Genomic DNA, 56,810 nt, shown 5'->3' with positions numbered 1-56,810 from the left:
CACTTACAGACATGACTACGGAGATCAAGTACTTGAGCATCTATCAAAAATTTTATGCAAATCTTTTGGACAAAAAGATATTATCGCTAGATGGGGTGGGGATGAATTCCTCATACTTTCCACATTTTCCGATGAAAAATTAATAATAAATAAAATAAATCAATTTCGTTTCGTCTAATTATTTTTCTTGTTTTCTGGTTGCTTTGTTAGCGCGTAAGCAATATATCCTATTAAGCCTATAAACAACCCAGTACCGGCGATAATATAAATCATTGTAAACACTTTTCCCAATGTCGTTTGGGGTTCAATGCTGGGATGCCCAACCGTACTGAGCGTAGCGATACAAAAGTAAAGCGCATCGATCCATGAGAGTCCTTCTTGCGTCACATAGAAGATGGTACCTGACAATAACATAACCAGAACCAATATGAAAAGAACTTGGAAGTTTTTCAGCTTGAAAGCCTTCCATACTTCCATAATCCTTTTAACAAACGATTCAACGTCAGAAGAAATGATATCATTGCTGTTTATTATTCCTTTCGCTCTCATCACTCCTAGGTAATGATGAGTGATTGTGTAATATGATTCTTAATTGTTCCTATTTAGCATAGTAGAATGATGGGAAAATCATACCTTTATGCTTAATAAGAAGTCAATAACAAAGCTTAGCATCTTCTATTACTTAAAAAAATTAATGAACAGCCTGACAATAAGGTGAACTGAATATTTTAGCCTAACGGAAAAACCGAGGGCGCTGAATGAACGCACAAGATGCGTTTGTTTGGTGCTCTTTTTTCACGAAAAAAGGAGGAAATAATGGTTAAACCACAAGATATTGTGATCAAACCTTCCACAATGATGCTGGAATTGGATATAATGGAAATACCGAAAGCTTGTGTGGTGGTGATCTGTAATGGAAAAGCAAAATTGAGAGAATTGCCGCCACACGGTGAATACAAGATCGTGACACATGAAGGGAAAGTGAAACGGATGAAGAAAGAAGAGGGAGAGGAGTTTTGAGTAATCTAAGAAAATTATAAGGAGAGTGCTTTAGTGAACAAAATTGTATACTTGTCAGTAAATGCATTAGTAACGACTTTTACTATTCAAACAGTAGTGGAAATGGTCATAGAAGAGACAAGTATGTCCAGAATTTTGTTTTTCATCATTATGATGTACGTAGTATTTAACACTTTGCTCTTTTTAGGAATTTATATAATGGATTATTTAGTTAGCAAGCTGGACTCCTTTTTAGAAAGAAAGAAAAAAAAGAAATATTCATTATTTAACTGGTTAAGTGACCCGTATCTAACACTCGACTTTAGAAATGAATTATTGAGAGAACTGGACTTTGATTCAAAGAATTTTCACGAAAATTATCAAAAGATAAAAGAAAAAATAAAAGAAAATAAAAGCCTCAATGATTTAAAAGCATTAAAAATGTATATGGAAATGAAGACAGAAAGTCCGCGCTATAATTCAATATTAAGCTCAACACAGACCATTTTGATCGCAGTATTAACAACCGCACTTATAACAATGTATAACATTGATAGTACAAATGTTTTTGAAAGGAATAAAAGCCTAATTTTTTTTGGGGGATTCTGGGCTTTCCTTTTGTTAACTATTGATTATATAAGTAAAGAAATAGATAGAAATAAACTATTACTTAAATTAATTTCTGAATGTGTTGAGGAAGAAGAAAAAAGAAAAAAAAGCAAGATATAATATATTAGTTCTGCCAGCCCACTGGAGGACACTGAATGACGCATTACGCGTTGTTTGGTGTCCTTTTTTGTTTTTTAACGGACTGTGTCGTTGTAACCGATCTACAATTTGATACCTATTTTTGCAACCAAAGGAGTGAATGTGATGAATCCAAGTTTGAAAGAGCAAATGAAATGATCATTCTTAAAAAGTATAACCCCTTGTCTTGTAACAAATGAATTTAATGAACAGAATAAAGAACTTACAGGTGGTATTATCCTTAGTCAACAAGGGGCAGAAGAGTTGTTGCTAGAACTTCAAAGTAAAATAAAAGTGGAGATGAAATAAAGATTTGAAATAAAAAGTTCTGTTCTTAAGAGCAGGGCTTTTTTGCCACTTTTTATTTGCCTCGGTTTGATTGTTCTTCATTCAATCTATCTATCCCTTTCTTTCTTTAACTTGTTTCGAGTTTTACGGAGGAAAAGGTGGTGAACACTTAAAACACCTGCTATGGACCACAATACAATCATACTTAAAGAGGAGTTATTCTTGGTAACAAGAGATTTGTAGGCGTATAGTGATAAATAAATAGGGGGGTTACTATGGAAGAAACTCTAATTATTGAACATGAAGAAATGCTTCGAAAAGCAATGTTATCAAGTAATTTAAAGACCTTGGATGAACTGATTCATGATGATCTTATCTTTGTTAATCATTTTGGACAAATCCTAACAAAAGAAGCTGATATTGAAGCTCATCGTTCGGGAGTGTTGAATTTCACTGATATTGAAGTTATGGATCAACGAGTAAAACTTCTAGATCGTTCAGCAGTGACAGTAACACGAGTCTCTTTAAAAGGAACTGTTGGTGCTGATTCAATTGAAGATGAGATGTGTTACACTCGGATTTGGCAAAATATCGATGGGAAAATGAAAATTATTTCAGGTCATTGTAGTTCTGCTAAGCAGTAATGAAGAATGTATAATTAAAAAAAGGAGAATCCCATATGAATAATAATCAGTGGAGAGTAGGAATTTTTCTATTTGATGATGTAGAGGTTTTAGATTTTGCAGGACCATTTGAAGTATTTTCCGTAACGGAATTAGAAGATGATGAAAAACCTTTTATTGTTGAAATGGTATCAGAAAAAGGGAACATAATAAATGCTCTAAATGGTTTAAAGGTACAGCCGGATTACAACTTTGAAAATATGCCGCAATTTGATATTCTTATCATCCCCGGTGGACTAGGGGCTAGTGAACATGAAATGCATAATGATAGTGTAATAAAGTGGATTGCAAATCAAATGAAAAGTGTTCAATTAATGACATCTGTATGTACAGGAGCCCTTCTACTGGCAAAATCAGGTTTACTAGAAGGCAAAAAATGTACAACTCATTGGGCATTCCTTGAAAGACTAGAAAAGGAATTTCCAGAAGTCGACGTACAACAAGGGGTTAAATTTGTAGATGAAGGAGATATAATTACATCGGGGGGAATTTCAGCGGGTATCAATATGTCTTTTCATATTGTCAAGCGATTATTAGGTCAGGAAGTAGCTCAAAAAACGGCTAAAATTATGGAATACGATATTATTTTTTGAATAATTTTCCTTTATACAGGCTCTGTTAAATAACGTTGTTGATTTTCCCTCAAAATAAAAAGACCGAGATTAACCGGTCTTTTTATTTACTTCTTAGCCTAAACTATGCCTTTCCGGTTATCGGAAAGGCAGCTAAAATAGCATCCACTTCTTTTATTAAGCCTTTTAAATAGGTTTGGTCCGATTCAAATTCGAAATGAAGGACAGCGGACAGCACCCTCTCCTGCAGGATAGCACGTTTCAATTACCCAATAAATTTCACCTAATTTATTTATTGTGCATTCACGATTGTCACACAAGTACACCCTTGGAACGCGAACAATACCTTACTACATTTTAATTAGCTAAACCCCTTGAGCCGTATGACTTTGAAGGGGTTTAGCTTATTTTAGTCAAACACAATATTTTTAGTAGGAATACGGTTTTGACCAAAATTTGACCAAAATTATTTTAAGAACAGTGAAACATACTTCTCATACTCTTCAATGGTTTCTTTGCTAAGACGATTGCTGACATGCGAATACACATCTGCCGTAAGGCCATGCTGCGATGACCGAGGCGGTCTTGAATGAGCATCACCGCGTGTGTATGACGCAGTGAATGAATGGGCAGTTGTTGAAGTTCGGCTTGTTTCAATATGCGCTTAAAAGCGTTGAATAGGGTAGTGTTTGGTAAATAATTTCCATTGATACAGAAAAATACTAAGTTTAAATCATGCATATAAATATCGTTTAACGTCAGTTTATTGCTGTTTTGCCATTTCTTATGATCCCGCAGCTCATTCATGATTGACTAGCTCATCACGATTTCACGCTTTGAGTTATAGTTTTTCGTATCTCCGAATAAATCTTTTTCTGAATCAGCCTGGAAATCAAGCGACCTAGCCAATTATTTAAATAAAAGGAAAGGTTAATATTCTCCTCGTTTGTTTTAAGGCCCTCAACAATTTGTCTTTCTGACTCCGCAGCGGCAATTTGTGCCTCTTTTTTGGTGGAAAACCCGCCTTTGGACTTTACTTTATATTCCTGTGTAAAGGGATCTTTATAGGAGGCACGATGCTCCTACTTACGTTACAGCGTTTTTCACTTTGAAAAACGCTGTAACGCCAGCTAGAAAATGAGAATCCTTCTAAAAATATAAATTGTTAAATTATGGAGATTAATATGCGTTTTTAAACACCTAAAGATCTTGTTTTCACCAAAAATGAGCTTGGCTTTTTTGCTTCACATTTGTTCGGTTCTCCTCTGACTATTCTTGCAAAAAATTCTTCACTCGTTTAACATACGGTTCCTTATCGTAGGAAAAATACAATTTACTCGAAAGTTTAATGGGATCACCAAAGAAAAACCGTTCATAAAGCGTTTCGCGTGTACCAAAGGAGCTCATCGTTAAATCCCATGCTAAACGGAAAATCTTAATACGATCCTCTGCATTTCGGGATTTAGCCTGTAAATATTGATCTAAATCTTTTCTAATACTGGATTGAAATGTCTTTTCTGTTGGAATCGTCATCAATCCACTTGCACTTAACAGCTGAATAATTTCGGTAAACCTTGGATAAACTCGTGGAAATAAATTGATGGCGATTTGGAGTGTTGTTTGATCTGGTCGCATAAATCCCCATTCGTCGATTTTGGCTTCAATCTCTGATTTGATCACTAAGGCTTTCATCGTTTCTAATGCGACAATAATTTCAGAAGCTTTTTCCTGAACATGCTGATATTCCACAATGTTAATTGTGTCGATAATAGATTGGACAATCCCCAAAACAAATTCTGTTTTAACAATTTGTCTAGAGACAGCTTGATGCAATGTAAAAGGTAAAAACGAACTAGAAGCCATGAATTTGTTCGATACTTCTATGTTGTCATAATAAAATACGCGTTCCCATGGAACTAACACATTGTCGAAAATAACAATCGAATCCATTTCCTCAAACCGCGAACTTAATGGATAGTTAAACGAAGAGTCACCTTCAACAAATGAATCTCTACAAACAAACTTAAGGCCTTTGCTATCGCTAGGGATAGAAAAAGCAAAACTTTTCGCTTTATCCTGAATGCCTCCTGCTGAAAAAACCACTATTTCATCCGTTATTCCACCCTGTGTGGCCAGTAATCGAGCACCTTTTATGATGATACCCTCTTCGTTCTTCTCCATCACTTTTGCTGCAATAGGTTCATCGGTATCTTCAAAATAAAATTTTGCCCGATTTACTTGTGGATCAATAAATGTATGTGTCATGGATACGTCATTTTCACGTGCATATTCATAGAACTTTATTATATTTTCGGGAAAACAATTTTCTTTTCCTTTCAAAAAATTCACAGATGACGCAAAGGCCATTAACACTGTATTCATATAGTCTGGGCTTCTTCCCATCATTCCATTGTTCGATATAGCCCATTGTTGGATCATTGCTCGTCTTTTTATTAGATCATCGCTTGTTTTCGGCTGTAAATACGACATACCTACGGGCTCTCCAGTTGATGGTGATGGATAGGTCATGACATCTTTAAGTGATTCAGCATGTTGCAAGTCATATAACGCTGCTTGACTTTTCATTACCCCTTTGAACGCAGGATGTTCGGAAATTTTGCCTGTCACAAGAGCTCCATCTATCCATACACATGTTTTTAGGTGATCAATTCGTTCAATGTAATCATTACCGGTTATAGCGGGCATACGCACACTCCTAAAAGTTAGCTAATTGTTATCGTAATGGACGTATAGAATTCGTTCATCCATTTCTTTAGTTACAGCATATTAATATGTCTTTTTGATTGTTACCATTAGGTGACCTTATCCTGTCGCATAGACACTAATAAAAAATGAAAGAAAAGGACAGAGGATTGCAAATACAGGCAGGATCGATCTTTGTGGCATCGAACTGTTTATGGCAGGAGGTGTTCCCATGAAAATTGGTGAAATACTTGAACTCACTCAAACAACTATGTCACTGGCAGAGGTCAGAGCAAGCTTTTGAAAACATATTTAGACGAGAATTAACATTAAAAGGTTTCTAGAATTCTTATTCTGCATCATTCCAGGTGAAGAATGGATCAAAGAGTATTGACTTTATAACGAATGGGGGAATTCATTTAAAAAACTAATCTCCCATAGCTATAAACTCAGGGGTACCCAGAAAGCTTTCAACATAATTATCAAACGTGAAAAATCTTATGGCAAAATGTTAATAATTCTAAACGAGGAGTGAAAGATACAATGAAAGCCGTAATGAAAGTGGAACTAGGTTATGATAATATGTCACTAGTAGAAATCCCAGAACCAGAAGTAACAAGTGATTTAGTTAAAATTAAAGTTGCTTACACAGGAATTTGCGGTACAGACATTCATACATTTACAGGAGAATATAGAAACTCAAAAATTCCCGTTGTATTGGGACATGAATTTTCCGGCGTTGTAGTAGAGGTTGGAGATGCAGTAAAAAATGTTAAAGTAGGGGACAGGGTTACAAGTGAAACCACATTTACAACATGCGGCAAGTGTGAGTACTGCTTAGAGAAGGATTATAATTTATGCTCTTCTCGTAAAGGAATCGGTACTCAAGTAAATGGCAGCATGTCTGAATACGTGGTTTCTCGTGAGGAAAGCGTTCATGTTTTGTCCGAGAATATAAGCCTTGAAGCAGCTGTATTAACAGAGCCGTTAGCTTGTTGTGTACATGCAGCATTAGAAAAAACAACTATTAATAAAGACGACAAAGTACTTATTTTTGGACCAGGGCCAATTGGTCTGCTTCAATGCCAGGTTGTGAAAGCACAAGGTGCGTTTGTCATTTTAGCAGGCATCACAAAGGATAAGCAGCGCTTAGAATTAGCGAAATCATTAGGTGTAGACGTAATTGTTGATGTTCAAGAAGAAAGTTTAGAGGAAGTTGTCATGAAACATACAAATGGTTATGGTGTTGATAAAGTGTTTGAATGCTCTGGTGCAGTGCCAGTGCTTAATCAAGGCTTGCAATTAGTAAAGAAAAAAGGAACATTTGTACAAGTAGGTATTTTTGCGAATAAGATGAACCAGCTGGATCAAGAATCGATTATTCAAAGAGAATTAAAGTATGTTGGTACACGCTCGCAAAAGCCTAGCTCATGGCACATAGCATTACAACTCCTAGAAGAGCAGAAGATTGATACAAACAAAATGATTACAAAGATTGTACCTTTAGAAGACTGGCGTAAAGGTTTTGAGGCAGTAATGGCAGGAAACCAAATTAAGGTTATTATTGTGTCATAATCTCATGATTTCTATGCTATAAACCATTTATAAAAAAGATGAACCGGAATGATCTACATTTCGGTTTTTCTTATTGAACTATAGGGACAGTTTAGTTGAATAAGTGCATAGTATGGTCGGACTGTGATTAAAAGAGAAGATGTAAACATCTCGGAAAAACATATACAAATGCCAACTGTTCCTCACAAAAGGAGCATTACCCCCTTAGATTGTGAAGTATTGTACTTAAACTACAGGGTGCGTTCCTTAAATATCTTGCTGCCAACCCAAGCGGCTTTTTTTATTGAACTAAAGCTAAAGTATCCGTTGGTAATACATTAAAATCATTTAGGGTGAGTGGAGATTTATTCTTTAAAAATAGGATGATACGAACTTTGTTCCTTTCAGCTATTAAAATTGAAAAAACATTAAGTATTACTATTTTCTTGTCTGAAAAGTATAATTAGGAATGGGAGATGAGACAAATGAATAAAAAAGACATCACTAATATCCGAAAGCAATTTAAATTAGACAATCCTCTTATGGAAATTCGAGAAATCCTCAATGTTTATGTAAAGAAAGAATCAGGTGAGATTTACCATCAAGTCAGCCAACCGTTTCAAATGTTAGAACAGGAAACACAAGAATTATTTTTAGCAAACTTTAAAAAGGTTTTGACAGGTCATCTTGACGCCAAACTGTTTGAGCTGAAATTTCAACGCGATGTGGCAGACAGCACACAAACTATCCTCTGTGAAGGATTACGAGCAGAATCAACGGAAGATTGGAAAGAAAACATGCTGAAAATAGTCGAGAAAATGTTTGCTCATGCTGCTTATGAATTTGATACAGTAGTAACATTTATTCGGGGAGAATATCAAAAGGCGATCAGAAAACGAGATCCGGAATCTGAAGAAGGAGGGAATGATGAGGTTTATTCCAACGAGTTTATCCTTTGCAGTCTCAATAAAACCGATCAGCCGAAAAAAGCCTTGCTGTTTGATTATATCGAGAAAGAATTCAAATCGAATAACGCAGTTGACCCTATTATTAATTTGACTTCTCCGTTAACAGGTTTTCTGTTTCCTGCCTTTAATGATAATTCAGCAGATATTAATCATATTCTCTATTGTGGAGGAAAAGTGAATCAACCAGAAGGTTTATTTATAGAAGAAGTTCTCAACTGTGAAGAGATTATTACTGCCATGGAAGATAAGGACAGCTTCGAACAGATCTTAAAAACAGTAATGGGAGACAAAGTGGATTCCATAGTCATTTCTAATGTTTATGAGGAAATCGATAAAATGGTGCAGGAGAATGAAGAAAACGAAGAAGAAAGTGAACCCCCTATGTTGGATTATCGGGACATCGAACGCATATTAACGGTAAGCGGCGTCGAAGATGTGGATACCGCCAAAGTGGAACATGCCTTCAAAGATGTCGTAGCGGACGAAAAACATGAGTTCAAAGCAAGCAGTTTAGTTCCAAAAAACATTAAAATCAATACGAAGGTAGCAGATGTATCCGTCAGCCCGAAAGACCTGAAAAATATAAAATATATTACTTACAATGGAAAACGGTGCTTATTAGTAGAAATCGATGAAGATGTAGTCGTCGAAGGGTTTCGACTAGAAACAAAGACACTCTAGTGGATTTTGAGGGACAGGTTCCTTGAATCCATTACAAGATATATTAATGAGTTTTAGTTGGTTCTTTACAACTGAATCATAAGTACGGCGGAATTTTTGGTATTATAAGTGAATTTAAATTGATACTAGACTATTATCAAACAGAAATTAACATTTAGAATCTAGAAATAGATAGATAAGGGTAAGTGTGTGAAAAGCTGAGGGATTGTATTCCTCAGCTTTTTTAGATTTGAAAAATGAATAAATCTCGAATCTGAGGTATATTAAAGTAAATTGATATAAGTATGAAGAAGGAACCTAAAAAATCCGCTCTTCTTTTACAAAATCATCACGAATCCAGGAGGGATTGTTAATGGAGATAGGAATCAGCACGTTTGTAGAAACAACACCGGATGTTAAAACGGGGGAAGTGATCAGCCATGCACAACGATTGCGTGAAGTCGTTGAGGAAATTGTGCTTGCCGATCAAGTAGGATTGGATGTATTTGGGATAGGGGAGCATCATCGTCATGATTTTGCAGCATCCTCTCCGGCCGTTGTGTTGGCTGCCGCGGCTCCACAGACAAAGCGTATCCGGCTGACGAGTGCGGTCACCGTACTTTCCTCTGCAGATCCAGTACGGGTATTCCAAGATTTTGCTACGCTTGATGGCATCTCAAATGGGCGCGCGGAGATCATGGCAGGCCGTGGTTCTTTCATCGAATCCTTTCCGCTATTTGGCTATGATTTAAAAGATTATAATGAGCTTTTTGAAGAGAAGCTGGAATTGCTGCTGAAATTACAAAAGTCCGAAGTCGTGTCTTGGTTCGGTAAACATCGTCCGGCCATTGACAATCTTGGTGTGTATCCGCGTCCGGTGCAAAATCCTTTGCCTGTATGGATCGGGAGCGGGGGCAATAGTGAATCGGTCATCCGCGCAGGACTGATGGGGCTGCCACTTGTTCTGGCAATCATAGGAGGACGTCCAGTCCAGTTCGCTCCACTTGTCCAGCATTATAAACAAGCGGCGGCTCAGGCTGGTCATGACGTATCCAAATTGCCGGTTGCGTCCCATTCACATGGATTCATTGCAGAGGATAACGAGACGGCAGCAAATAAATTTTTCCCTCCCACCCAACAAGTCATGAATGTGCTGGGAAAGGAGCGGGGCTGGGGGCATTATGACCGGGCAGCATTCGATGCGGCACGAAGCTTTGAAGGTGCGCTGTATGTGGGGGATCCGGAAACCGTGGCCCAAAAGATCATTCACCTTCGAAAGAATGTAGGCATCACACGGTTTATGCTTCACGTACCGGTTGGTACCATGCCACATGGGGATGTGATGAAAGCCATCGAGCTATTGGGGAAAGAAGTGGCACCTATTGTTCGGGAAGAAATCGCCAAATGGGAAGCCACGCAGTAAACCAGCACCTACTACTGGACAATCTCTGCCAGTGAGAATTTCTTGTTACCCTTAAAACATATGCCACCTATACAAAAGAAAAAATCTCGCTGGAGGAATAACGAATCCAGCGGGATTTCCTCCAACCAAGCTGCTCTGGTGCAAAGACGTATCGGTTGAGGAATTAATGTTAGTTGAAAAAATAGGATCAGATGTGCAGGATGGGGACTTAATAAGAATCCAATCGTCTCCAGAAGGTATGAAAGTAGAATTTTTAAAAGAAAAAACGGAAAGTGTTAAAAAGAGAGCTAGAGCAATAAAAAAACAGTTGCTTAAGCGTAACCAATAAAAAAAGCTGTATCAGTCAGTATACTGGTACGGTTTTTTACTATTAGTAAAATGAAAAATTTTTAATGTAAATATTAAGCTGTTTTTATTTTGGATTCATAAGCACTTCATGATAAGAAGTTATGATCATAATGCACGATAAAACAAGTTATCAGGAGGAAGACAAAAATGAAAAAGAAACTTTTAGTCCCAGCATTAGCAGTTACGGTTCTTGGAAGTGGTATCGCAGGTTCCGTAATAGACTTTTCAGCATTTGCATCAGATAGCACACAGACAGAAGTCTCTGAAAAAGTGGAACAAAAGCAATTAGAAAAGAAGACGAAACTAACGAAACAAGAAAGTGTCGATATTGCCTTAAAAGAAGTCCAGGGTAGTGCATCAGATGTAGAACTTGAAGACGAAGATGGAGTAATTATCTATAGTGTGGAAGTCACGGATGATCAAGGTCAAAAACATGAGGTCGCGGTAGATGCCAATACCGGTAAGATTTTGAAAATAGAAGCAGATGACGAAGAGTCTGAGAAAGAGGACGGCGAAGAAAACGATAAAGAAGAGCAAAAACAACTTGAAAAAGAAGCAACCGTAACAAAAGAAGAGAGTATTGCCATCGCTCTTAAAGAAGTTCCAGGTAAAGTAAAAGACGCAGAACTTGAAGATGAAGACGGTGTTGTTGTATATACTGTAGATGTTATAGATGACAAAGGGGAAGAAAAGGAAATCGTAGTAGATGCTAAATCTGGCAAAGTGTTAAAAGTTGAAGTCGAAGAAGATGATGCTGAAACAGATGATGATAACGAATAAGTAAACAAAGATGAGAAAAGGGGGTCCTATTTGCTTATTGCAGATAGGATTCTTCCTTTAGATTTTTTAAAAATGTCAATTCAGGATAATATGATAAAGAAAAATGTTCACAGGAGAGTAAAGTTATGAATGAAGGGAGTTAAATGATGCAAACGATCTTGATTGTAGAGGATGAAGAAAGATTAGCTGAATTTTTAGAACTTGAGCTCAAATATGAGGGATACTCCGTTGAGATTGCATATGATGGACGTTTAGGTCTAGAAAAAGCATTACATCAAGATTTTGACATCATTCTTCTTGATTTGATGCTGCCGGGACTAAACGGAATTGAAGTATGCAGGAGATTACGAACGGCCAAAGACACACCCATCATTATGCTAACGGCAAAAGACAGTGTAATGGACCGGGTGATGGGGCTTGATAATGGGGCAGATGATTATTTACCAAAACCTTTTGCCATTGAAGAATTACTGGCAAGAATGCGCGTTATTTTTAAGCGCCAGGAAAGATTAGCAGCAAATCAGACCATTTCTTTGAAATTTAAGAATTTAGTGCTCGATGTAGAATCCCGCCTCCTTACGAAAGAAAATGAAACCATCGAGCTTACGAACAAAGAATTTGAACTACTTTCTTTTTTTATGAAAAACATTAACCGGGTATTAACAAGGGACATGCTTTTAGAGCAAATATGGTCTTATGATACGACAGTAGAAACAAACGTGATTGATGTGTACGTCAGGCATTTACGTAATAAGTTAAATACAAATGAAAAAGAGTCTTACATTCAAACAGTAAGAGGGGTTGGGTACGTGATGCGGGATTGAATAAATTTATTACATATTACTCTAATTTGCCAATCAGATGGAAAATAACGATATGGTCATCGGCGTTCATGTTTATCCTGTTTCTATCGTATTCAATCCTCCAGTATATGATCATTGAACATAGAACTTTAAATTATGAGAAAGAAAATATGAATCATCAGTTAGATGAAATATTAACGTTTATTGAATCGAACCATCAGCATCTTACCGTAGATGAAATAAAACAAAGCGAAAACGACTTTTCAATTATAAATGAAGAAGATCAATTAATTCGAATCATTGATCAAAAAGGGACTATCGTCATGGACGTTACGGAAGATTTACACGAAGCAGAGGTATTACCAGTATTAGTAAACAGTAAGGAGTTTGAAATCGTTAGAAATAGCGAAGATCCTCTTCTTATTTTAAGAGCACCTGTTGTAACGGATGAATTTGCCGGGACGATTGAGATTATTAGAAGTATGGAAATGATTGACGACTTCATTGATAATATCTTTTTTGTGTTGATTACCGGGGGTGTCGGTGGACTGTTACTAAGTTTCCTTGGAGGAACATTTCTTTCAAGACAATTGCTTTCCAATGTACGTGTGATCACGGATACGATGCAACAGATAAAAGTGAATGGTCTGCAAGAGCGTGTTCCTACCTATGAAACGAATGATGAAATTGCCCAACTAGGAAAACTGTTTAATGAATTAATGGATGATCTGGAAGAGTCTTTTATTCAACAAAAACAATTTGTTGAAGACGCATCCCATGAATTACGAACACCACTGGCTATCATTCATGGTCACCTATCCCTGTTAAATCGGTGGGGAAAAGATGATCCCGAAGTGCTTAACAAATCGCTTCATTCAAGCTTAAAAGAGGTCGAGCGCCTGATAAAACTTGTTCAAGAGCTGCTGGAACTATCAAAAGCAGAAACAGGAACAATGGGACCTACTGAAGTGAATCCGGTTCATGTCGTTCAGTTAATTCAATCTGTTAAACATAATTTTGAACTATTGCATCCTGATTTTATGTTTACTACACATATAGAGAAAGGAACACAATACGTAGCTGTACCCCCTCGTCATTTAGAGCAGATTTTGATTATATTATTGGATAATGCTGTGAAGTTTTCAGTGGTAGAAAAAAATGTAGTAATTGCTTGTTTTGCTGAGAATGAAACAGTACACATACAAGTAATCGATAAAGGAATCGGGATTTCAAAGCAGGATATTCCTTACGTGTTAAATCGGTTTTATCGGGCCGACAAAGCGAGAAGCAGTAAACAGGGAGGACAAGGTCTCGGCCTCGCCATTGCGAAACGATGGATTGAAAAATACAAAGGAACAATTCATATTGATAGTGAAGAGGGGAAGGGAACAACCTTTACGATGACTTTTCCAATTGCTAAATCACCTTTCTAAGAATGAAGTATACTAAAAATTATAATTTATAAATTGGAAAATTGTAGCTAGGGTTCCGCTATTTATATAGGTCTGTGAGAGAAATGGCATTTATTCGTTAAAGTGATATCCTTATTGAAGTAAAGAGTACCATACATCAAGAGGGAAGTATGGCTCTTCATATCTTCATATTGAAGTAACGGGTGCATTAGTTCATATGAGATCTATACAACTTAGTTTTACCTAAGAATGTGAAATAAAAGAAACATTTAACACTTCATATTTTTTATGGAAGCCTTGTAGGGCTACTCTTTGGAGCGTACTCTGAGCAGATGGGTACATGTGTGTTATTAGGAGCCATTCTTGGTCAATTACAGAAGGATACACCTCACAATAAAGTTAGAAACAAAAAGACCGAAATAAACAGTCTTTTTGTTTTGATTAAAAATCAACATCAGAATGTACAGAACGCTTGTGTCGAGGTTCATTTTACAGATGGAAAATAGTGGAATTATACTGTGGATGGGGCGTGGTATTGAGGAAATAACAAATATAATAAAAACATAATTAACAATGTGCAAAATTCAAAAAATAAAATGAAAAGAAAACTCATCTAAATGAGAACCTGTAATTGGAACGCGAAGAAAACATTTGTATACGGCATTCTTTTTGACAGCAAAGCCGAAGTCAATTATTATCTGCTTCTTTTAGCAGATCCAGACGTTGAAAAGGTGGAAGTACAACCAGTTTTTGAAATCATACCGACATACGCAGTCACATGCTATGGATGTAACGGATCAGGCAAGCGGACAAGCCCGAGAACAGGCCGCCCGATAATTGTACTCGTTGTTCTGGAAAAGGTGAGAAAACAAAGGCAGGGGCGAAATACACAGCTGATTTTAAAGTGTATTGGAAAGATGGTTGCACTGAAATTTATGACATAAAGGGCGGACCGGCTTCACGGGATTTCTCATTGCGGCGAAAGCTACATTGAAAAGGCAAGCGGGCAGGAAGTTACAGTCATGGAGTATGTCGCGGTGAGTGGAGAAGAAAACGCTGATCAACAGTAGATAGAAGCTGTGACACAGATAATGAGAATTAAAGATTGAATTAATCTTCAATTTGCAAGGGATAGTACTTTGCATAAAAAGGAAAAAGGAGGGGGGTCAATAATGATGCTGTCAGTATCAAACAAGCTATCCAAGAGGGCAATTGATGATTAATTGACAAAAATAACAATACAGGTGAGACGGAAGCGAAACATGTAAAGCTATAAATTAATCGCGAAGAAAAACAAACTTTGTATTTAGTTCTACACATGCTACATTTTATCGGTTTGTAAAACAAGAGAAGGGAATTGAAAATCTCATTCCATTTGAATTGATGACCACAGTTAGCACATTTTTGTATGCTCATTTATAACACCTCCTTGAAAGGTAATCTGTTGAAGATTCATTTTAGTTGTCTTATAGCACTTGGTGTTAATTTGGAATTTTATCTGAGAATAGTTAGTGCACATTCTGTTGAAAATGTAAAAAGGGTAATGAGCTAAATTGTTGTTGCCTGCCAAATCAAAAAGAGGAGACAAAAAACGAGAAGGACAAGTGTTACAAGCACTCCGCCAATGATAAACAAATGTACTTTAAGACTTTTAAGAGTTTGTTTCTTCATAAGTATCACGCTCTATAAAACATTATATAACAAATTTGGTAAAAATGGATGAGGGGAAAATTAATTAAAGGAGTGGCAGCCTTGAAAGTGGGCGATTGGGTTTTAGCAGCGTCTGGCCATGAGTTATATCGATAGCTTTTCGGAAGATTTAGAGACGGTGCATATGACGAAAATAGCTAGGTTTGTAAGAGGTATTCCTGAAAACATCAAACCAGCCCCAGCTACGTGCTCAATGAGTTTAATTGTACCGTTGGATTCTTCTCTTTTGAAAGAAGATTATGACGATCCTATCGATTTAGCGATCATGACTGCAGATCGGCAGTGGTTTTTTGAATTAAGTGAAAAGATACTGCAGGATGTGTAAAACGTTCGTATATATTGAATTAAAAAAGCGACTGTAGTTACTTTATACAGTCGCACAATAATGTATTTAATTCAAAAGGGTTTTATGGATAATGGTTTGGTACCTAGCAGTATCCGCCACCCATGAAAGATGCGCTAACGATGATTAACAAAATGAACAAAACAACAATTAGCACAAAGACAGAGCCGTATCCGCCACAATTTTGGGAACTCATAATGATCACCTTTTTTTAAATATAGTATGAAAAAATAGAGCCGAGTCTTGTACGAATGGTTCTATAAAAATCAAAAAGTGTTATCTGCAACGATTGCAGCCATGTGAGTGATTATAGTGACATTGTGATGGATCCATATAACCTGGATCTACGACGACGTTTCTTGTCATAGGCTGATAAATATGACGAGGAACGTTAACAATATGCTGCCGATTAACATTCACGATTGGGTGAATGACAGGAACCTCGCGTTTAATGTAGGAATCATGAAATACACACTTTGGGGGACAGATGATTGGTCTAATAGGACGACACATCCAAAACACCTCCTTGTTTACTATAGTAGATGCATCCCGTAGTATCTTTGAAACGGACAGACATCACGGGTGAGATTTTTAATTTGCTATAAATGACATATACCTAATACAGATAGCTACCTGTCCTTTTGATAGGGTGGAAGATTAAAGATACGAAAAGTAAAATACACAGAATTCAAATATCCAGATGACAAAGGGAAGTTATCTGTCCTCAATGTACGTTTGAACAGGCTCTTCGATGCGGACAAGAGTTACCGGATTACATTAAACGAGGATTAATGCATTAAAAACAGAGGGGGAATTGATATGTATTTTGTAACTGTGTCATCTACAATCGGAAATTCTATAGTTGAAAGTTATGAATATAAGGAAGAGACCAAAGATCGAGTGAAGGAATTGATTCGCAGAGGACAAAGAACGGTGCGTATGGCAGAAGAAATCCCGATGAAAATCAAAGTGAAAGTGGAAATTCAAACAAAAAAACAGCCAGATTAATACCTGACTGTAAAAGAATTGAAAGTGACAAAATATCGGGTATGACGGGGAACCGTCATATAAAAATAGTATGCCCGTTCAAGAAATGTTTACAAAAAAAAGCCGAGAAAAGTTCCCCGACTACAAATATTTGGAAGGTTCTTACTCATGAGAAAACTTAACACAGTAACAGTTTAACCATCCAAGAGAAAATTATACAAAAAATGATATTTATTCTCGAAAGTTTTTAAAGTCTGCTTTGCAATTGAAATTGGAGAATTAATTTGTCCAGTTCTTCGCTATATTTAAGGGTTTCGATATCTGTAAATCCCTTTTTTAAACCAGAGGCTATCATTAACTCGCGAATATCGTTAATTTGGGTGGATAAGTCCTCTAAATTTAATTGAGTAGATAACATTACATCTCTCCTGTGCGGGTTTGTTTATTAAACACAATAGGGAACCATCATAAAATAATCACGAGAGAATTACCATGTGTTCGACAAAAACTCTAAAAACATTACATTTTTTGAGGGGTTAAAGAAAAGATAAAAGGCCAGGACTCTGCCCGGCCGTTAAATAGTGCTCGCAATTCTATTTTAACCTGTGAGGAAAATTCACTTTCAGTTTCACGTAACGATCTTGGTTTTCTTAATAAAGCCACTAAAGAAAAAACGAAACTAATAAATAAAAACTATTGATATTATCCACGCAACAATATCGATTAGCATCATACTGTGATGGTCTCCTTCGCTGAGTAAAATTGAATTAGTTACTAATCATATCCAACTAGGAAAGAATTAAACATAAAGTATTCCTTCAAAAAAGAAATTAAGCACAAAACCTTATAGAAGAGGTGTAAGGGAGAATGATCAACAGTAGACACAAACTGTGAAGGAGTAAATTTCAACGAGTGTAAAAAGAGTTTTTGAGAATTGGAATGGAGATCAGGTATTAAGCGATTGCATAATTATCAAGACTAAAAAGGGTTCATGGGACAAGCTGAAAAGTACGGGAGGGAAACGAGAAGTTAGCGCGTTTCAATAATTCGAAAATTCATTACGAATAGTGATCATTTTCAAATGCCATAATGAACTGAAAATCTATGATATGTAGCTTAATTAATTCTTCTTTCTATTATTATTTGATAATTGATCTGTTAAGTAGTCAATTTGTTTTTGCATCCTTATCAACTGCTGGTCTCGGTCAGATTGACTTCTTTGATCTTGTGTATTGGAGTTAGCAGCCTCTTCTAATGCTAATACTGCTGCAACAGTTGCTAAGGCATCACCGAACGTAGAAATTACTGAAGCAATGACGGCGAGCTTATCAGCATAATTTTCTGGTAATGATGAATTTTGGCCTTTTTGATTATTGTTTAAATTATTTTTATTCATGGATTTCACCCCTCAATAATAAAACGATGTTAAATGAATCTTCGTATCAATCTTATTTTATGCTAAAAATTACATTTCGGTACAATACCTTAACAAATCTCAAACGAAAGAGTGAAGGAAAATGGTTAAATAATCAATCATTGAAAAGAGACAATTTGCTACTGAGAGTTAATTTTTAATCAACAGTACGACAAAAAGCAACTATTCCAGGATAAGAATAGTTGCTGAAGAAGAAATGGAAAATGCTTTTAAATAGGAGGGAGAAAGGGCTCCTATTTGTATTTAATATATGCAACAACGATTCAAACGATGAAAATTCAATCAGTTAAATGAACAGTTCAAAGATATTATGGCATAAAAACAGCCAGGTTGCTCCATCTTTAAAACATTGAAATTAACAGAGCAAAATGTTTCTTCGATTTTTCATGCCAATAGTTTTATTAGTTTGTCTATTAGCGCCAATATTGATAATACTGGGGAACGTAAGGAATTCGTGAGTATTGCTGAATATATTGTGGCTGTTGATACTGTCGATTTAAATATTGATTAGGCGTATTTTGCTTTACTCTATTGCAGTTCTTGTATGGACCTATATATGTTGATGGTTTAACCGGTTCAATTGCTTGTTTCCATTGATTTTCATCGATGCAATAAGTATGTGATATGATATTTGCAGGAGTGAATTTTAAGATGTCAGAGCCTAAAATCACTTCTGGAGTTGGTGCATTGAAAATTGCCAAAAGATGAGTGTTATCAACTGTAGCTACTTCGTAATGCCACCAACCTTGTGGAATGTTTGCCACTTGTCCAGGTGTAATAGAGTAACTGAGAAGCTGTTTTGTAAAGGGGTTCAACATCGATACAGTAGCAGCACCAGAAATACAATAGACTAGCTCAGCCGCATTTTGGTGATAGTGAGGTTCTACAATGTTATTAGTACTTAGGAAAATGTCCAGCAACGACACATTTTCCAATGTATTTAACTGTTTCACACCTAGTACGTTAATATAGTTTTTTTCATCTTTTCTGAACAAGGGACTTTTATTTACGTCAAAAGTGTATTCAGTTGATGGAGATGTGTAATCCATATATGAAACCATAACTTCTTTTCACCTCTTTATAAGAGCTACAAAACAAACTTTATAGGCATGTTATGCACTTACAATTAGCTTGGTGTCCTTTTTTATTGAGAAAAAGAGTGATTGTGATGAATCCAAGTTTGAAAGAGCAGCTAAAACAATGGAAGAAGGACCACCAGGAAGTGAAATAAGAACGAAAGAAAGAAAGCCACCAGAGAAGAAGCAGGAGAAGCTGTCTGAACGTGAATTAAAAGAACTAAAGGGAAATGAGTCGAGCAAGGTACGGAAGAGCAAAAGGCGGGGCATTCAGCCGTTTAAACGGGTAGGTGCTGTAATGATAGTCGGCAACTATATCGCTATTAAGCCTGTCTCTAAAAAAGCACCATTCACAGACTTACCTGAACGTGCCATTAGCTGCTGTATATATGAGAAGGTAAAAATTAAGACAGATAGGTTTAAGCTTAACGTTAAAAGGTTATATAAGTAGTCAGTATCCTTATCTCTACCTTTGACTATTTACCCCGACATTCCTGTCGGGGTCTTTTTTCTATGTCTAAAATAACGAAAGTAAATAGCGCAAGGGGTTGATCGAATGTGAAACATCTACAGTGTTCTTCTACGAGGAAAGGAGCCTTTTGACGTTGAGTATAATAATTTGACGAAAAAGGAGATAATAAAGTGAAATTCAGGACAGATCTATCCGACTCAAGGAAGGAGATGATAAAATGGAATCCAAGCCAGATCTACTCAAATCAATGGACGATAACGAAATTTGCAATGAATTGCCTATACCAACGAATACACCGGGACAAAACTTGGCAAGTGAACTTTATAAGCATTTGAAAAAAAGAGCTGAAGATTTTGACAATAAACTAGATGGCAGTCAAGGGGTGGGGGTTAAGCTTATTCCATCTGGGCAGTCGGTTACTTTTCAGGTAACTGCATTAGGTTACTGTGATCCCAGTTTAATCATTTTTGCGGGAGTTACTGATAGTGGATTGGAAGTGCAATTGATTCAACATGTATCACAGCTTAATTTTTTATTGATGGCAATGCCTCGACCGAACCCCAAAGAGCCTAAAATTCCATTAGGTTTCATCCAATAATAAAAAGGTCACTCTGATGAGTGGCTTCTTTATTTGTTCAAAATTAATTTGGGAGGTGGCGGTGATGTGAAGTGGCGAACTGGGATGAGATCAGATCAGAATGGGAAACATTCAGTATGCGGCGATCATCCGAGCGCAGAAAATTATGTTTGTTCAAAACCAAGAGCACACAACGGAGCATCTGAAGCGGGTGAAAGATTCTGATTCGGGATGGGGAAAAGAAGGCGTGACGCCCGCTTCAGTTATCGCGGATATAGATACAACCATCGCGGCAGGTGGAACCATCGTTTTCACGAATCACCTTATCGCAGATACGCCGCCTGCAGATCCATATGGCATGTGCTATTCTTCTGCTAATTTTATACAGATTCTCGACTACCTTTATTCCCAAAAAGACGAGATCGAAGTCATTACATTGAACGAACTTTTGACAGGTGCCAGGCGTTTATTCGTCGGGATGCAAGGCCAGAAACCCGATGGTTCATTTTCCACAATAAGGACAAACGAACGGTTATGTGTTCGGATTCCCGATGTACCATATAAATACGCAGGTTACGATTTAACAAGTAGTCGGAACATGCAGTGTAATAAGAGTTAAAAGATAATCAACTGAATGGAAACTAGAATAAATGACCATAATAACCATAGATAAAAATATAAAGGATGATATCATGATTTATATTTATAATGACTATGGTGGGACACATACAACGGCTCTGGCAGCCGCCTATCATTTAAAAGAAATTACCCAATCAGAACGAAAACTAACTAAAGAAGAAATATTAAATGTTAACTATTTCAATAAATTATCTAAAAATGATTCAGGAAAAATCATTTTTCACGGGATAGATGAAAATGGAGACTCGGTATATACATTAGGACGAAAATCCTCCAAACTTGTTGTTCCAGCATTAAAAAACTTAAGCTTATTGCTACAAAGCAAACATCAATTTCAAGAAAAAATAATCTTCTCTAATACATCACCAACTGTACCGTTCGTCATGTCAATTGGGGGGTTTTTCTCAAGAGGATTAAAAATTGATTTTATAGGTGTACCATTATTAGTTATAGGTGCCAAACAATGCTGTGATAATATTTTTCGGTTGGTTGAAAATACGAAGCAAATAGGGAAATCCTCAAATGAGGAAAAAGTGATTATTTTAGAAAATGAAATATATAAGTAATAATATTTAATGGTTTATCTCTGTTAGTAAAAGATTGCCTTAGCACATAGGAAATCGGTTTTTACATTTTAATAAACTAAAAGGTCAAGTTGCATACGTTTAGTCAACCATTAATGTTGGCTCTTTGTTGTTTCACATACGGATTAAACTGTTAATTAAGCGCTTCGTAATCGGAGCGCTATTTTTACAGAGATTTGTCGAACGAATAAGCTTAATATAATAGGAGCTAGATATTATAATGGACATGTACTTCAAGTATTATGTGAAAGGGCAAGACTACCAAAAAAACGGTGATGCAGATCTACAGGGGCTAAGGTGTTAAAACTATGTCAGCCAGTTATTGAATATGATTTCCAAACCATATCTAATAGGAGGTATACTGTATGCCATTATACAGTATGAAAGAAATCTGGTCGCCGTTGAAGTGGATTGGGGTTAAGTTTTTTAGAACTCTTGATGAAGATGGTGCTTATTATATTAAGGTTGGAAACAAGCCTAGAAAGAGAATATAACAATGTGGAGTAACAAAAAGGAAATAGCATTTCAAAGAGCGCCCATTTCGGGCGCTTTTTTATTTATAAGGAAAGCAAGGAGGCCGTACGATGGATTTTACGCAACTGCCACCGGAGTTATGGGCGCAAGAAGTATTCTATGCCCTTTTCGTATGGCTTTTACGGTTCCAGATGACGGAATCAAGAGAGTGAGAAAACAAGCTCACGGTACAGATTGATAAACAAAACGAAACACAAGATAAAATTGTTTCATCGCTTGAACGATTGGAAAAAGACATCATCCACATTAAAAATAACAAGTGGGAGTGATCTCATCACCGGTGTAACTATTATTTACCTTACTAATGCAGGTGTGGAGGACAACAACTAATACATGGAATATGATATAGAGAAGGAGATCAATAGAAATGACTAAACATATTGAAATTGATCGTAATTCATTTTAATAGTAACGGGTTAGATTATAAAAAATTCCAAATATCATGTTGTAAAAGAGTGGTAGAGAAAACAATTGAATTTCAATCGATTAAAGGGGGAATGAATGATGGACTTAACACAATTGCCAGCTGAATTGTGGGCGCAAGGGGTTTTTGGCGTGTTGTTTGTATGGCTGTTACGCATTCAAATGGCTGAGTCAAAAGAACGCGAAAATAAATTGATGGCACAGATCGAACGACAGAATGAAACGCAAGATAAAATTGTTTGTTCATTAGAAAGATTAGAAAAAGACATCTACGAAATTAAAAGTAACGAGCGAGAGTGATTTATATGCAAGGCATTAAAAATATCGATAATGGAACCATCGTCCGCACGGTGGTTCTTTATGGTTCTTTTTGTTGCGCTTTTGAATCAGTTTCTAGTGTTAGTATAATATAAATAATAGATGATCAAAATTCCGACCAAAAAACGACCAAAATTTTTGATCAAGGATTGATGAAATTTGAAAAGGGTTTTAAGTCTAAATTAAATGATAAGGAATTCCTGATTCTCATCCTGTGTATAACATTATCAAAATTGATTTGAATGTCTGTGCACAGGGAATCATTCTTTATAAGGGATAACAGCTATAGTTTGACGTAAAGCCTGCTTGATAAGCACATTATTTCAGAAACATCATTTTATTGGAGTACACTATTTAGGAAAGGGGCTTTAGAATGGATAAAAAGAAACGAAAAAAGTCCTCTACATCTATCTCACTTAAATCTACTGAGATTCATTCGACAATAAAACAGGCTTTTGAGATTAAAAAGAATCCATTTCCATGGATAAAGGCTTTTAGTGCTGGAGTAAGTGCATCGCTGCCTGTCTTTATAGGATTATTATTGGGCAGTTTACAATATGGTTTGTTAGCAGGAATTGGTGCCTTTACCTATCTTTATGTATTTAACCAGCCATATGCACAGAGAGCTAAAAAGCTCTTTTTTGTCATGATTGGAATTTCTTTATCGGTCGGAGTAGGAACACTTATTGCTCCATATCCACTTGCATCTGCTATTATGATGGGTGTAATTGGTGCTGTAGCTATTTTTATTTTTGGGGCGTTAAAAATTTCTGGTCCTTCTGCTATCTTTTTTGTTTTAAGTTTCGCCATGGCGACTGGTATGCCTGTCGATCCATCACTTGCTCCTCTGCGCACCGGGCTCGTTTTTCTCGGAGGGGTGTTATCGTGGCTAATCGCTATGCTTGGCTGGTTGATCAGCCCTCGTGAACCTGAAACGAATGCTGTAAAAAGAGTGTATATGGAATTGGCGGCATTTTTGGATTCAGTCGGTACAGAGAGCTTTAATGAGACAAGGCAAAGAACAGTATCAGCGATGAAACAGGCAGAAGATATTCTTTCAGCAGGATATATATCTTGGCAAAGTTCGGATATGTTTAAACGATTATATTTATTAACCGAACATGCAAATACGATATTTTTAGAAGTACTCGAAATAGCTTTAGAAGAAAAGGCAAAACTACCGCCAGAATTAGGGGAATCTATTCGGGCTCTCGCAAACTCGATTGAACATAAAAAGAAAAACAATACGAAAATTCTTCAGCCGGACCATGTTAATGAAGCGGCAGAGCATTTATTCGTCAAAATTTATAATGCGGATGCCATCATGAATGAACCGATTTCTAGGATTAATCAAGAAGTTCGAATTTCAAAGCGATCATTAAAAACGGTTTTTTTAGGTGCTTTCGACAAAAATTCGATTGTCTTTCTGTCATCTGTTAAATATGGAACGGTCCTTACGTTTGCTGCGATTATTGCGTATACATTTGACTTTAACCGCTCGTATTGGATTCCATTATCCTGTGCAGCTGTCATGTCTGGCGCGACAATTATTGCTACGTTTCACCGCGCCGTTCAACGATTTCTTGGAACAATCGTCGGCATTCTCGTAGCGAGCATCATTCTGTCATCCACGCCTCAAGGATATATTATCGCCATTATCATTTTGGTTTTGACATTTTTTACAGAACTTTTTATTGTGCGAAATTATGGCTTTGCTGCGATGTTCTTTACACCATCCGCTTTAATCATGGCAGAATACACGACTCAAGTGCATGACTTCGCTTTTTTTGCAACCGTGAGAGTAACAGATATTTTTATAGGATGCGTCATAGGTCTTATTGGAACATTGTTGATAGGCAGACGTTCTGCTTCCAGTCTACTTCCGCATTTTATTGCTAAAACAATTCGAAGTGAGGGACAGTTTCTACTCATGTTGTTTTCTGAACATAATAGTCGTATTGACTATGAAGAGAGCAGAGAAAGAAGTAAAATGCAAACCAATTTAACCAATTTAAAAACGGTATATAATACAGCATCAGGGGAATTATTTAGCAACAAGACGGTATTAGAATCTCTCTGGCCTGTCATATTTTCCATAGAACAGATGGGCTATTTACTTGATTCAAGCTTAAAATATGATAAACGACCTGTTCTTTCAGATGAAAGTCTCGCTCAATTGCTTTATACTTTTGAAACGATGGCGATGGCTGCTGAACAAAATCAGCCGCATACAGAAAAAAACACCCCTGATATTCAAGGTTTTTCAAAAATAAAAAAAGAGATTATCGATCTCCAGAACGCTCTTCAAATCAGTGAGAGAGTCCCCGGCTAAAAATGAATGATCAGTCAGGGTTTTTTCTTCCATCAAATGTCGTTGCGTCGAGATGCATAGTTACTCAACTTTATCATTTTCGATGCGCGAGAGAGCGAATCTCAAGCATCATCAAAAACACGCATTTTTTAAATGATCGTGCATCGGATCTTCTTGAATCCATTCTAAATATAAGTTGGTAAGCGATATATCCGTACGTCCAACTAAATCTATTACAATGGAAAAAAACGGACTATGCCTATTATGCTTTTCTGAGCACACCCACAAGTAAATCACCACGATTGTTGCGGTGGGAACATCCCCAATTTAATTGGATTAATTCTGATGCCAGAATGCCAAGCGTCAATAATAGATACCCAATCAACCGGTTGTGTGCTTCAATTTGCAACCGGTTTTTTGTGTTTTCACTACTTTTGAAAAGCAGTCGATAATCGCTCTTGCTTCACAAGTAGACAATTCACGCATCGTCTTCCGATTTCCGTTTGAATCCAGACAGAAAATTCTTCGTCTGAGCAGTTTTCGAGCGATAAATTACGGTCGTTATCCAATAAATGCATTCTTGACTGCAGCATTTCTAAAAAAGCATCTTGCGATTGAAAAATAGATAGTTCAAACACGGAAGTCCTCATTTACTATAATTTTATTATGTATAGTATAGATAATTTATACTTATGCAAACTAAAAACAGAAAATCCTTATATAATAAGGATTCAATAGTTATTTTCATCGTATTTTTTTATTTTAGGTGACTAAAAGGGGACCGATAAGCTTAAAACATGTTTGAAAGCTTTGTAACGGCTTCCAGTTCGTTTTCTTTTGTTAGATGTGAATACGTGTCGATTGTGAGTGTGATACTACTATGCCCTAGACGCTCTTGGATAACTTTTATGTTTACACCTTTAGAAAGAAGAAGAGACGCGTGCGTGTGCCGCAAGTCGTGGAATCGGATTCGTTTCAATCCGTGCCTTTCGATGAACTCTAAAAAATATTTCGAAAAGGCATTGTCTGAATGGGGGTATCCGTCAGCGCGACAAAAGATTAAATCCATCCCCTCAACACCACGCCAATCAGGACCTTGAAACATACGGTCTTTCTTCACTTCTTTTATATAGTTTTTGAGCGATGCCATAAAGTGTTCTGGCATCGGAATTACACGCACCTTTTTATTCTTGGTCGCCCCAAGAAAGAAGGTGTCATTTTCTTTATCATGTATTAACGTATGTTTGATCGTAATGGTATTATCGTTAAAGTTTACATTATCCATTGTCAGGCCGGAAATTTCACCAATCCTCATTCCGGAAAAGAGTGCCATTTGAATTACCATCCGATGTTTCGGCAAGGCAGACGGTAACAGATCAAGCAGCTGCTTCACTTCATTTTCATCGTAAAACGACATTTCTTGTTTCTTCTGCTTTGTCTTTTTCACTGCATCAGCCACATTTTCATCAAGTAAATCCCATTCCACCATCTTTTGAAGCATGACGCGATTCACCCGCATTTTATAGTTGGTTGATTTCTCGTCTTGTTTAGTCAGGTGGTTCATAAATTCAACGATGTGAATCTTCTTTAAATCCTTCAATTTTAAGTCACCCAAATATTCGACAGCCGGCTGAATGTTCATCTTATACGCTCTTTGCGAATGATAGGTTAAATGGGTCACATGGTTTTTTAGCCACAGCGCAACAGCATCCCGATACGTCATATTATTCGTGTCTATCGGTCCACTGTTTGCGACTGCAATCTCAAACTCCGTAATCGCTTTTTTAATCGCGCGATCAGATAAACTTTTAAGCGCGACGGTTTTCTTGCGTCTGATCCGTTTCCCGCGTTCATCGTACCCTAATTCAGCGGTGATTTTAATGCGCGGCAGTTCGCTTTTGTCAGCCGGATTCTTCTTATCCAATACGATGTAACTTGCCATGCGAAACACTCCATTCCTTGAAAATCGCGTCCTTTTCTTATTTAATACAACCTTAATATAAGTAAAGATAACTGTCAAAATTTTATTTATAAACAAAATAATAGTTAATAACTAGTAGACTCTAACAATCTACGGTAAAAATGAAGGGGGGGATGCACTCTTACTTATGAGGGGGAACAAACATGACCGAACAACTCACATCCTGCTTATTCATCATAAAAAAAAGCTGGGTTGCCCCAACTTTTAAAAATGGAAATCAACATAGCAAAATGTTTCGGTCAATAACATTATTTCTAATTAATAGAAGTGTATACAAAAAGCCGAGGGAAGCGAAGACCCTCGACCTGAAAGAGTGAAAACACCGTATGCAGGAGTGAACTCTCATGCAACAACAGTTTAACCATCTCAGGGTAATTTATACAAATTAAGCTTTAAATAAATGCCAGAAACAAGCGGGGCTAATCCCCCGTCTTTATTTCCGCCTCATATAGAACGTATGTGTGAGAATTAAAAAAAGAAGCTCGTAGGCTTAATCTTCTTCTATCGTGCAGGAATCGTTAATCACAACTTGTGCCTGTTCGGGCGAGAGGCCTTGTTCTTTTTGCAACCAATCATAAAAGTCGAGATGGAGTGTTTCAAAATGATCGAGTTCACCGGGTCTAGTTTGTTCACTCATTCCGAATAGGTATTCTTTATGCAAATGAAGATAGTGAGTTACCTGATTCATATGAATCTCTCCTTTATATAGGCTTATACCCGAATTTGTGTGGCTTATTCAAAAAACAAAAGAAAAAGCCATGCGTGAGCAGAGCCGTAAATGTATTCTAATCCTAATTGCGTTTTTGAATCATGTTAAATTCCTCAGCAGTAATCTTTGCATCGCTTGATTTACCAAGACCTGCTTGGGCTTTGCTGATTAATTTACCGTTTCGGAACATGAAGTTCGCATTGCCTAATGTCGTATCAGAGGATGTCCCTTGATACATGATTGTGTGGAACTCAGTGCCAGCTTTACCTGTTTTAGAAAGGAGTTCGAGTTCGCCTTCTGAAGTGGTTCTACTGGTGATGCCGCGGGAAATGGACGGAGGAATAAAGCCGAGAAAATAGGAGCATGAATCAAGTGAGTGAATGGCTAACAATCTGGCAACTAATTGATCAGCTAAAACCAGGTGAAACAGCAACAGATGAAAATGAAGAGTATACAGTTTCATGGAAGCATAGTCTTTTTTTCGAGGATGAAGACAGAAATGTGCATAAAGATATTATTCTGTCGTATAAATGTTTAATATGGCACATACTGTCGAAATACGCCCCCCTTGAGGAAGCGATGAAGGCGTTGAAAGACGGATAATTTGTGATCTTGCATCTATTAAATGTTGAACACCGTTTTAGTGCAGAAAATCACTTTAGAACATTCGTAGAAAAGGGCATAACAATCGAAAACTTTGTTAACAGCATGTGGTCAATTTACGAATAATCAAATAACAGAGAGCGTTTATCGTGTTCGAAAGAGGCTCTTAGGTTAAATACAAGATTGAAAAGACAATCGAGTTTGTAGACTTTTCTAATGCCAATGTGTTAACGGTTTGTTGTGTCAAAAACAGAAAAACCCTGAGAACGTCATGAACGGCAATATTCATAAGCTAGGTGAAAAGCCGGAATCAGAGAATTGATAAACGTCGCACTCCTCATGAGGGAGATGGAATCGTTTAAACATTTGAGCGGGCGATTGAAACGTCTGGCAGAAAGGGAGATGGCAGAATGAAATCCTTTACGATGTACATTGAAAAGCCAATGAGTTACCACGAACGATTATTCCGCTCCGAAGGATATACAAGGGATGATATCGACAAGTTAGCGGCGCAGCTGGTTGAGAAGGGATTCATCGAAGCAGGCGATCCATACGCACGGGAAATAGCATGTGTGGCGGAAATGGCGAAAGTAAGGGCACGGCAGTACGTGGATGGCGGTGATGCATCATGACAACATTCCGAGAAGAATTCGAAAAAAGTGAACTCATACTTAAACTAGAACGCCGGTTAAAAATAGCTGAAATGAAATCAAGGCACGCAGAGAAGATGATGAAGTGATTAAAAGAAATTGTATTTGACGAAAGAACGCCCGTTGCGTTTCGGTTGGAACGAGTGCAAGGGCTAGTAAGGGAAAACCAGCGTAAAAAAAGGAGATGGAATTTTTGAGATACAGCCAGGGACGATATGAAACGGTGCTAAAAGAAAACAGCCATGTGGGGAATCTGAAACCGTCATTTGAGGAACGGGAAAAACTGATTGCTGAATATCGCTTGAACAGCATGACGCGAGTAGAGAAAATCACGGACGAATCAAAGAAAGATTTGAATCACAAATGAATGCAGCTATCAAGGAGTTGGATGGACGAACACTAACACTTGAACAGGCGAGGATACAGTACGAGAAAATGCTTTATAAAGAGGTGAATCGGTTTTCGAAGTGGGGAAAATTCGTCGGATTGGAAATAGAAGACCTTTTCAGTTATGCAAATGAAGGTTTAATAAAAGCATTTAACCGATTCGATACAGAAAGAGGATTACGATTTTCGACGTATTGCGTGCCCATGGTAGAAGGCGAAATAAAAAGAGGGCTGCGTGATTTTGATAGCAAAATAAAAGTCCCGCGGCTTACGAAAGAAATTGCTAATAAGATCAAAATGCAGAGTCTTGAAGATGAAGCGCCTGAAAAGATAGCAGAAATCATCGGTTGTAAAAAAGAAGCGGTTGAACACGCGTTAATGGCACTAGAACTTCGATTCACCAATTTAGATGCGCCGGTTATTAATAAAGACGGAAATGAAAACACGTTTTCTGACATGATCGGCAAAGAAGAGGACGTCACAACGGTTATCGTCGATGACTTTATTAACAGTATTCCGGAAAAATTGAAGCTTGTTATTCAGTTGAGCATGGAAGGAAACACACAGGAAGAAGTCGGGAAAATTGTTGGAGTTTCGCAGGTTCAAGTATCTAGGTATTTAAAGCAAATCGGCGAGCGTTGGAAGCAATATGACAAAGAGGAGGAAAAACAAATGGCAGTAACAGCAAATCGAATTGATGAAGCGATCTACATGAATTTGAAACGTGAGTACATGGATGAAATTGAAGCGGCTAATAAGTTAGGTGTCAGCACATCTGTTTTGTGGGTGTGGAAGAAAAACTATTTATCAGATGATTCACGAAAGGAATTACAGGGGATTACTACTGCTCGTAGAAGAAAGAAGCAATCAGGCGAAGGCGAAATTTCAAAAGATGGACAAGTCCTCAGAAACGAAACTAGAGCTGTCTGACGTAGTGAAAGAACAGATAGAAAAGATTCTAGCGGAGAACAAACAGCTTCATGTCGAAAATGAAGAACTGAAAGAAAAAATTGCGGAGATAGAAACTGATTACATTATTCTTTATGAAGGGCTTGAACAGAAGTCATTCCGGAATAATGAACTCAAAACGGAAAATGAATCACTGAATACGAAACTAAAAACGACTGAATGAAGCAGAGAACGAGCGTGTCCAAGCACAGTATGAAGCCGGCGAAATCGAAAAGGGATGGATAGAAGGCAAGAAAGAAGCCGAACGCATGGCGTGGGAAACGGAAGAAATGAAGCAAATAACGAAGGTGTAGGATGAAACGCCTCGGAAAATGTACAGCGAGAATCAATATTTAAAGGGGCTTGTGGCGATCAACAGTAGACCGAAACCGTAAATTAGGGAGGACTGGCTTCAAAGTATTTTTCACTACGGCGTAAATTATTAGAAGAAGAAGCTCGGGTAGAAAGTAAATGTGATGGAGTGGACCCGAGCGGACTAGAAGCACAATTGATAAATAAAAGTGATGCAGCTGAATTTTTAGTGTTTTTTAGAAGCTTCTCTCGTTAAATAATCGAGTTGTTTTTGTATAGTATCTAATTGCTGTCGAATGTGATCCAGACTTAATTGATCTTGAGAATTAGCGTTTGACACTTCTTCTTCTAAAGCCAACACCTCGGCACATACTCCTATAACCTCACCGAGGGCTATGAATGAGGAACCAATGATTGCGAGCTGTGCGGCATTAATTTCAGAAGATAACGAAGAATTTTCTTTCTTAGCACCTCTTAAGTGATCAGGTTTCATCACATTAACCTCCTGAAATGTAAGAATTAATAACTTTTACATTTTATGCGAAAAATTATTTAGCGTGATGAGGAAAAGGACTATGAGGACCGTATAATAGGCGTCATGTTTGGATTGAAAAAGCTGAAGTTTAATCAACAGTACGACGAAAAGGTTGACTAAACCAGCTGAAAGGGCATCAAAGGGAGAAGGTCCAAGCATAAATACGTTAATAAATCACTACGCGAGAAAAAGACAAAAAAGAATCGGTGAATGAGAAACATATAGGTGGAAATGCTAATTAACAATTTATAAATAGCAGTATTAAACATTTTTAAAGAAGTATAACTATAATAGAAACGAGCATGCCACCGTTACGTGTTTGCAGCCGGGGCTTTTTTTAATGGTCTTATTCAAGGTGAATCTCTGCATACTATGAGCCACTGACATGACGTGGGTTTACCAATTTGGTCAGAATAGGTTTCTAAACAAAGAAGACCTGCCGTATCCAGTTACCTAGCAAGCAATCCTGCAATTACCCTAGTTCCTTCACCTAGTTTACTCTGAACCTCAATCGTTCCTTTGTGAGCCTCTATGATCCATTTACATAAAGATAACCCTAATCCTGTTCCTCCCTGACTTCTTGAACGGGAATCGTCCACCCGATAAAATCGTTGAAAGATAAAAGGCAAGTGTTCCTGCGGAATACTGATTCCATGATCAATTACTTCAATATAAATGATTTCTTTTATACTGCATGCCTTGATTTCCACTGTTCCACCTGTTGGGGTGTACTTAATTGCATTCTCCATCAAATTAATAAATAATCTTCATAAGAGATCTTCATCCCCGTAGAGAGTGAACGACTCATTAATTTGAATATTCAAATTAATCTGTTTTTTCGATGCCAAATTGCAATTCTGCATCCAATCCTTTTTAAAAATTTCATGATGTCTTATTCATTTCCTCCTTTGATCATATAACCTACACTATAAATCGTTTGTATGAGTTTTAAATCAAAGTTTTTGTCGATTTTATTCCTTAAGTGATTGATGTGAACATCCACCACGTTCGTTCCTATATTGTAAGCATCCATCCATACATGCTCTAGAATCAGAGTTCGAGGCAAAATCTTACAAGCATTTCTCATCATAAATTCCAAAATTGCATATTCCTTATTGGAAAGAAAAATAGGCAGCACCCCTCGAGTCACTTCTCTCGTGGAGGGATTCAACTTCAGATCTGCTATTTGTAAAAGTGGTGATGTCTTTTCTTGTTTTCGCCTTAACAGACTACGTAAACGTGCTAATAATTCCGTAAAAGCAAAAGGCTTTGTCATATAATCGTCCGCTCCTATATCAAGCCCTTCTACTTTATCAATCACAGAATCTTTGGCACTGAGAATAAGAATAGGAACATTTTTTCCATTTAACCTCAATTCCTTGATTAATCGAGCCCCATTTTTCTTTGGAATCATAAGGTCGACAATTAAAAGATCATAATCCTCAGCATAAGCCAGCTCACAGGCCATTTCACCATCGTGTGCCACATCTACAACATAATGGTGCTCTTTTAACCCTTGTGATATAAAACGAGCTACTTTTATCTCATCTTCGACCAACAGCACTCGCATTTCATTTCCCCCAAAAAATACACTCATTTTATATTTTAATAATGATAATCACTATCAATTTTTCATAACTATATCTTAGATTAATATGACTGGTCAATCCGCTAATTTATCCCATATAAAAACCAATAAAAAATCACACTTTAACAGATAGCGATATTGTTTCTTTGTAAAACTTAATATAATAACTATCTTTATGATCATTTAACTTGAACAAGACAATTTAAAACTTAGATTAAAAGAAGTAAAAAACGAATCATAAGGGAGGTATTTTTGAACATCTGGGCAAAAAATTAATTTTTTTTAATTTTGTTTTTAAAAATTTTTAATTCTTTTTCTGTATTATGACGACATCGCCTCATTTCTTGATAATGATTATCATTATTAAACTTAGCAACTCTATACTATCTAGGAGGAATTTATGATGTAACAGGAAATAGTGAGTAAAAAAGAAGTGCATATATAGATAGATGAAATATGAAAATAGTCTGTTGAAATGGAATTTAAATAGGAACTCCAGTATGAAGGGTCTAAAGAATTGTAAAATTAGTAATGGAGATTTTATATAACTTTGAAATTCAAAGTTGACAGGAAAAAGTTAATTTATTAAGAGGTGATGATATGGAAAAATCAATTGATAATACTGTAATCAAATTTCTAGTAGTGCTCATGAGGGTATTATTTGGAGCAGGGTGGTTTTTGGCAGGATTAACCAAAATTACAGGCAAAACAGGGGAAGTATCATGGTACGACCAACCGATGGTGTTCCTTACAGAATATTTGACAAAAGCATTGGACAAGCCAAATGTCCCGGAATTTTACAAAAGCTTTATTGATGGGATAGCTTTAAATCATGTGCTATTTTTAAATTACACAATACCGATTGCCCAAATAATTATGGGCATATGCTTAATAGTTGGCTTTATGACGCTACCAGCTATTTTTATCTGCTTATTTATGCAAATTAATTTCATCCTTTCCGGTAATATGAATTTACTTAGCTTAACTCTCTATACATCTGCATTCGGATTATTATTCTTTAGAAAAGATGCATTGATTTTAAGTTTAGACCGATATTTTAAAATTGAAGATTTCTTCAAAGCAAAGAAACCTAACTATATGAGATGGAATCAAACGGAATGAAGCTAGTATATTTTCATGGACACTGTTTAGTTTCTTTCGTTAGGTACGGTTAAAAACTATGTGTCGATCATTTATTCAAAATTAAATGTAAAAAACCGCTCCTCCGCTATTATGAAAGCGATAGATGAAAGCTTGATCTCTAAAAAGTACGGCAGCGCCTTTTTTATTTACATAATTGAATATATAATGAGCAACACCGAAGTGAGCTGGCTTCTTGGTAAATTGCAGCGCTAAACGCTTCCATAGATTCTTTTATCAGCTGTTGTAATGGTCGCTGTCGGGATTTTAACAGGTGCCATCGCACTATAAAATAAAATAGAGTAGCCCATAAAGGGAGTAGCGTCAGGAATATACTGAAATAAAGTCGTTATTACGTGGAATTAATACCTCCGGCTTTATTGACTTCTTAATTATTTAAGTGTTCAGCGAGACCTTTGCCGTTATATAATGGTAAAGGTCTTTTTCTTTTTTAAATATGAAGGGAGAATAAAAAGATGGAAACAGAATTTTTAACAGCGTTATTTGCCATTATCATGATTGACCTCGTTTTGGCTGGTGATAATGCCATTTTAATCGGTCTGGCTGCGCGTAAACTGCCGAAAGACCAACAGAAAAAAGTGATCTTTTGGGGTGCGATAGGTGCGATTGTCATTCGAACGATTGCCACTCTTTTGGTCGTGTACTTGCTGCAAATTCCTGGCCTGCACTTGATCGGTGGAATCCTGCTCGTATGGATTGCCTACAAGCTGCTTGTAGAAGAAGAAGAGCATGAGGTTACAGCCGCAGATTCCTTGTGGGGGGCCATTAAAACGATTATTATCGCTGATGCGTTAATGGGACTTGATAATGTTCTGGCGGTTGCTGGTGCCTCTCACGGAAACTTCCTTCTTGTGATGATCGGCCTCCTTATTTCTATCCCGGTCGTTATGTGGGGCAGCACGCTCATTTTAAAAATGATGGAGCGGTATCCCGTCATTGTCACGATTGGCGCTGGTATCCTCGGTTGGACCGCAGCAAAAATGATTGTGGGCGAGCCATTCCTGGCTGACTATTTCGTTTCCCCCTGGGTGAAATACGGTTTTGAACTTATCGTCGTCGCCGGCATCCTCATTGCGGCTACACTAAAACAAAAACGGGTAAAGTTTGGCGAAGATTTGCCAAAAGCAGACTAGCAGTAAATGATCATAACAAAGAGGCTTTCGATTTTAGAAAGCCTCTTTGTTTGATTAATGACAAGAAATTAAGCTTTTTCTGCTTTTTCAAACGGTTCAGTGGTCATCTTTGGAGAAACAAAAAATGGTTCATTGAATACAAAATATTGGGAAAATGCTTATATCGGTGCCAAGCGAGTCGTAAAGTAGAGAACACTATCTAATCTATCTGGAAAAACCGACGAAAATCGGTTTTTTCTTTTTATTTCGGCTTTTTTTGTCTTATTTTTCTTTTATTGTTAGAAGTTGTAGAGACTTGGAAACTATTATAATATTAAAATCACAGGGAAATTCCTGGTTTTGGAGGATGGAGGAAAAGAAATGGGAAAACAGAAGAAATCGAAAAAAGTTGGAGTTGCCGTTCTAGCAGCCATGATAGGAACTGGTGGCATCATTCTGCCTATAGAAAATAAGGCGATCGTACAAGCAGAGGAGCCAGCCGGCACAATTGCTCCGATGAATGCTGAACAAGTGGCAAGCGCATTTATGACAGCGGTTACGAATGAGAAGTGGGAAGAGGCTTACGCCTTATTAAATGAAAACTTCAAACAACATGTATCAAAAGATATGCTGCCGATTATTTGGGAAGCAAAAGCGGTCCCTTTCGGTAAAGTAGGAAAACAATTATCCATCAAGAGGGAAACAAACAGTATTCATACAAATGTTGTGATGACGTATGAAGGATCCATGTCCCCGATGGACGTGACGATTAATCTCGATAAAGCGGGAAATATTGATGATTTTTATATGCCATTTTATTATACACCGCCGAGTGAGTATAAGGAGCCTTCTTATGAACGGAAAGATAATTATGTAGAGCGGCAAATGAAAATTGGAGAAGGAGGATTTGCTCTTCCAGGCACGTTAACGTTACCAAAGGGAGAAGGGCCTTTCCCTGCAGTCATCCTTGTGCATGGTTCGGGACCGAATGATCAAGACGAAGCCCTTTATTCTACGAAAGCTTTTCGTGATATAGCAGTCGGTTTAGCAAATGAAGGGATTGCCGTCTTGCGCTATGAGAAAGTGACAAGAGAGCATCATATTAAAACAGCGATGAACATGAAATTTAGCATCTATGAGGAGACGATCGATGATGCACTGAAGGCTGTCAACCTTCTGCATTCCCTGCCTGAAGTGAGTGATGAAGTCTATGTATTAGGACATAGCCAAGGCGGATATGCATTGCCACGCATTTTAGAAATGGATCATGAGAACCAAATTGATGGGGGCATTATCGTATCGGGACCAAGCGGCAAGTTTCAGGATGTCATGTTATGGCAGCAACAAGAAGCATTGAAAAGAGCGGAAACGCAAGGGCTGCCTGCCGAACAGCTCGAAGCGTTACGAGCAAATCTTGATTTTTGGCAGCAACAAATGGCACTTATCAACAATCCTGTCTACTCAAAAGACAACATTCCGGAAGAACTTCAATTACCAAACGCTTATTGGTGGTACGAACTTCGCGATTATGTCCCATCACAGTTAGCCGCTGAGCAAGACGATCCTCTTCTTATTATGCAAGGAGGTAAAGACTTGCAAGTACCGCCAACCTACTTGGAGGAGTGGGAATCCGCTTTAAAAACGCGGGATAATGTTTCGTACAAAATGTACCCAGATTTAATTCATTTGCTCGTCAATTATGAGGGAGCCCCAAATTTTTCGGAGTACGCTATTCCAGCGAATGTACCTGAGACGTTTATTCAAGATACAGCAAACTGGATCAAAGGGGTAAAGGACTCTCCATCATTTTCAGATGTAGATACAGATTTCTGGGCATATAAAGAAATTATGTTTTCAGCCGAAAAAGGCTATTTAAATGGATATTCTGATGGAAAGTTCCAGCCAAATAGAGCGATAACGAGAGCTCAAGCTGCTAAAATCGTAGCGAATGCTTTACAGTTCGAGAAGGACAGTATAACAGATCAGACGGTCTTTACAGATATACAGTCAAACAATGAATTTTTGCCATACATTCGCTTTTTGAAGCAAAAAGACATTATGTCTGGCTACAAGGATGGAACCTTTAAACCGAATGAACCATTGACTCGTGCTCAAATGGCACGACTATTATCAACAGCCTTTCAGCTAGAGGGACATTCCGCCAAGTCTTTTAAAGACGTGAGAAAAGACCACTGGGCTGCGCATTATATTGATGCTTTAGCGACTAATAACATTACAGTCGGAAATTCGAATGGTACATTCGGTCCTACCCAACATGTAACTCGTGCTCAAACAGCTGCATTTTTATATCGTGCGATCAATCAACGCAACTAACTTGTTTGCTTAAGTGAAGACTTAAAAACGCCAGAACAAAAGGGTTATGGCGTTTTCTTTATATCGATTTATTCCTAACAATAATTTTAAAATAAGAGAAGGGGGAAGTAAATGAAAGAATTGGCATTGGAGTTATTTGATTATCATATTTTGGGAAATGATAAACTGCTAAAGCATACAGCTGAATTATCTGCAGAAAATCAAGAACAAACTAAACGTATTTTAACTCCTGACGAGCTGCTTTTCCTCATACGCTAATTGATGCAAATAACTGGTTTAAATTTTGTCATATACTATCACTTTACAAGTAAGGACTTGCATCTATCATTTACATAGTTATGAAAATATACTATTATTATGAATAGTTAAACTATTCTAATAAACTAGAGGGAAGAAGTATTTAGGCTACCTGTTCTCGATATTCAATTGAGAACAGGTAGTTTCATTTTTCCCAATCGTGGTCCAAAAAGGATAATGCTACTTGATTAATAAATTGGTACAATTAGACACATAGCTGCATCTTTTTTATCAAACTTAGGAGGAAATTGAATGGAAGCATTAGGTGAATCTTTATCATTTATCGGTACGGTTATTATGTTGGCGGGTATCCTTTCTTTTTTTATGAAACGGATGAGAAGACGCCCGGGTGTGAGAAGAAGTTTGTACATGATTGTTGCGGGCCTTGTTCTTGCTGTCATAGGCAGCATCTAAATTACGGCTCGACATCGAATCGAGTTTCTCGTCCACTTTTATATACCTGTATACGTATAGCCTTGAAATATTTAAGATTTCAAAACATCAAACCTCTTTTTAATAAAATAACGAATAGTACTAAGTGAAATAGAAAAAGCAGCCTCTCACACGATTGCTTTTTCTTATACACGAAGCTGCTCATTCAACTGTTTCAAAAACATTCATTCATTTAGCCTATACTTGGTCCAACCTAAATGTTTCTTAAGGAGTCGGCTTTATTTGCATGGGAGGCTCTACGGTCGGATAAAAACGGAGGTGCCAATTGGAATGGTTTTTGCCAGCTCTTCAACATCTTTATTGTACATGCGGACACAACCCTTTGATACATACTTTCCGATTGACGATGGATCGTTTGTACCATGTATGCCATAACCTTTTTTAGATAAGCTCATCCACATAGTTCCATAAGGTCCACCTGGATTTGGCGCTTTATTAATAATAATAAAGTCACCAACTGGTGTGTCATGAAGCATTCTGCCAACACCAATCGGATATACTTTTCTCGTCTGTCCTTGATAGAGTAAAGTGAGTGTTCTTTTTGAGAGTGAGATATGGATGGAAAAAGGAATGGTGGCAGGAGAAGGAAGGCCGGGGATACGGATTCTTTGCCCGACATAAATCATATTTGGTGTGATCCCTGGATTCGCTGCAATAAGCGATGCTAATGAAACGCGATAATCTCCAGCGATTGATGAAAGAGTTTCTCCTGCTTTAACCGTGTGAATCATGTTAAATATCTCCTTTACGCATTGATACTTCATTTTATTCATAGCCATTTTAAAATTGAACGTTAATTGCATAGCCGGGCATGGATCGTGTAGATATTAATGCTTATTTTTATTGAAACACATTTTTCTGTGCGCTATGATGGAGGAAATAACGTACGTCAAGGAGTGGTTTGGATGAGCGGGCTTAAAGCGAAAAAAATAATGCTGCTCGGTTCGGGGGAACTGGGGAAAGAAGTAGTGATAGAGGCGCAGCGTTTAGGCGTAAAGACAGTAGCCGTTGACCGGTATAAAAATGCGCCGGCGATGCAAGTGGCGCATTCATCGCATGTGATCAATATGCTCGATGGCGCGGCATTACGTAAACTTATTGAACAGGAAAAACCTGATTATATTATTCCGGAAATTGAAGCGATTGCGACAGAAACATTGATTGAGCTTGAAAAGGAAGGCTACAACGTCATTCCAACCGCAAAAGCGACAAATTTGACGATGGACCGGGAAGGGATTCGCCGTCTTGCTAGTGAAACACTTGGGCTGCCGACAGCAAAATATGAATTTGCGGATACGCTTGATGAATTGAAGGAAGCTGTGCAAAAAATCGGTACGCCGTGTGTCATTAAACCGATCATGAGTTCATCGGGAAAAGGACAAAGTGTTTGCCGCTCAATTAATGATGTTGAAACATCATGGAATGAAGCAATGGAAGGCGGACGTGCGAAAAAAACGCGTGTGATCGTTGAAGAATTTATCACATTTGAATCGGAAATTACGCTTTTAACGGTCCGTTCTGTCTCTGGCACAACGTATTGTGCACCTATTGGACACATTCAGCAGGACGGTGATTATATTGAATCATGGCAGCCACATAACATGACCGAAGCACAAATTGAAGAAGCAGAAAACGTGGCGAAAAAAATCACCGATGCACTCGGTGGATACGGGCTGTTTGGTGTGGAATTATTTATCACGCAAAACGGTATCTATTTTAGCGAAGTGTCACCGCGCCCGCATGATACAGGTATGGTCACACTCGTCACACAAGACTTATCTGAATTTGCTATTCACATCCGCGCGATTTTAGGCTACCCTATTCCAGCGATCCGTCTCCTGAGACCGGGTGCGAGCCGGACGATTAAAGCGTGGGAGGAAAGTACGTCATACCACTTGGATGGTATCGAGAAAAGCTTAGAAACACTTGATTCGCAAGTTCGTCTTTTCGGCAAGCCCGAAACGAAAGTCGGCCGACGTATGGCTGTTGTATTGAACGCAGCGGATTCTGTTGAACAAGCACGTGAACAAGCGAAACAAGCTGCTTCGCACATAACCATTTCGTATAAGTAAAGAAAAAGCTGTTCCACTTTTTTGCGGAGCAGCTTTTATAACCAGTCTGACCGCTCTTTTTCTTGAATTTCTTCCGCGATGGTCTGTAGATCATACATATTAATCATCATGATGGAATAAGTACTGGACTCAAACCGGTTTTCAGCCGCTTCTTTCAAAAATTTTGGTGAGCCTTCTTTCTCCTCATCGTAGACGAGCAGAAGGGCATCTGTATGATCGAGTGAGAACTCGTCACGCGCTTTAAACTGCCACGGGGCTATGTACGGCTTTTTCGAGACCACATCCACAAAATCAGCCTGATCGATAATCATCTGATAATGCTCTTTCCGTTCCTCTTTCCAATTTTTCTCTTGTTCTAAAAAGGGCATTAACACACCCAATTTCAGCTCGGAAAATTCGTTTTTTAACTCTAGGACTACTTCTGCTGCCCACAGCTCAACCCCGGGCTGACCGCCAATAATGACCCATTCTAGTCCATCTTCTACGAGCGTACGCAGCTGTTTTTCAATCGCTGTTTTTATAATGAAAATGCCTGGATTTTTCGTATCCCAAATACCGAGTTCATGGCTTTTATAACCGGACAGCAATAAAGTTTTTAGCAAAATCTTCACCTCATTCATCATTTTACACGATTCTTCTAGGATTCGTTTTGTGGAATATAAGAAAAGCCGAACCATGACAGTTGTCATCGTCAATGATAAAATGAGGATCATACAGCTAAAATCATGTATCCTTAGATGACGATTTATTAGATCGAAAAATGGAAGACTTAAATTGAGTAGTAACAGAGATAAAGGAAGCAAATTATATTGAGGAACAATTAGAACAACTGCACACTCATGATGACCAAATCTAGCTTCCTATTCAGTTACTTACATTATTAAAGAAGAATAAGAAGATATAACCCCATTATACGATGATTTGTATTAAAATTTATGAAGAATAGGATGTACATATATGAAAGTTTATACGATAGACGGTTTAACAAAAACGCTTGGTGAAAAAACGCTATTTAATGATATTTCTTTTTCGATTTCGGAAGGGGATAAAATTGGGGTCCTTGGTATCAATGGAACCGGAAAATCAACGCTGCTTAACATTATTGCAGGACTCGATGAGTATGACAAAGGGGCAAAAGATCATCCAAATGATTATTCGATTTCGTATTTATCGCAAAATCCACAGTTTAATGAAGAATTATCAATTATGGAGTTTCTTTATGCAAGTGAATCACCGGTTTTTATAGCTATAAAGGAATACGAAAAAACACTAATGCAACTGCAAAATAACCCCGATGATACAGATGTGCAAAGTAAATTAATGAATCTTCAGCAGCAAATGGATACGTTAAATGCATGGGACACGAGTGCTGATGCCAAAACAATTTTGACAAAACTCGGTCTGCCAGACTTTTCGAAAAAGCTGGCTGAGCTTTCAGGAGGCCAAAAAAAGCGGGCAGCTCTTGCTAAAACGCTCATTGAAACCCCTGACTTGCTCATTTTGGACGAACCGACCAACCATCTCGATTATGACAGCATTAAGTGGCTGCAGGAATATGTGCAAAAATACAAGAAAGCGGTCTTGTTTGTTACACATGACCGGTACTTTTTAGACGGCGTTTCAAGCGAAATATGGGAACTTGAAAAAGGGCAGCTCTTTGAATACAAAGGAAATTACAGTGATTTTCTAGAATCTAAAGCAATAAGAGAAGAAAATGAATTGCTTGAACAAGGAAAAAAAGAAAGTTTGTTTAAAAAAGAACTAGCGTGGATGCGAAAAGGGGCTAAAGCACGGACGACGAAACAAAAAGCCCGTATCCAGCGCTTTGAAACACTAGATGAAGACGTGAAAAATAAAACAAATCAGGATTCACTTGAAATTGAACTAAGTGGCGCGCGTCTTGGCAAAAAAGTACTTGAACTAAAAAGTGTGACCAAATCCTTCGGCAGCCAGCCCATTCTTCATGATTTCTCCTTTTTATTCAAACGGGGCGACCGTATTGGCATTGTCGGGCGCAATGGCTCCGGCAAGTCGACATTGTTAAATATCGTTTCAGGTAGAGAGATGATTGATTCAGGAGAGCTGGATACTGGCCAAACGGTCAAAATTGGCTACTATACACAGGAAAACGACGATATGAATGACAATTTGCGTATGATTGAATACATTCGTGAAACAGCAGATTCTATTCAATTGAAAGACGGCAGCTACATTTCAGCTGCGCAAATGCTCGAGCGGTTTTTATTTCCGATGCATACGCACGGTACACCGATTCGGAAGTTATCTGGAGGAGAAAAACGTAGACTGTATTTGTTGAACATTTTAATGTCTGCACCAAATGTATTACTTTTAGATGAACCGACGAATGATCTTGATACACAAACGTTGACGATACTAGAAGATTATTTAGAAACCTTCCCGGGCGTCGTTATTACTGTATCCCATGACCGTTATTTTCTCGATAAAGTGTGCCACCAGCTGCTCGTTTTTAAAGGGACAGGCGTTATCGATTACTACTATGGCAGCTACTCAGACTTTTTAGAAGAAAAAGAAGAACCGGCTGAAGTAGAAGTAAAAACAGCTTTGGTTCCGCAGCAGCGTCCTGAACGAAAAAAGAAGATGTCGTATTCTGAAACGAGAGAATGGGAAACCATCGAGGAGGACATGGAGGTGGCGGAACAACGATTGACCGACATTTCATCAGAAATGGCCACTGCCGGAAGTGACTTTGAAAAACTCCGCCTGCTCATGGAAGAAGAATCAGAGTTGAAAGCAAAACTCGATCATATGTTAGAACGGTGGGAGTACTTAGCAGAATTAGCAGAAGGGTGAATAACTCCACCTTATCGATCTTACAGTCTGATTGAAGAAGGAACTTCCTGTTTCACAGATCACAGCATAAGAGGGTGACCCAATACGTTTTACATGATCTTCACAGGCGTAGTCTAAACTGTTCGGATGATGCACTATTAACGAAAAAATCCGGAGAGAAATGAAATTTCTCTCCGGATTTTCTTTATTTAGAGGGGCTTATGAGACGGCCCCTTTTTGGTCTATGAAAAATTTTCTTATCCAATGATCGTAGCACTCCAATTTCCGCCGCCACGATCACATGTGAACTGACCGGTTACCGTTCTGCCATTAGGGCTCATAGTCCCTCTGTACGTGCAATTATTCCCGTCGCTGCTATTTCTTCGTTGAACACGGACATTGTTGCCCTCTATCGTAATCGTCAATACAGCGGTAATATCTCTTTGACCTGGCTGCGTCCATATACCGTCAAAAACATTGCTGTTGCCCCGTCGAGTCCAAACGGCTCGCCATGCGCCTTCTTGTACATCCCATCTTCTTCCCAATCTGTCTTGCTGTTGGCCCCGGTGTTCAATAACAGCACTCCAATTTCCGCCGCCACGATTACAAATATTCGTACCTGAAGCCGTTCTGCGATCACGGCCAAATGTTCCTGAATAGTTACAATTGTTTCCATCACTGCTATTTCTTCGTTCAATAAAGACGAAGTTACCTGATGTATACATGGTCAAAACGGCCGTAATATCCCTTTGTCCAGCCATTGACCATCTGCCGTCAAAAACATTGCTGTTGCCCCGTCGAGTCCAAACGGCTTGCCATCCACCTTCCTGTACGATCCATCTTACTCCTAAACCGACAGGCTGCTGAGCATGGGCGATACTAGTAGGAACGGCCTCATAAGATGGAATTCCTGGGTAATATGGGTTTTCATAGTAATACGGATACCAATTGTTATACATATGCATTCTCCTCCGGTAGAATATAATCTAAAAAAGACTTCGAATCATCATATGCAAAAAACAAAAATGGGTACGTTTAAGGCGTTGCTGAGAAGCCTTCTTCCTCAACTGCTCAAAGGTTATTTTTGCATTTTAGTAAATATTTGTAAATGAGAGGTTTCTTGACACCATACCTTAGTCTTCTTATAATGAACATGAATATTATTCAAAAATTTTAAAATAAGGTGTTTTTATGAAACCATCAACTCTAGAGCAGCTTTGTGAAATGCATACTAACTTGTCATCGGCTGATATCCAAATCATTTCAGAAGTGGCCAGTACATTGCCGATGTATGCGGATTTATTGAATGCGTACATGTTTATCGACTGCAAAATGAAGGAAAATGAACAAGCCATTGTTGTAGCAGAAGCATTCCCGAGGACGCCGGAAGCGGTATACGAAAACTCTGTTGTAGGAAAAGTCGTCTTTGAAACATTCGAACCCGGCGTCTACTATTGTTACAGAACAGGCAAAAAATCTATTATGCATCGTGCCTTAACTCAAGAAGGGAAAATGGTAGAACAAAGTGTAGTACCGATTAAAAATAAACAGCATCAAGTCATAGGCGCATTGATCATGGAAGCGGAAGTTATGGCATCGTACAGTGAAAAAAAGCAGGAACCGACTCATTCATTCGGCCAAAAAGCCATGAGTAATCTGCTTGCGAATACAATGGATGAATATCCAGTTATATCAGATTTACTAATGGAAATTTTTCTACTGACAGATGCAGAAGACCGATTGGTTTATGCCAATCCATCCGGCGTTCGCTTTATCCATGAAATAAGCCAGACCGAGTATATTCAAAACGAACCTATTTTAAAGCTTCTTCCTTTTTTGGACCCCATATTAAATCAGCAGGAAGAGGTATTTGTTTTAGAACTGACACTTGCTCAAAAAAGTTTAGAAGTTAAAAAAGTGAAATTGCGCAATAAAAAGAATGAATTACAGGGAACTTTATTCATCATACAAGATTTAACAGAACTCCGGACAAAAGAAAAAGAGCTCATGATGAAGTCAGTTGTTATTAAAGAAATTCACCACCGCGTCAAAAATAATTTGCAGACCGTAGCAAGTTTGTTAAGACTTCAAATGCGCAAAGGATTTCCTCTTGAGAGTAAAAGCCACTTTGAAGATACATTAAATCGAATCTTCAGTATATCTTCAGTTTACGAGTTAATTTTAGCAAATGACAACGCCGATGATGATGATGTAGACTTAATCGAACTAACACGAAAAATTGGCTCAACCATGGTGATCAATGACCTTAATCAAAAAGTAGACTTGATTATTGAGCCAAATGGCAATAAAATATTAACATCATCCAGAAAAGCAGTTTCAATTGCGCTAATTGTGAATGAACTTGTTCAAAATTCAATCAAACATGCTTTTCCCGGTGGAATATCTGGAGAAATCCATGTCGATTTCTTCTCAAGCAAAGACTTTGTGGAACTTCACATTCAAGACAACGGCGTCGGGATGGGGGAAGCAGGGTATTCACTTGGATTGGAAATTGTCCATAATCTAGTCGTCAACGACTTGGCGGGTGAATTTCGATACAGGCTTGTCGAAAGAGGCACTTACGCAATATTAACGTTTCCACTGAGTCCGGAGGTTGTCATTTATTATGAAAAAACGGATTCTGATCGCTGAAGATGAATCAATTATTCGAATGGATTTAAAAATGATGCTCCAAGATCATGGCTATGAAGTAGTGGGCGAAGCCGGGGATGGAGATCGGGCTGTGGAACTGGCTTTTGAGTTGAAGCCTGATTTGGTATTGATGGATATTAAAATGCCGAAAATCAACGGTCTGCAAGCAAGTACCATTATCGGCCAGCAGTTGGATTTACCTGTATTGCTCATAACAGCTTATAGTCAGAAAGAGTTTGTTGAAAAGTCAAAACAGGACAACATCGTCGGTTATTTAGTGAAACCGATTTCAGAATCCAGTCTCATGCCGGCAGTCAGTGTTGCACTGCATCAAGCGGAAAATGCAAAAAAATTAAAAAAATCAATCCGGACGGCTCAAGATGAAATTCAAAAGCGGAAGCTGATTGAGCAGGCAAAAGGACTGTTGATGGAAAAAGAAAAATTATCTGAGCAGGAAGCCTATAAATTATTGCGTAATCAGAGCATGTCTCGTCAGCTAACAATGGAGTTGCTGGCGCAGGAAATCATCTCAAAATACGCAGACTAAACAAGTCCATATGAATGATAAGCAAAGACGCTTAAAGAGAATCCTTTCTTTAGGCGTCTTTTTATGCATGATTAAGGGGGGTGAGAGCAGCTCAAATTGGTCTATTTCTATGACTGATCTTAGTAAATACCGGGGGGATTCATATGGAGTTAATTGGAACAATAGTAGTTTATATTATCATGGCTTGTGCACTGGCCGGGGCGATTGCAGCCATCCGTAATGCAGATCAAGGTCTTGGAAAGGAGTTTATGGATGGCCTTCATACCATCGGTCATATCTTTGTACCGGCTGCCGGGATTATGGCATCTATCCCTTATTTAACATGGTTTATTGATACGTTGGTTGGTCCGTTGTTTCATCAATTAGGCGCGGATCCGGCGATTGCGGCTACGGCCATTCTTGCCTCAGATATGGGAGGCTATCAGCTGGCCAATGCATTGAAAGAATCGTATGAAGGATGGATTATGGCGTTGATTGTCGGTTACATGGCGGGTGCCACGATTGTTTTCTCGATTCCGATGGGTCTTGCGATGCTAGATAAACGGGATCATAAATATATGGCACTTGGCATTATGTCCGGCGTATTAACGATTCCAATTGGGGCGTTTATTTCTAGTGTACTCGTTGTCTTATTCAATACGAAAGTTCGTCAGGAAATTAGTACAACGACTGAGTCTACACATGAGTTTGTCCTAGCTTACGGACAAATTTTTATTAACCTGCTGCCACTTCTCATTTTTGTTCTTGTCATTGCTGCCGGGCTGAAATTTTTCCCATCTCTCATGATCAACGGATTTATGTTATTTGGTCGAATTATGGATGCGGGAATTAAACTTGTCCTTGTCTTTTCGATTATTGAAATTTTCACAGGTCTTTTTTCTACTATTTTTGGTTCGTGGGGATTCCATCCGATTATGGCGGACGAAGAAGATCAATTTCGGGCACTTGAAACAGCCGGCTATATCGGCATTATGCTTGCCGGTGCATTTCCAATGATATATTTGCTTCGGAAGTATGCATCAGCGCCGCTTGAAGCAGGCGGACGCAAATTGGGCTTGTCTTCTGTCGGAAGCGCAGGACTGCTTGCCACAATCGCCAATATTTTGGCCATGTTCCAGCTTGTTCGACACATGCCTCCAAAAGATAAAGTTATTAACATTTCCTTTGCCGTGTGTGCAGCTTTCTTATTAGGCGATCATCTATCCTTTACGGCCAACTTTCAGCCGAATTTAATTTTACCGGTGATTTTGGGTAAATTCTCAGCTGGGATATGTGCCATCGGTCTTGCATATTGGCTCTCCGTTCCAACCGCTTTAAAGTTGGAGGAAAAGGACCGAGCAGAAGGCATCATTCGAAAAGGCGAATATTTAGAAGAAAACGAATCAAAAGAAAAACTAGTTTAAAAATAAGCTCAAGCTTGATTTGTAGCTGAAAGGAGCAGGAAAATGTCCGAAGAGAAAAAGCGATTTATACAGGAATTTGTTCCCGGCAAACAGCTGACATTAAGTCATGTAATTGCCAATCCGGATCCTGATATGTTTCAAAAGCTAGGCATTCAGCAGGCAGGGGCACTCGGAATATTAACACTGACACCGAGTGAAACAGTGATTATCGCAGGGGATCTTGCGACGAAAGCGGCGAACGTCTCTATTGGCTTTCTCGATCGTTTCACAGGCAGTCTCGTCATCGTAGGAAGTGTGTCAGAAGTGGAAATGGCGATGCAGGAAATTAATCGATTCTTATCAGAGAAACTTGGCTATACGCCAGCCCCGATAACGAAATCATAAGGAAGTGGAGCTTATGCAGAACAGGGCCATGCTGATCGGTTCCGTAGGAGCAGGGAAATCCACGTTGACAAACGCTCTTCTTGGAAAAAGTGTTCCAGCGATCAAAACACAGTCTCTTCTTTACTATGATTGGATTGTGGATACACCGGGTGAATATACAGAAAACCCTATGTTTTACAAAAGTATTATGGCCACTTCTTTAGAAGTGACGCACGTTTTATATTTGCAAGATGCCACTCGAAATAAGATCATTTTCCCGCCTAATTTTAGTTCAGGTATTTCAAAGTTGCCAATTGGCGTCGTCACTAAATCAGATCATCCAGATGCGAAACTTGTGGAAGCGCTGGACATGTTAAAGAGGACGATTGTCTGCGGACCTATTGTTGTGACCTCTGCCTTGACAGGGAAAGGTTTAACGCACATTAGAGAGCTGGTATCGTTATCAACGATCGATAAAATGAAAGCGTATGCAATTAAGCAAGATGATGGCCACATCATCTTTTATGATAGCCTTTACAATTAAGAGACTATTTGATATATTTACCCTATGAAAAGTAAATAATTTCGGCAAAGGCGCCTTTACGACTCGACGATTCTAATCGTTGAGTTTGTGAAGGTGTCTTTTTTTATTGGGAAAAGAGGTGTTCGAATGGCCGGATTTCAGCCGAAAAAAGAAGCGATCATCAGCGCCGGAATAGATATTGGCACGAGTACAACCAAAATTATTATCAGCCGTTTTTCATTAATGAACGTGGCAGGCAGTACGCACGTGCCCCGAATTGAAATTGTAGACAAAGAGATTTTGTATAAAAGTCCGATTTTCCGCACGCCACTTCAGGATGCAACGACAATCGATATTAAGGGAGTGGAGCTGATTATTCGTTCTCAGTATGAAGATGCAGGCATTCAATCATCAGACATTGAAACAGGCGCAGTTATTATCACTGGGGAAACAGCGACCAAACAAAATGCACGTGAAATCGTTCATTATTTGTCGAGAGAAGTTGGGGATTTCTTGGTGGCAGCGGCCGGTCCAGACTTAGAAGGAATCATTGCAGCGAAAGGGTCAGGTACTTATGATTATGCATTGAAAACAGGGCGTGTGACCGCCAACATTGATATTGGCGGGGGCACAGCTAACATTGCGGTGTATAAAAGAGATAAGCTTCTCGGAACATGCACCATGCACGTTGGCGGACGGCTGATCGAATTTAAAGATTCAACTGTGATGTCCATTTCACCTCCGATTGAACAGCTGTTAAAACAAGAAAATAAAAGTTTGCGGTTAGGAGATACGAACCGCCATCCCGATATCAAATTCATAGCAGACTTTATGGCTGATTCGATCACCCGTGTTTTAGCAAAAGAGGTAAAAGCAGAAGACGAAGTCCTGCTATTGGGCCATAAACCGAATTGGAACGAACCTGTAGAAGCGATTATGTTTTCCGGTGGAATTTCTGAGTGTATGTATGAACAGGAAATAACGCGGCCATCGGATATTTCATACAACGACATTGGCAAGCAACTGGCCGCCTCACTTCAATCAAACCGCCGCCTTACTGAATGGGATTGGATTGAGCCGGAGGAAACCGTTCGTGCTACTGTACTTGGAGCCGGCACGCAGACGACCGAAATAAGCGGTGCGACTATTCAAGTCGCTCCGGATGAACTGCCAGTAAAAAATGTACCCGTTTACAAATATTCGTTTCACGGCCATTTAGAAAAGGGATTGGCAGCACTTGGGCAATCCATAAAAGAAGCTATTAATATTTATGATTCGTTTCAAGAAGGGCAAAATTTCGTTTTATATTTAGCGGACTTGCCTTATGTGGGCTTTAAAGATATTCAGAAGCTGGCAAGAGCCATTTTGCAGGTGATGGAGCTTCGGCATGATCCCGAGCAGCCTATTTTGCTTGTAATGCAGATGGATTATGCAAAAGTGCTCGGCCAGACGCTGCTTGCAATGAACGCTAGACAAAGTGTCATTTGTATCGATCAAATCAATGTCGATCATGGCGATTATATGGACATTGGCCGGGCACTGCAGTCAGAAGTTGTGCCGGTTATCGTCAAAACATTAACATTCCACTCGTCGTGAAGGAGGCTTGAGTGATTTGAAGTTAAAAACAACTTTAGGCAGTGAAGTATATTCGTTCACCGAATTAAAAGAAGTATTTGCAAAAGCGAACGAAGAAAAGTCTGGCGATCGGCTTGCCGGTATAGCCGCGAAGACAGTGCAGGAGCGTATTGCAGCGAAAATGGTTTTAAGCGACATTACACTTGCAGACATTCGCAGCAATCCGTTTTTGACAGCGGATGAGGATGAAGTATCCGCTGTCATCGAAGGCGATGTAAATGAAACGATATACAGAAACATGAAAAACTGGAGCATAGCTGAACTCCGTGAGTATATTTTGAGCAATGAAACAGGTGACCGTGAATTGAAGCGCATCAGCAAAGGATTAAATAGCGAAATGATTGCAGCTGTCACAAAGCTGATGTCTAATCTTGATTTAGTGCACGCCGCGAATAAAATGGAGGTTTTGACGACGTGTAATATTACAATCGGCCATAAAGGAACACTGTCATCGCGTCTGCAGCCGAACCACCCAACAGACAATGTGGATGGAATGATTGCCTCGCTGAAAGATGGGCTGTCGTATGGTATCGGAGACGCGCTCATCGGGATCAACCCGGTAGATGATTCTGTTGAAAGTGTAAAACGTCTGCTGCATGCAACGCATGACTTTATGAACGATTGGAACATCCCAACACAGAACTGCGTACTCGCACATGTTACGACACAGATGAAGGCTATTCAACAAGGGGCTCCTGCCGATATGATATTTCAAAGCATTGCAGGCACGGAAGCGGCCAACCGCTCATTTGGTATTTCAGCCGAACTCATTGCAGAAGCAAATGAGCTGGCGAAAAAACAAGGAACGGGCTCCGGTCCTCAGCATATGTACTTTGAGACAGGTCAGGGATCCGAACTGTCGGCAGAAGCTCATTATGGTATTGACCAAGTGACACTCGAATCACGAAACTATGGTTTTGCCCGTCATTATGATCCGTACATTGTGAATACTGTTGTCGGATTTATTGGACCGGAGTATTTATACAACAGCAAGCAAGTAATTCGGGCAGGTCTTGAAGATCATTTTATGGGCAAGCTGCACGGCATTCCAATGGGCGTCGATATTTGCTACACGAACCATATTAAAGCGGATCAAAACGATATTGAAGATTTGGGTGTTTTGCTTACAGCAGCCGGTGTAAACTTTATCATCGCAACGCCAATGGGCGATGATTGTATGTTGAATTATCAGTCGATGAGTTATCACGATGTGGCTACATTAAATCAAACATTTGGCAAAACGCCTGCACCTGTTTTCCTGGAGTGGCTTGAAAAAATGGGTATTTATGAAAACGGACGACTTGGGCGCAATGCAGGAAATGCTGCTCTATTTTCTTAAAGGGGGTGAACGAAGTGAATGAGCAACTAATTCAAACCATTACAAAGCTGGTCGTCGAAAAACTAAAATCAAACGAAGTATCTCAGCCGTCTGCCGGCACAGCGGATGTACAGATTAAGCTTCATAGCAAACAGGCAACCGGTGCGTTAACAGAGCTGCCACCCCCTGAAAATCCAAATGGCAAGGTGACATTTCATCAAACGACTTCCGCAAAGCCGGAGAAGAAAAGTGCTGTTCATCCCCAGCCTGCAGAAAAGACCATTTCGAAGCAGGAAGAATTTATCGAAGAGTTGAAGAAAAAAACACCGTCACGTATTGGTGTAGGGCGGGCAGGATCAAGGCCAAAGACGAACACTTGGCTTCAGTTCCGCCTGGATCATGCAGCAGCAGTCGACGCGGTTTACGGTGAAGTACCTGATAAGATCTTACATCAGCTCGACTTATTCCAAGTGCAAACCAGAGTCAAAGACAAGGAAGAGTACATTCGTCGTCCAGACCTCGGCCGCAAACTTTCAGATGAAGCGAAAGAATTAATTAAAAAACGCTGTGCCTTTTCACCGAGTGTCCAAATTGTCACATCTAATGGATTGAGCGCTAAGGCGATCGAAGAAAACCTTGAAGATGTGTACCTATCACTCGTACAGTCGCTCGGAAACTTAGGAATTGAAACAGGGACCCCCTTTTATGTCGACAAAGGCCGTGTGGCTCTTATGGATGAAATCGGTGATGTGCTGCAGCCGGATGTCGTCGTTATGTTAATCGGTGAAAGGCCGGGACTTGTCTCCGCGGAATCATTAAGTGCTTACTTATGTTACCAACCCCGTATCGGCACGATTGAAGCAGACCGCATGGTTGTCTCCAATATTCATAAAGGCGGCATTCCTCCGGTGGAAGCGGGGGCCTATTTAGGAACACTGATTCAAAAGATTTTAAAATACGAAGCGAGCGGCGTTTCACTCGTGAAAAAAGAAGGATAGAGAGGTGACTGAAATGACTTCACAAAAAATCTTTGCAGAGCTACTGGCTATGAAAGTTATTCCAAACGTTGATGCGGGATTAGCGGAAAAATTGAAGTTGAAGCCGTATCAACGGAGTATCGGTCTCTTTACCTCCACTATCGATGATGTAGGTTATACAGCAGCAGATGAAGCTACTAAAAAAGCAGATGTAGAGGTCGTGTATGCGAAAAGCTTTTATGCAGGAGCTGAGCACGCATCGGGTCCGCTTTCCGGAGAGTTTATGGCCATTTTGGCTGGACCAACATCGGAAGAAGTGAAAAGTGCTCTTGATGCGATTCAGATCAAAGTAGAAAGTGATGCTTATTTCGAAATGATTAACGGAGATCCAAATCATGCGTTTTACGCGCATACGGTTTCACGAACCGGCAGCTTTTTATCCAAGATGGCAGGTATTCCAGAGGGGGAAGCACTTGCTTACTTAATTGCACCGCCTTTAGAAGCGACCGTCGGATTGGATGCTGCTTTAAAAGCTGCAGATGTAAAATTGTGTGAATGGTTCGCGCCACCATCAGAAACAAACTTCAGTGGAGGGTTGTTAACTGGCAGTCAATCTTCCTGCCAGGCGGCAGCAGATGCATTCCGACAGACAATTTTAATTCTGACGGCGAACCCGAAAAGCTATTAGGAAAGGAGTATCACATATGGTAACAACAATGGATTCAGATTTACTCGCAATTCAAGAGATGCGCACTGCTGTGAAGGCCGCGAAAGATGCCCAGCAAAAATATATGTCCTACTCACAGGAACAGGTGGATCGCATTGTAAAGGCTGTGGCGGATGCTGCTTATGAAAAGTCGGCTGAACTTGGTCGAATGGCAGTAGAAGAAACAGGAATGGGCGTAGCTGAACATAAAAAGATTAAAAATGAAGTTGGCTCAAAAGCCGTATATGAAAGCATTAAGGATTTAAAAACCGTCGGGATTATCAAAGAAGACAAAGCGAACAAGGTGGCCGAAATCGCGGCACCATTTGGGGTGATCGCTGCTATTATTCCGACAACCAATCCGACATCAACCGCTTTTTTCAAAACATTAATTTCATTAAAAACGCGTAACGCGGTTGTTGTCAGCCCGCATCCATATGCTGTGAAATGTACGGCCGAATCGTTAAAGGTTTGCGAAGAGGCAGCGGTTGCTGCAGGAGCGCCAAGCGGGCTTGTTCAATGCCTAACGATGTCTTCCATGGAAGCGACGCAAAAATTGATGACGCATCCGGATGTAAACTTAATTCTCGCCACTGGCGGCGGTGCACTTGTTAGAGCCGCGTATAGCTCCGGAAAACCCGCTTATGGGGTTGGCCCGGGCAATGTACCTGTCTATATTGAACGAACTGCTAAAATCGAAAAAGCCGTTGAAAATATCGTCAACAGCAAATCGTTTGATTACGGGACAATCTGTGCGACTGAACAGGCTATTGTTGTCGATCATAATGTGAAAGAGATGGTGCTTCGTGAGTTGAAGAAAAATGGAGCATATATCTTAGACTTGGAAGAAAAGAAAAAGATGGAAAAAGCAATATCACCGGTTCCTGGTAAGGTTAATCCGAAAATTGTCGGGAAAAGCCCGCAAACGATTGCTAAATTGGCCGGTATTACTATTCCCGACGGCATACGCATTATCGTCGGAGAAGAGACAGAAGTTGGTAAACATATTCCATTCTCGATGGAAAAATTATCACCTGTTTTTGCGATGTATACTGCGAGTAACCGCACTCATGCGAAAGAGCTTTGTCTCTCAATATTGTCTCTCGGCGGCCGTGGTCACAGTTTATCTCTTCACACTGAAAATGATGAAGTTGCCCGGGAATTTGCGGTGGACATGCCTGTCTCTCGTATTTTAGTTAACACGATGTCATCAGTCGGTGCAGTCGGCGGAACAACGGGTTTGCTGCCATCTATGACACTCGGTTGCGGCACGTTTGGCGGTAATATTACGTCCGACAATGTTTCCGCCAAGCATTTAATGAACATTAAACGAATGGCGTATGGTATTAAAGAAATCGAACTCCCTAAAAATGTAGAGACGGTTCCAACTGTCCAAAAGAGTGAAACCGAACAAATCGTTCAGGAAATGCTCAAATCTATGAATTCGACTGATAAGGTGGATCCAGAAACCGTGAGCACTCTTGTCAATCAAATTATAAAACAATTACAAAATAACTAATAAAATCTGGAGGTAATGAAAATGAATAGAGAAGGTACAGCATTAGGAATGGTAGAAACAAAAGGGTTGATCGGGTCAATCGAAGCAGCAGATGCGATGGTAAAAGCGGCAAGTGTAAACTTAGTTGGCAAAGTACACGTCGGTGGTGGAATTGTGACCGTACTTGTACGTGGTGATGTTGGGGCAGTAAAAGCGGCAACTGATGCTGGAGCGGCTGCAGCGCAGCGCGTAGGCGAATTACTGTCTGTCCATGTCATTCCAAGACCACACAACGAGCTTGAAATGATTTTGCCGAAAGAGCTAAGCTAACATAACTAACAGAAGATTTAATAAGACAAGAAAACGATCAGGCACCTCTTAACAAATGACAGGGAACAAGCAGTTTGACAGAAAGGCGGGAAACAGATGAACAGGGAAATGATTGCGCGCATCGTAGCGGAAGTTATGGGTCAGCTTGGTGAAAAAGTATCAGCAGAAGCCCTTTTCGATACGATTCCAGTAGCAGTTTCTGCGCGTCATGTCCACTTATCGCCGGAACATGTGGAAGTACTTTTCGGTACAGAGTATGAATTAACGAAGAAAAGTGATTTATCGCAGCCGGGTCAATTTGCAGCGAATGAAACAGTCGTTATTGCCGGACCAAAGGGAAGTCTTGAGCGTGTTCGTGTACTCGGTCCTTCCCGGCAATTGACACAGGCTGAAGTCAGCTGGACAGACGCAATGAAATTGGGTGTAAAACCACCACTTCGGGAATCTGGGAATATTCAAGACTCAGCCCCTGTTACATTAATTGGACCATCCGGAAGTCTGTCTCTTTCGGAAGGATTAATAATCGCTCAGGCGCATATCCATATGTCTCCAACGGATGCGGACCAGTTTCAAGTGAAAAATGGCGAATACGTCAAAGTGAAAATACATGGCGAACGACCGATCTTGCTGGATAAAGTATTAATCCGTGTATCAGACCGCTATAACCTCGAAATGCATATTGATACAGATGAAGCAAATGCCGGGTTTGTTAAGACAGGCGGAACAGGAGAATTGATTCGGGAAACAAAATCGGTTCCCCATACGCCTTCTTCTGTAGTGGTTACGTCACAAAAGATAGCACCTGTGCACCAAGTACATGAGTTTAAACAAAAACTACTCTCACGTGAACACATTCAGTCGATTGAAGAGCTGGAAATCGTTATCGGCAAAGGAACCATTGTGACACCACTTGCAAAAGATACAGCAAAAGAACTTGGGAAAACGATTACATTTATTAAATAGAAAATCAGGTGATGTCATCGTGCGAATAGGAAGAGTGATAGGAAATGTATGGGCAACAAGAAAAGAAGAGGGCTTGCAGGGACTAAAACTTCTAATTGTGCAGCCGATTCATGTCGACGGAAAACCTGTAAACAGCTCCATAGTGGCGGCGGACCGGATTGGCGCAGGCATTGGTGATAATGTTCTAGTGACAAGTGGCGGATCATCCCGGTTTATTATGCGGGACAATCCGATTCCAATTGATGCGGTTATAATTGGAATTATTGATTCCCTGGAAATAGAAAGAGGTGAATAATATGGGTCAGGCAATTGGAATGATTGAGACAAGAGGATTGATCGGTTCGATTGAAGCGGCCGATGCGATGGTGAAAGCCTCTAATGTACGGCTAGTTAAGCAGGAAAATATCGACGGTGGTTTAATAACCGTTATTGTTGAAGGGGATGTCGGGGCTGTTCAAGCGGCTGTTGATGCTGGCAAAGAAGCCGTGAAACGGGTTGGTGTCCTTGTTGGGGCACACGTAATTCCACGTCCAGACCAATCGGTTCATAATATGATGATACCGTCAGAACCAGAACCTGTTCTTGAAAAAGAA

66 protein-coding genes and 2 pseudogenes (2 of these 68 cut by a window edge) are annotated in these 56,810 nt (G+C 39.0%); 50 read left to right on the top strand and 18 right to left on the bottom strand.

Annotated features, from left to right (window positions below; translation table 11 throughout):
• Nucleotides 1–178 carry the 3' portion of a GGDEF domain-containing protein gene (locus AWH49_RS21320; RefSeq protein ID WP_082862836.1) on the top strand. The gene continues 71 nt to the left of window position 1, outside the view, so the window shows 178 of its 249 coding nt (coding positions 72–249); the start codon falls outside the window, past its left edge; its stop codon occupies nt 176–178.
• Here AWH49_RS21320 and AWH49_RS13420 read toward each other — a convergent pair.
• Nucleotides 175–549 carry a potassium channel family protein gene (locus AWH49_RS13420; protein WP_425305713.1) on the bottom strand — a complete coding sequence of 125 codons (375 nt, stop codon included), beginning with the start codon at nt 547–549 and terminating at the stop codon, nt 175–177. The two genes, AWH49_RS21320 and AWH49_RS13420, sit on opposite strands and share 4 nt — an antisense overlap.
• Nucleotides 550–816: 267 nt before the next feature.
• On the opposite strand from AWH49_RS13420, the gene AWH49_RS13415 reads away from it, so the two are divergent.
• From AWH49_RS13415 to AWH49_RS13395, 5 genes are all read left to right on the top strand, one after another.
• Nucleotides 817–1,020: an XtrA/YqaO family protein gene (locus AWH49_RS13415; RefSeq protein WP_063966125.1), complete on the top strand. Its 204-nt coding sequence runs from the start codon at nt 817–819 to the stop codon at nt 1,018–1,020.
• Nucleotides 1,021–1,053: 33 nt separating this feature from the next.
• A complete protein-coding gene (locus AWH49_RS13410; RefSeq protein WP_063966124.1) occupies nt 1,054–1,728 on the top strand; it encodes a hypothetical protein in 675 nt (224 codons plus the stop codon).
• 192 nt (nt 1,729–1,920) lie between these two features.
• Entirely contained in the window at nt 1,921–2,055 is a 135-nt protein-coding gene (locus AWH49_RS21315) for a hypothetical protein (protein WP_169816000.1), read from the top strand.
• 254 nt (nt 2,056–2,309) lie between these two features.
• Entirely contained in the window at nt 2,310–2,678 is a 369-nt protein-coding gene (locus tag AWH49_RS13400) for a nuclear transport factor 2 family protein (protein WP_063966122.1), read from the top strand.
• A 35-nt stretch (nt 2,679–2,713) separates the two neighbouring features.
• Nucleotides 2,714–3,310, top strand: a complete 597-nt coding sequence (locus tag AWH49_RS13395; protein ID WP_063966121.1) for a DJ-1/PfpI family protein — start codon at nt 2,714–2,716, stop codon at nt 3,308–3,310.
• A 450-nt stretch (nt 3,311–3,760) separates the two neighbouring features.
• Here AWH49_RS13395 and AWH49_RS21105 read toward each other — a convergent pair whose 3' ends face one another.
• The 3 genes and pseudogenes from AWH49_RS21105 to hpaB form a co-directional block, all read right to left on the bottom strand.
• Nucleotides 3,761–4,096, bottom strand: coding sequence for a site-specific integrase (locus AWH49_RS21105; RefSeq protein WP_342341791.1), 336 nt, complete (start codon nt 4,094–4,096; stop codon nt 3,761–3,763).
• 14 nt (nt 4,097–4,110) lie between these two features.
• A pseudogene (locus tag AWH49_RS21100) lies at nt 4,111–4,323 on the bottom strand (Arm DNA-binding domain-containing protein); the annotation flags it as partial.
• Nucleotides 4,324–4,558: 235 nt separating this feature from the next.
• Nucleotides 4,559–5,995, bottom strand: coding sequence for a 4-hydroxyphenylacetate 3-monooxygenase, oxygenase component (gene hpaB, locus AWH49_RS13390; RefSeq protein WP_063966120.1), 1,437 nt, complete (start codon nt 5,993–5,995; stop codon nt 4,559–4,561).
• Between the two features lie 540 nt (nt 5,996–6,535).
• On the opposite strand from hpaB, the gene AWH49_RS13385 reads away from it, so the two are divergent.
• The 9 genes from AWH49_RS13385 to AWH49_RS21000 all read left to right on the top strand — a co-directional run bounded on the left by AWH49_RS13385 (nt 6,536) and on the right by AWH49_RS21000 (nt 14,934).
• A complete protein-coding gene (locus tag AWH49_RS13385; RefSeq protein WP_063966119.1) occupies nt 6,536–7,567 on the top strand; it encodes a zinc-binding dehydrogenase in 1,032 nt (343 codons plus the stop codon).
• Nucleotides 7,568–8,031: 464 nt separating this feature from the next.
• The gene (locus AWH49_RS13380) at nt 8,032–9,195 is read left to right on the top strand and encodes a DUF4317 domain-containing protein (protein ID WP_063966118.1); all 1,164 of its coding nucleotides are present in this window, start codon (nt 8,032–8,034) and stop codon (nt 9,193–9,195) included.
• Nucleotides 9,196–9,547: 352 nt separating this feature from the next.
• Entirely contained in the window at nt 9,548–10,597 is a 1,050-nt protein-coding gene (locus AWH49_RS13375; RefSeq protein ID WP_063966117.1) for an LLM class flavin-dependent oxidoreductase, read from the top strand.
• Between the two features lie 166 nt (nt 10,598–10,763).
• Nucleotides 10,764–10,925 carry a hypothetical protein gene (locus tag AWH49_RS20110; RefSeq protein WP_157723731.1) on the top strand — a complete coding sequence of 54 codons (162 nt, stop codon included), beginning with the start codon at nt 10,764–10,766 and terminating at the stop codon, nt 10,923–10,925.
• 167 nt (nt 10,926–11,092) lie between these two features.
• Nucleotides 11,093–11,725: a PepSY domain-containing protein gene (locus AWH49_RS13370; RefSeq protein WP_063966116.1), complete on the top strand. Its 633-nt coding sequence runs from the start codon at nt 11,093–11,095 to the stop codon at nt 11,723–11,725.
• Nucleotides 11,726–11,871: 146 nt separating this feature from the next.
• Nucleotides 11,872–12,549: a response regulator transcription factor gene (locus AWH49_RS13365; RefSeq protein ID WP_063966115.1), complete on the top strand. Its 678-nt coding sequence runs from the start codon at nt 11,872–11,874 to the stop codon at nt 12,547–12,549.
• Between the two features lie 68 nt (nt 12,550–12,617).
• Complete coding sequence (locus tag AWH49_RS13360; protein WP_244886847.1) at nt 12,618–13,961, top strand: sensor histidine kinase; 1,344 nt, start codon at nt 12,618–12,620, stop codon at nt 13,959–13,961.
• A 596-nt stretch (nt 13,962–14,557) separates the two neighbouring features.
• On the top strand, nt 14,558–14,884 hold the full coding sequence (locus tag AWH49_RS13355) for a DUF1064 domain-containing protein (RefSeq protein WP_063966113.1): 327 nt from the start codon (nt 14,558–14,560) through the stop codon (nt 14,882–14,884).
• On the top strand, nt 14,845–14,934 hold the full coding sequence (locus tag AWH49_RS21000) for a hypothetical protein (protein WP_280512832.1): 90 nt from the start codon (nt 14,845–14,847) through the stop codon (nt 14,932–14,934). Before AWH49_RS13355 ends, AWH49_RS21000 begins: the two co-directional genes overlap by 40 nt.
• A gap of 116 nt (nt 14,935–15,050) precedes the next feature.
• Here the strand turns inward: AWH49_RS21000 and AWH49_RS21310 are convergent, their stop codons facing one another.
• Nucleotides 15,051–15,356 carry a TIGR04104 family putative zinc finger protein gene (locus tag AWH49_RS21310; protein ID WP_082862835.1) on the bottom strand — a complete coding sequence of 102 codons (306 nt, stop codon included), beginning with the start codon at nt 15,354–15,356 and terminating at the stop codon, nt 15,051–15,053.
• Nucleotides 15,357–15,729: 373 nt separating this feature from the next.
• Here AWH49_RS21310 and AWH49_RS13350 point away from each other — a divergent pair, with 373 nt between their 5' ends.
• Nucleotides 15,730–15,975 carry a hypothetical protein gene (locus AWH49_RS13350; protein ID WP_063966112.1) on the top strand — a complete coding sequence of 82 codons (246 nt, stop codon included), beginning with the start codon at nt 15,730–15,732 and terminating at the stop codon, nt 15,973–15,975.
• A 103-nt stretch (nt 15,976–16,078) separates the two neighbouring features.
• On the opposite strand, the gene AWH49_RS19330 is transcribed toward AWH49_RS13350, so the two are convergent.
• On the bottom strand, nt 16,079–16,189 hold the full coding sequence (locus AWH49_RS19330; protein ID WP_082862834.1) for a YjcZ family sporulation protein: 111 nt from the start codon (nt 16,187–16,189) through the stop codon (nt 16,079–16,081).
• Nucleotides 16,190–16,812: 623 nt separating this feature from the next.
• On the opposite strand from AWH49_RS19330, the gene AWH49_RS13345 reads away from it, so the two are divergent.
• Nucleotides 16,813–17,001 carry a hypothetical protein gene (locus AWH49_RS13345; RefSeq protein ID WP_063966111.1) on the top strand — a complete coding sequence of 63 codons (189 nt, stop codon included), beginning with the start codon at nt 16,813–16,815 and terminating at the stop codon, nt 16,999–17,001.
• A 226-nt stretch (nt 17,002–17,227) separates the two neighbouring features.
• Here the strand turns inward: AWH49_RS13345 and AWH49_RS19320 are convergent, their stop codons facing one another.
• The 3 genes from AWH49_RS19320 to AWH49_RS13335 form a co-directional block, all read right to left on the bottom strand.
• A complete protein-coding gene (locus tag AWH49_RS19320; RefSeq protein WP_081897897.1) occupies nt 17,228–17,398 on the bottom strand; it encodes an aspartyl-phosphate phosphatase Spo0E family protein in 171 nt (56 codons plus the stop codon).
• A gap of 702 nt (nt 17,399–18,100) precedes the next feature.
• A complete protein-coding gene (locus AWH49_RS13340; protein ID WP_063966110.1) occupies nt 18,101–18,376 on the bottom strand; it encodes a hypothetical protein in 276 nt (91 codons plus the stop codon).
• A gap of 452 nt (nt 18,377–18,828) precedes the next feature.
• The gene (locus AWH49_RS13335; protein ID WP_063966109.1) at nt 18,829–19,476 is read right to left on the bottom strand and encodes a cupin domain-containing protein; all 648 of its coding nucleotides are present in this window, start codon (nt 19,474–19,476) and stop codon (nt 18,829–18,831) included.
• A gap of 139 nt (nt 19,477–19,615) precedes the next feature.
• On the opposite strand from AWH49_RS13335, the gene AWH49_RS20795 reads away from it, so the two are divergent.
• The 6 genes from AWH49_RS20795 (at nt 19,616) to AWH49_RS13300 (ending at nt 25,370) form a co-directional block, all read left to right on the top strand.
• Nucleotides 19,616–19,942 (top strand): hypothetical protein, encoded by a 327-nt coding sequence (locus AWH49_RS20795; protein WP_063966108.1) that lies wholly within the window; start codon nt 19,616–19,618, stop codon nt 19,940–19,942.
• Between the two features lie 238 nt (nt 19,943–20,180).
• Nucleotides 20,181–20,561 (top strand): DUF6173 family protein, encoded by a 381-nt coding sequence (locus AWH49_RS13325; protein WP_018392975.1) that lies wholly within the window; start codon nt 20,181–20,183, stop codon nt 20,559–20,561.
• Nucleotides 20,562–20,661: 100 nt separating this feature from the next.
• Nucleotides 20,662–21,159, top strand: coding sequence for a hypothetical protein (locus tag AWH49_RS13320; protein ID WP_063966107.1), 498 nt, complete (start codon nt 20,662–20,664; stop codon nt 21,157–21,159).
• 73 nt (nt 21,160–21,232) lie between these two features.
• Complete coding sequence (locus AWH49_RS13315; protein ID WP_063966106.1) at nt 21,233–21,745, top strand: DUF3189 family protein; 513 nt, start codon at nt 21,233–21,235, stop codon at nt 21,743–21,745.
• Nucleotides 21,746–22,801: 1,056 nt separating this feature from the next.
• Complete coding sequence (locus AWH49_RS13305) at nt 22,802–23,020, top strand: BhlA/UviB family holin-like peptide (RefSeq protein WP_063966104.1); 219 nt, start codon at nt 22,802–22,804, stop codon at nt 23,018–23,020.
• 391 nt (nt 23,021–23,411) lie between these two features.
• Nucleotides 23,412–25,370, top strand: coding sequence for an FUSC family protein (locus tag AWH49_RS13300; protein ID WP_063966103.1), 1,959 nt, complete (start codon nt 23,412–23,414; stop codon nt 25,368–25,370).
• A gap of 407 nt (nt 25,371–25,777) precedes the next feature.
• Here the strand turns inward: AWH49_RS13300 and AWH49_RS13295 are convergent, their stop codons facing one another.
• The 3 genes from AWH49_RS13295 to AWH49_RS13285 all read right to left on the bottom strand — a co-directional run bounded on the left by AWH49_RS13295 (nt 25,778) and on the right by AWH49_RS13285 (nt 28,018).
• On the bottom strand, nt 25,778–25,987 hold the full coding sequence (locus tag AWH49_RS13295) for a hypothetical protein (RefSeq protein WP_063966102.1): 210 nt from the start codon (nt 25,985–25,987) through the stop codon (nt 25,778–25,780).
• 152 nt (nt 25,988–26,139) lie between these two features.
• Nucleotides 26,140–27,291 carry a tyrosine-type recombinase/integrase gene (locus AWH49_RS13290; protein WP_063966101.1) on the bottom strand — a complete coding sequence of 384 codons (1,152 nt, stop codon included), beginning with the start codon at nt 27,289–27,291 and terminating at the stop codon, nt 26,140–26,142.
• Nucleotides 27,292–27,820: 529 nt separating this feature from the next.
• The gene (locus AWH49_RS13285) at nt 27,821–28,018 is read right to left on the bottom strand and encodes a hypothetical protein (protein WP_063966100.1); all 198 of its coding nucleotides are present in this window, start codon (nt 28,016–28,018) and stop codon (nt 27,821–27,823) included.
• A 393-nt stretch (nt 28,019–28,411) separates the two neighbouring features.
• On the opposite strand from AWH49_RS13285, the gene AWH49_RS13275 reads away from it, so the two are divergent.
• The 5 genes from AWH49_RS13275 to AWH49_RS13260 all read left to right on the top strand — a co-directional run bounded on the left by AWH49_RS13275 (nt 28,412) and on the right by AWH49_RS13260 (nt 30,811).
• On the top strand, nt 28,412–28,642 hold the full coding sequence (locus AWH49_RS13275; protein WP_063966098.1) for a hypothetical protein: 231 nt from the start codon (nt 28,412–28,414) through the stop codon (nt 28,640–28,642).
• 410 nt (nt 28,643–29,052) lie between these two features.
• Nucleotides 29,053–29,274: a hypothetical protein gene (locus AWH49_RS13270; RefSeq protein WP_063966097.1), complete on the top strand. Its 222-nt coding sequence runs from the start codon at nt 29,053–29,055 to the stop codon at nt 29,272–29,274.
• A gap of 211 nt (nt 29,275–29,485) precedes the next feature.
• Nucleotides 29,486–29,659 carry a hypothetical protein gene (locus AWH49_RS20105; RefSeq protein WP_157723730.1) on the top strand — a complete coding sequence of 58 codons (174 nt, stop codon included), beginning with the start codon at nt 29,486–29,488 and terminating at the stop codon, nt 29,657–29,659.
• A complete protein-coding gene (locus AWH49_RS13265; protein ID WP_063966096.1) occupies nt 29,656–30,609 on the top strand; it encodes a sigma-70 family RNA polymerase sigma factor in 954 nt (317 codons plus the stop codon). Before AWH49_RS20105 ends, AWH49_RS13265 begins: the two co-directional genes overlap by 4 nt.
• Nucleotides 30,572–30,811: an MreC domain-containing protein gene (locus AWH49_RS13260; RefSeq protein WP_063966095.1), complete on the top strand. Its 240-nt coding sequence runs from the start codon at nt 30,572–30,574 to the stop codon at nt 30,809–30,811. Before AWH49_RS13265 ends, AWH49_RS13260 begins: the two co-directional genes overlap by 38 nt.
• A 354-nt stretch (nt 30,812–31,165) precedes the next feature.
• Here AWH49_RS13260 and AWH49_RS13255 read toward each other — a convergent pair whose 3' ends face one another.
• The 3 genes from AWH49_RS13255 to AWH49_RS13245 form a co-directional block, all read right to left on the bottom strand.
• Entirely contained in the window at nt 31,166–31,432 is a 267-nt protein-coding gene (locus tag AWH49_RS13255; protein ID WP_063966094.1) for a hypothetical protein, read from the bottom strand.
• Nucleotides 31,433–31,923: 491 nt separating this feature from the next.
• A complete protein-coding gene (locus AWH49_RS19305; protein WP_342341792.1) occupies nt 31,924–32,232 on the bottom strand; it encodes a sensor histidine kinase in 309 nt (102 codons plus the stop codon).
• 134 nt (nt 32,233–32,366) lie between these two features.
• Entirely contained in the window at nt 32,367–33,044 is a 678-nt protein-coding gene (locus AWH49_RS13245; RefSeq protein ID WP_063966092.1) for a response regulator, read from the bottom strand.
• A gap of 618 nt (nt 33,045–33,662) precedes the next feature.
• Here AWH49_RS13245 and AWH49_RS13240 point away from each other — a divergent pair.
• The 6 genes and pseudogenes from AWH49_RS13240 (at nt 33,663) to AWH49_RS20095 (ending at nt 38,380) form a co-directional block, all read left to right on the top strand.
• Entirely contained in the window at nt 33,663–34,184 is a 522-nt protein-coding gene (locus AWH49_RS13240; RefSeq protein ID WP_063966091.1) for a DoxX family membrane protein, read from the top strand.
• 42 nt (nt 34,185–34,226) lie between these two features.
• Nucleotides 34,227–34,418: pseudogene (locus AWH49_RS21095) on the top strand (hypothetical protein); the annotation flags it as partial.
• 260 nt (nt 34,419–34,678) lie between these two features.
• Nucleotides 34,679–35,356, top strand: a complete 678-nt coding sequence (locus AWH49_RS13235; RefSeq protein WP_063966090.1) for a TerC family protein — start codon at nt 34,679–34,681, stop codon at nt 35,354–35,356.
• Nucleotides 35,357–35,716: 360 nt separating this feature from the next.
• Nucleotides 35,717–37,669, top strand: a complete 1,953-nt coding sequence (locus tag AWH49_RS13230; protein WP_063966089.1) for an S-layer homology domain-containing protein — start codon at nt 35,717–35,719, stop codon at nt 37,667–37,669.
• Between the two features lie 111 nt (nt 37,670–37,780).
• Nucleotides 37,781–37,927, top strand: a complete 147-nt coding sequence (locus AWH49_RS20100) for a hypothetical protein (RefSeq protein WP_157723729.1) — start codon at nt 37,781–37,783, stop codon at nt 37,925–37,927.
• A gap of 291 nt (nt 37,928–38,218) precedes the next feature.
• Nucleotides 38,219–38,380, top strand: a complete 162-nt coding sequence (locus AWH49_RS20095; protein WP_157723728.1) for a hypothetical protein — start codon at nt 38,219–38,221, stop codon at nt 38,378–38,380.
• A gap of 275 nt (nt 38,381–38,655) precedes the next feature.
• Here the strand turns inward: AWH49_RS20095 and AWH49_RS13225 are convergent, their stop codons facing one another.
• Nucleotides 38,656–39,150, bottom strand: coding sequence for a L,D-transpeptidase family protein (locus AWH49_RS13225; protein ID WP_018393004.1), 495 nt, complete (start codon nt 39,148–39,150; stop codon nt 38,656–38,658).
• 174 nt (nt 39,151–39,324) lie between these two features.
• On the opposite strand from AWH49_RS13225, the gene purT reads away from it, so the two are divergent.
• On the top strand, nt 39,325–40,491 hold the full coding sequence (purT, locus tag AWH49_RS13220) for a formate-dependent phosphoribosylglycinamide formyltransferase (RefSeq protein WP_063966088.1): 1,167 nt from the start codon (nt 39,325–39,327) through the stop codon (nt 40,489–40,491).
• 35 nt (nt 40,492–40,526) lie between these two features.
• On the opposite strand, the gene AWH49_RS13215 is transcribed toward purT, so the two are convergent.
• Nucleotides 40,527–41,093: an SLOG family protein gene (locus AWH49_RS13215; RefSeq protein ID WP_063966134.1), complete on the bottom strand. Its 567-nt coding sequence runs from the start codon at nt 41,091–41,093 to the stop codon at nt 40,527–40,529.
• A gap of 355 nt (nt 41,094–41,448) precedes the next feature.
• Between AWH49_RS13215 and AWH49_RS13210 the strand changes: the two genes are divergently transcribed.
• Nucleotides 41,449–43,323 carry an ABC-F family ATP-binding cassette domain-containing protein gene (locus AWH49_RS13210; protein WP_063966087.1) on the top strand — a complete coding sequence of 625 codons (1,875 nt, stop codon included), beginning with the start codon at nt 41,449–41,451 and terminating at the stop codon, nt 43,321–43,323.
• A gap of 236 nt (nt 43,324–43,559) precedes the next feature.
• Here AWH49_RS13210 and AWH49_RS13205 read toward each other — a convergent pair whose 3' ends face one another.
• The gene (locus AWH49_RS13205) at nt 43,560–44,261 is read right to left on the bottom strand and encodes a hypothetical protein (protein ID WP_063966086.1); all 702 of its coding nucleotides are present in this window, start codon (nt 44,259–44,261) and stop codon (nt 43,560–43,562) included.
• A gap of 232 nt (nt 44,262–44,493) precedes the next feature.
• On the opposite strand from AWH49_RS13205, the gene AWH49_RS13200 reads away from it, so the two are divergent.
• The 14 genes from AWH49_RS13200 to AWH49_RS13135 form a co-directional block, all read left to right on the top strand.
• Nucleotides 44,494–45,954 (top strand): sensor histidine kinase, encoded by a 1,461-nt coding sequence (locus tag AWH49_RS13200; protein WP_063966085.1) that lies wholly within the window; start codon nt 44,494–44,496, stop codon nt 45,952–45,954.
• Nucleotides 45,929–46,501 (top strand): ANTAR domain-containing response regulator, encoded by a 573-nt coding sequence (locus tag AWH49_RS13195; RefSeq protein ID WP_063966084.1) that lies wholly within the window; start codon nt 45,929–45,931, stop codon nt 46,499–46,501. The genes AWH49_RS13200 and AWH49_RS13195 overlap by 26 nt, the downstream gene beginning before the upstream one ends.
• 143 nt (nt 46,502–46,644) lie before the next feature.
• Complete coding sequence (gene eutH, locus AWH49_RS13190; protein WP_063966083.1) at nt 46,645–47,904, top strand: ethanolamine utilization protein EutH; 1,260 nt, start codon at nt 46,645–46,647, stop codon at nt 47,902–47,904.
• A 42-nt stretch (nt 47,905–47,946) separates the two neighbouring features.
• Nucleotides 47,947–48,288, top strand: a complete 342-nt coding sequence (eutS, locus tag AWH49_RS13185; RefSeq protein ID WP_018393014.1) for an ethanolamine utilization microcompartment protein EutS — start codon at nt 47,947–47,949, stop codon at nt 48,286–48,288.
• 13 nt (nt 48,289–48,301) lie between these two features.
• Nucleotides 48,302–48,811, top strand: coding sequence for a EutP/PduV family microcompartment system protein (locus AWH49_RS13180; RefSeq protein ID WP_034284613.1), 510 nt, complete (start codon nt 48,302–48,304; stop codon nt 48,809–48,811).
• A 126-nt stretch (nt 48,812–48,937) separates the two neighbouring features.
• Nucleotides 48,938–50,386 (top strand): ethanolamine ammonia-lyase reactivating factor EutA, encoded by a 1,449-nt coding sequence (locus AWH49_RS13175; protein WP_063966082.1) that lies wholly within the window; start codon nt 48,938–48,940, stop codon nt 50,384–50,386.
• Between the two features lie 16 nt (nt 50,387–50,402).
• On the top strand, nt 50,403–51,764 hold the full coding sequence (locus tag AWH49_RS13170) for an ethanolamine ammonia-lyase subunit EutB (protein WP_063966081.1): 1,362 nt from the start codon (nt 50,403–50,405) through the stop codon (nt 51,762–51,764).
• A 14-nt stretch (nt 51,765–51,778) separates the two neighbouring features.
• Nucleotides 51,779–52,741, top strand: coding sequence for an ethanolamine ammonia-lyase subunit EutC (eutC, locus tag AWH49_RS13165; RefSeq protein ID WP_063966080.1), 963 nt, complete (start codon nt 51,779–51,781; stop codon nt 52,739–52,741).
• 13 nt (nt 52,742–52,754) lie between these two features.
• Nucleotides 52,755–53,408, top strand: coding sequence for an ethanolamine utilization microcompartment protein EutL (gene eutL / locus AWH49_RS13160; RefSeq protein ID WP_034284972.1), 654 nt, complete (start codon nt 52,755–52,757; stop codon nt 53,406–53,408).
• A 16-nt stretch (nt 53,409–53,424) separates the two neighbouring features.
• Complete coding sequence (locus AWH49_RS13155; RefSeq protein WP_063966079.1) at nt 53,425–54,945, top strand: acetaldehyde dehydrogenase (acetylating); 1,521 nt, start codon at nt 53,425–53,427, stop codon at nt 54,943–54,945.
• 21 nt (nt 54,946–54,966) lie between these two features.
• Complete coding sequence (locus AWH49_RS13150; protein WP_018393021.1) at nt 54,967–55,254, top strand: BMC domain-containing protein; 288 nt, start codon at nt 54,967–54,969, stop codon at nt 55,252–55,254.
• 96 nt (nt 55,255–55,350) lie between these two features.
• Nucleotides 55,351–56,217, top strand: a complete 867-nt coding sequence (gene pduL, locus AWH49_RS13145; protein ID WP_063966078.1) for a phosphate propanoyltransferase — start codon at nt 55,351–55,353, stop codon at nt 56,215–56,217.
• A gap of 19 nt (nt 56,218–56,236) precedes the next feature.
• Nucleotides 56,237–56,512: a EutN/CcmL family microcompartment protein gene (locus tag AWH49_RS13140; RefSeq protein WP_018393023.1), complete on the top strand. Its 276-nt coding sequence runs from the start codon at nt 56,237–56,239 to the stop codon at nt 56,510–56,512.
• A 1-nt stretch (nt 56,513) separates the two neighbouring features.
• On the top strand, nt 56,514–56,810 hold the 5' portion of the coding sequence (locus AWH49_RS13135) for a BMC domain-containing protein (RefSeq protein ID WP_063966077.1). Its footprint extends 63 nt past the window's final position; 297 of the gene's 360 nt are visible here — the first part of the coding sequence; its start codon is at nt 56,514–56,516; its stop codon lies beyond the right edge, outside the window.

It is taken from the genome of Domibacillus aminovorans (assembly GCF_001643235.1).
GTDB lineage: Bacteria > Bacillota > Bacilli > Bacillales > Domibacillaceae > Domibacillus > Domibacillus aminovorans.
This window is presented reverse-complemented; position numbering and strand designations above follow the sequence as displayed.

Coding starts and splice junctions, on each gene's coding strand:
- AWH49_RS13420 (WP_425305713.1), bottom strand. CDS start 549: ATGAGAGCGAAAGGAATAATAAACAGCAATGATATCATTTCTTCTGAC.
- AWH49_RS13415 (WP_063966125.1), top strand. CDS start 817: ATGGTTAAACCACAAGATATTGTGATCAAACCTTCCACAATGATGCTG.
- AWH49_RS13400 (WP_063966122.1), top strand. CDS start 2,310: ATGGAAGAAACTCTAATTATTGAACATGAAGAAATGCTTCGAAAAGCA.
- AWH49_RS13395 (WP_063966121.1), top strand. CDS start 2,714: ATGAATAATAATCAGTGGAGAGTAGGAATTTTTCTATTTGATGATGTA.
- AWH49_RS21105 (WP_342341791.1), bottom strand. CDS start 4,096: ATGAATGAGCTGCGGGATCATAAGAAATGGCAAAACAGCAATAAACTG.
- hpaB (WP_063966120.1), bottom strand. CDS start 5,995: ATGCCCGCTATAACCGGTAATGATTACATTGAACGAATTGATCACCTA.
- AWH49_RS13385 (WP_063966119.1), top strand. CDS start 6,536: ATGAAAGCCGTAATGAAAGTGGAACTAGGTTATGATAATATGTCACTA.
- AWH49_RS13380 (WP_063966118.1), top strand. CDS start 8,032: ATGAATAAAAAAGACATCACTAATATCCGAAAGCAATTTAAATTAGAC.
- AWH49_RS13375 (WP_063966117.1), top strand. CDS start 9,548: ATGGAGATAGGAATCAGCACGTTTGTAGAAACAACACCGGATGTTAAA.
- AWH49_RS20110 (WP_157723731.1), top strand. CDS start 10,764: ATGTTAGTTGAAAAAATAGGATCAGATGTGCAGGATGGGGACTTAATA.
- AWH49_RS13370 (WP_063966116.1), top strand. CDS start 11,093: ATGAAAAAGAAACTTTTAGTCCCAGCATTAGCAGTTACGGTTCTTGGA.
- AWH49_RS13365 (WP_063966115.1), top strand. CDS start 11,872: ATGCAAACGATCTTGATTGTAGAGGATGAAGAAAGATTAGCTGAATTT.
- AWH49_RS13360 (WP_244886847.1), top strand. CDS start 12,618: ATGTTTATCCTGTTTCTATCGTATTCAATCCTCCAGTATATGATCATT.
- AWH49_RS13355 (WP_063966113.1), top strand. CDS start 14,558: ATGAGAACCTGTAATTGGAACGCGAAGAAAACATTTGTATACGGCATT.
- AWH49_RS21310 (WP_082862835.1), bottom strand. CDS start 15,356: ATGAGCATACAAAAATGTGCTAACTGTGGTCATCAATTCAAATGGAAT.
- AWH49_RS13350 (WP_063966112.1), top strand. CDS start 15,730: ATGAGTTATATCGATAGCTTTTCGGAAGATTTAGAGACGGTGCATATG.
- AWH49_RS19330 (WP_082862834.1), bottom strand. CDS start 16,189: ATGAGTTCCCAAAATTGTGGCGGATACGGCTCTGTCTTTGTGCTAATT.
- AWH49_RS13345 (WP_063966111.1), top strand. CDS start 16,813: ATGTATTTTGTAACTGTGTCATCTACAATCGGAAATTCTATAGTTGAA.
- AWH49_RS19320 (WP_081897897.1), bottom strand. CDS start 17,398: ATGTTATCTACTCAATTAAATTTAGAGGACTTATCCACCCAAATTAAC.
- AWH49_RS13340 (WP_063966110.1), bottom strand. CDS start 18,376: ATGAATAAAAATAATTTAAACAATAATCAAAAAGGCCAAAATTCATCA.
- AWH49_RS13335 (WP_063966109.1), bottom strand. CDS start 19,476: ATGGTTTCATATATGGATTACACATCTCCATCAACTGAATACACTTTT.
- AWH49_RS20795 (WP_063966108.1), top strand. CDS start 19,616: ATGGAAGAAGGACCACCAGGAAGTGAAATAAGAACGAAAGAAAGAAAG.
- AWH49_RS13325 (WP_018392975.1), top strand. CDS start 20,181: ATGGAATCCAAGCCAGATCTACTCAAATCAATGGACGATAACGAAATT.
- AWH49_RS13320 (WP_063966107.1), top strand. CDS start 20,662: ATGGGAAACATTCAGTATGCGGCGATCATCCGAGCGCAGAAAATTATG.
- AWH49_RS13315 (WP_063966106.1), top strand. CDS start 21,233: ATGATTTATATTTATAATGACTATGGTGGGACACATACAACGGCTCTG.
- AWH49_RS13305 (WP_063966104.1), top strand. CDS start 22,802: ATGGACTTAACACAATTGCCAGCTGAATTGTGGGCGCAAGGGGTTTTT.
- AWH49_RS13300 (WP_063966103.1), top strand. CDS start 23,412: ATGGATAAAAAGAAACGAAAAAAGTCCTCTACATCTATCTCACTTAAA.
- AWH49_RS13290 (WP_063966101.1), bottom strand. CDS start 27,291: ATGGCAAGTTACATCGTATTGGATAAGAAGAATCCGGCTGACAAAAGC.
- AWH49_RS13285 (WP_063966100.1), bottom strand. CDS start 28,018: ATGAATCAGGTAACTCACTATCTTCATTTGCATAAAGAATACCTATTC.
- AWH49_RS13270 (WP_063966097.1), top strand. CDS start 29,053: ATGAAATCCTTTACGATGTACATTGAAAAGCCAATGAGTTACCACGAA.
- AWH49_RS13265 (WP_063966096.1), top strand. CDS start 29,656: ATGAATGCAGCTATCAAGGAGTTGGATGGACGAACACTAACACTTGAA.
- AWH49_RS13260 (WP_063966095.1), top strand. CDS start 30,572: ATGGACAAGTCCTCAGAAACGAAACTAGAGCTGTCTGACGTAGTGAAA.
- AWH49_RS13255 (WP_063966094.1), bottom strand. CDS start 31,432: ATGAAACCTGATCACTTAAGAGGTGCTAAGAAAGAAAATTCTTCGTTA.
- AWH49_RS13245 (WP_063966092.1), bottom strand. CDS start 33,044: ATGCGAGTGCTGTTGGTCGAAGATGAGATAAAAGTAGCTCGTTTTATA.
- AWH49_RS13240 (WP_063966091.1), top strand. CDS start 33,663: ATGGAAAAATCAATTGATAATACTGTAATCAAATTTCTAGTAGTGCTC.
- AWH49_RS13235 (WP_063966090.1), top strand. CDS start 34,679: ATGGAAACAGAATTTTTAACAGCGTTATTTGCCATTATCATGATTGAC.
- AWH49_RS13230 (WP_063966089.1), top strand. CDS start 35,717: ATGGGAAAACAGAAGAAATCGAAAAAAGTTGGAGTTGCCGTTCTAGCA.
- AWH49_RS20100 (WP_157723729.1), top strand. CDS start 37,781: ATGAAAGAATTGGCATTGGAGTTATTTGATTATCATATTTTGGGAAAT.
- AWH49_RS20095 (WP_157723728.1), top strand. CDS start 38,219: ATGGAAGCATTAGGTGAATCTTTATCATTTATCGGTACGGTTATTATG.
- AWH49_RS13225 (WP_018393004.1), bottom strand. CDS start 39,150: ATGATTCACACGGTTAAAGCAGGAGAAACTCTTTCATCAATCGCTGGA.
- purT (WP_063966088.1), top strand. CDS start 39,325: ATGAGCGGGCTTAAAGCGAAAAAAATAATGCTGCTCGGTTCGGGGGAA.
- AWH49_RS13210 (WP_063966087.1), top strand. CDS start 41,449: ATGAAAGTTTATACGATAGACGGTTTAACAAAAACGCTTGGTGAAAAA.
- AWH49_RS13205 (WP_063966086.1), bottom strand. CDS start 44,261: ATGTATAACAATTGGTATCCGTATTACTATGAAAACCCATATTACCCA.
- AWH49_RS13200 (WP_063966085.1), top strand. CDS start 44,494: ATGAAACCATCAACTCTAGAGCAGCTTTGTGAAATGCATACTAACTTG.
- AWH49_RS13195 (WP_063966084.1), top strand. CDS start 45,929: ATGAAAAAACGGATTCTGATCGCTGAAGATGAATCAATTATTCGAATG.
- eutH (WP_063966083.1), top strand. CDS start 46,645: ATGGAGTTAATTGGAACAATAGTAGTTTATATTATCATGGCTTGTGCA.
- eutS (WP_018393014.1), top strand. CDS start 47,947: ATGTCCGAAGAGAAAAAGCGATTTATACAGGAATTTGTTCCCGGCAAA.
- AWH49_RS13180 (WP_034284613.1), top strand. CDS start 48,302: ATGCAGAACAGGGCCATGCTGATCGGTTCCGTAGGAGCAGGGAAATCC.
- AWH49_RS13175 (WP_063966082.1), top strand. CDS start 48,938: ATGGCCGGATTTCAGCCGAAAAAAGAAGCGATCATCAGCGCCGGAATA.
- eutL (WP_034284972.1), top strand. CDS start 52,755: ATGACTTCACAAAAAATCTTTGCAGAGCTACTGGCTATGAAAGTTATT.
- AWH49_RS13155 (WP_063966079.1), top strand. CDS start 53,425: ATGGTAACAACAATGGATTCAGATTTACTCGCAATTCAAGAGATGCGC.
- AWH49_RS13150 (WP_018393021.1), top strand. CDS start 54,967: ATGAATAGAGAAGGTACAGCATTAGGAATGGTAGAAACAAAAGGGTTG.
- pduL (WP_063966078.1), top strand. CDS start 55,351: ATGAACAGGGAAATGATTGCGCGCATCGTAGCGGAAGTTATGGGTCAG.